General features: G+C 59.6%; 54 protein-coding genes and 1 tRNA gene (1 of these 55 cut by a window edge). 22 read left to right on the top strand and 33 right to left on the bottom strand.

Features of this window, described 5'->3' with window-relative positions; all coding sequences use genetic code 11:
* Both ATU_RS19415 and amaB read right to left on the bottom strand, forming a co-directional pair.
* Nucleotides 1-954: an aliphatic sulfonate ABC transporter substrate-binding protein gene (locus ATU_RS19415; RefSeq protein ID WP_010973602.1), complete on the bottom strand. Its 954-nt coding sequence runs from the start codon at nucleotides 952-954 to the stop codon at nucleotides 1-3.
* Nucleotides 955-1,183: 229 nt separating this feature from the next.
* A complete protein-coding gene (gene amaB / locus ATU_RS19410) occupies nucleotides 1,184-2,713 on the bottom strand; it encodes an L-piperidine-6-carboxylate dehydrogenase (protein WP_010973601.1) in 1,530 nt (509 codons plus the stop codon).
* Between the two features lie 212 nt (nucleotides 2,714-2,925).
* Here amaB and ATU_RS19405 point away from each other — a divergent pair, with 212 nt between their 5' ends.
* Complete coding sequence (locus ATU_RS19405) at nucleotides 2,926-3,828, top strand: LysR family transcriptional regulator (RefSeq protein WP_010973600.1); 903 nt, start codon at nucleotides 2,926-2,928, stop codon at nucleotides 3,826-3,828.
* Nucleotides 3,829-3,861: 33 nt separating this feature from the next.
* Here the strand turns inward: ATU_RS19405 and ATU_RS19400 are convergent, their stop codons facing one another.
* Nucleotides 3,862-4,749: a DMT family transporter gene (locus tag ATU_RS19400; protein ID WP_010973599.1), complete on the bottom strand. Its 888-nt coding sequence runs from the start codon at nucleotides 4,747-4,749 to the stop codon at nucleotides 3,862-3,864.
* 381 nt (nucleotides 4,750-5,130) lie between these two features.
* Here ATU_RS19400 and ATU_RS19395 point away from each other — a divergent pair, with 381 nt between their 5' ends.
* Nucleotides 5,131-6,462, top strand: a complete 1,332-nt coding sequence (locus ATU_RS19395; RefSeq protein ID WP_006313911.1) for a UDP-glucose dehydrogenase family protein — start codon at nucleotides 5,131-5,133, stop codon at nucleotides 6,460-6,462.
* An 86-nt stretch (nucleotides 6,463-6,548) separates the two neighbouring features.
* Entirely contained in the window at nucleotides 6,549-7,568 is a 1,020-nt protein-coding gene (locus tag ATU_RS19390; protein ID WP_010973598.1) for an NAD-dependent epimerase, read from the top strand.
* Here the strand turns inward: ATU_RS19390 and ATU_RS19385 are convergent, their stop codons facing one another.
* Genes ATU_RS19385 through ATU_RS19375 form a run of 3 tightly spaced genes read right to left on the bottom strand, consistent with a single transcriptional unit; the run spans nucleotide 7,569 to nucleotide 11,327 of the window.
* Entirely contained in the window at nucleotides 7,569-8,615 is a 1,047-nt protein-coding gene (locus ATU_RS19385) for a glutathione synthase (protein ID WP_010973597.1), read from the bottom strand.
* 10 nt (nucleotides 8,616-8,625) lie between these two features.
* Nucleotides 8,626-10,503: a flavohemoglobin expression-modulating QEGLA motif protein gene (locus ATU_RS19380; protein ID WP_010973596.1), complete on the bottom strand. Its 1,878-nt coding sequence runs from the start codon at nucleotides 10,501-10,503 to the stop codon at nucleotides 8,626-8,628.
* On the bottom strand, nucleotides 10,503-11,327 hold the full coding sequence (locus ATU_RS19375; RefSeq protein WP_010973595.1) for an N-formylglutamate amidohydrolase: 825 nt from the start codon (nucleotides 11,325-11,327) through the stop codon (nucleotides 10,503-10,505). The genes ATU_RS19380 and ATU_RS19375 overlap by 1 nt, the downstream gene beginning before the upstream one ends.
* Before the next feature lie 287 nt (nucleotides 11,328-11,614).
* On the opposite strand from ATU_RS19375, the gene ATU_RS19370 reads away from it, so the two are divergent.
* Genes ATU_RS19370 through ATU_RS19345 form a run of 6 tightly spaced genes read left to right on the top strand, consistent with a single transcriptional unit; the run spans nucleotide 11,615 to nucleotide 15,494 of the window.
* Nucleotides 11,615-11,836, top strand: a complete 222-nt coding sequence (locus ATU_RS19370; protein WP_006313906.1) for a hypothetical protein — start codon at nucleotides 11,615-11,617, stop codon at nucleotides 11,834-11,836.
* Between the two features lie 18 nt (nucleotides 11,837-11,854).
* Entirely contained in the window at nucleotides 11,855-12,415 is a 561-nt protein-coding gene (locus ATU_RS19365; protein ID WP_006313905.1) for a type 1 glutamine amidotransferase domain-containing protein, read from the top strand.
* A gap of 58 nt (nucleotides 12,416-12,473) precedes the next feature.
* Nucleotides 12,474-12,914: a PPC domain-containing DNA-binding protein gene (locus ATU_RS19360; RefSeq protein WP_010973593.1), complete on the top strand. Its 441-nt coding sequence runs from the start codon at nucleotides 12,474-12,476 to the stop codon at nucleotides 12,912-12,914.
* A 55-nt stretch (nucleotides 12,915-12,969) separates the two neighbouring features.
* Nucleotides 12,970-13,830, top strand: a complete 861-nt coding sequence (locus ATU_RS19355) for a TIGR02587 family membrane protein (RefSeq protein ID WP_010973592.1) — start codon at nucleotides 12,970-12,972, stop codon at nucleotides 13,828-13,830.
* Nucleotides 13,831-13,837: 7 nt separating this feature from the next.
* Nucleotides 13,838-14,248, top strand: coding sequence for a TIGR02588 family protein (locus tag ATU_RS19350; protein ID WP_010973591.1), 411 nt, complete (start codon nucleotides 13,838-13,840; stop codon nucleotides 14,246-14,248).
* Nucleotides 14,249-14,267: 19 nt separating this feature from the next.
* Nucleotides 14,268-15,494 (top strand): NAD(P)/FAD-dependent oxidoreductase, encoded by a 1,227-nt coding sequence (locus ATU_RS19345; RefSeq protein ID WP_010973590.1) that lies wholly within the window; start codon nucleotides 14,268-14,270, stop codon nucleotides 15,492-15,494.
* 6 nt (nucleotides 15,495-15,500) lie between these two features.
* Here ATU_RS19345 and ATU_RS19340 read toward each other — a convergent pair whose 3' ends face one another.
* Entirely contained in the window at nucleotides 15,501-15,986 is a 486-nt protein-coding gene (locus ATU_RS19340; protein WP_010973589.1) for an MgtC/SapB family protein, read from the bottom strand.
* A gap of 173 nt (nucleotides 15,987-16,159) precedes the next feature.
* On the opposite strand from ATU_RS19340, the gene ATU_RS19335 reads away from it, so the two are divergent.
* The gene (locus ATU_RS19335) at nucleotides 16,160-16,660 is read left to right on the top strand and encodes a YciE/YciF ferroxidase family protein (RefSeq protein WP_006313899.1); all 501 of its coding nucleotides are present in this window, start codon (nucleotides 16,160-16,162) and stop codon (nucleotides 16,658-16,660) included.
* Nucleotides 16,661-16,731: 71 nt separating this feature from the next.
* Here ATU_RS19335 and ATU_RS19330 read toward each other — a convergent pair whose 3' ends face one another.
* The 13 genes from ATU_RS19330 to ATU_RS19270 form a co-directional block, all read right to left on the bottom strand.
* Nucleotides 16,732-19,068: a glucose/quinate/shikimate family membrane-bound PQQ-dependent dehydrogenase gene (locus tag ATU_RS19330; RefSeq protein ID WP_010973588.1), complete on the bottom strand. Its 2,337-nt coding sequence runs from the start codon at nucleotides 19,066-19,068 to the stop codon at nucleotides 16,732-16,734.
* Between the two features lie 95 nt (nucleotides 19,069-19,163).
* The gene (locus ATU_RS19325; RefSeq protein WP_006313895.1) at nucleotides 19,164-19,505 is read right to left on the bottom strand and encodes a flagellar basal body-associated FliL family protein; all 342 of its coding nucleotides are present in this window, start codon (nucleotides 19,503-19,505) and stop codon (nucleotides 19,164-19,166) included.
* A 76-nt stretch (nucleotides 19,506-19,581) separates the two neighbouring features.
* Nucleotides 19,582-19,878: a hypothetical protein gene (locus ATU_RS19320; protein ID WP_051883802.1), complete on the bottom strand. Its 297-nt coding sequence runs from the start codon at nucleotides 19,876-19,878 to the stop codon at nucleotides 19,582-19,584.
* 146 nt (nucleotides 19,879-20,024) lie between these two features.
* Nucleotides 20,025-21,068 carry a helix-turn-helix domain-containing protein gene (locus ATU_RS19315; protein ID WP_006313891.1) on the bottom strand — a complete coding sequence of 348 codons (1,044 nt, stop codon included), beginning with the start codon at nucleotides 21,066-21,068 and terminating at the stop codon, nucleotides 20,025-20,027.
* A 118-nt stretch (nucleotides 21,069-21,186) separates the two neighbouring features.
* On the bottom strand, nucleotides 21,187-21,972 hold the full coding sequence (locus ATU_RS19310; RefSeq protein ID WP_010973585.1) for a 3-hydroxybutyrate dehydrogenase: 786 nt from the start codon (nucleotides 21,970-21,972) through the stop codon (nucleotides 21,187-21,189).
* 4 nt (nucleotides 21,973-21,976) lie between these two features.
* On the bottom strand, nucleotides 21,977-23,932 hold the full coding sequence (locus tag ATU_RS19305) for an acetoacetate--CoA ligase (protein WP_010973584.1): 1,956 nt from the start codon (nucleotides 23,930-23,932) through the stop codon (nucleotides 21,977-21,979).
* A complete protein-coding gene (gene mmsB, locus ATU_RS19300) occupies nucleotides 23,929-24,813 on the bottom strand; it encodes a 3-hydroxyisobutyrate dehydrogenase (RefSeq protein WP_010973583.1) in 885 nt (294 codons plus the stop codon). The genes ATU_RS19305 and mmsB overlap by 4 nt, the downstream gene beginning before the upstream one ends.
* 13 nt (nucleotides 24,814-24,826) lie before the next feature.
* The gene (locus ATU_RS19295; RefSeq protein WP_010973582.1) at nucleotides 24,827-26,422 is read right to left on the bottom strand and encodes a GMC family oxidoreductase; all 1,596 of its coding nucleotides are present in this window, start codon (nucleotides 26,420-26,422) and stop codon (nucleotides 24,827-24,829) included.
* A 74-nt stretch (nucleotides 26,423-26,496) separates the two neighbouring features.
* Nucleotides 26,497-27,504 carry a branched-chain amino acid ABC transporter permease gene (locus ATU_RS19290; RefSeq protein WP_006313874.1) on the bottom strand — a complete coding sequence of 336 codons (1,008 nt, stop codon included), beginning with the start codon at nucleotides 27,502-27,504 and terminating at the stop codon, nucleotides 26,497-26,499.
* A 1-nt stretch (nucleotide 27,505) separates the two neighbouring features.
* Entirely contained in the window at nucleotides 27,506-28,393 is an 888-nt protein-coding gene (locus tag ATU_RS19285; RefSeq protein ID WP_006313872.1) for a branched-chain amino acid ABC transporter permease, read from the bottom strand.
* A gap of 2 nt (nucleotides 28,394-28,395) precedes the next feature.
* A complete protein-coding gene (locus tag ATU_RS19280; protein WP_006313865.1) occupies nucleotides 28,396-29,097 on the bottom strand; it encodes an ABC transporter ATP-binding protein in 702 nt (233 codons plus the stop codon).
* Nucleotide 29,098: 1 nt separating this feature from the next.
* Nucleotides 29,099-29,905 (bottom strand): ABC transporter ATP-binding protein, encoded by an 807-nt coding sequence (locus tag ATU_RS19275; protein WP_010973581.1) that lies wholly within the window; start codon nucleotides 29,903-29,905, stop codon nucleotides 29,099-29,101.
* A gap of 28 nt (nucleotides 29,906-29,933) precedes the next feature.
* Nucleotides 29,934-31,142, bottom strand: coding sequence for an ABC transporter substrate-binding protein (locus ATU_RS19270; protein ID WP_010973580.1), 1,209 nt, complete (start codon nucleotides 31,140-31,142; stop codon nucleotides 29,934-29,936).
* Nucleotides 31,143-31,355: 213 nt separating this feature from the next.
* Between ATU_RS19270 and ATU_RS19265 the strand changes: the two genes are divergently transcribed.
* A complete protein-coding gene (locus ATU_RS19265) occupies nucleotides 31,356-32,273 on the top strand; it encodes a LysR family transcriptional regulator (protein ID WP_010973579.1) in 918 nt (305 codons plus the stop codon).
* A 136-nt stretch (nucleotides 32,274-32,409) separates the two neighbouring features.
* Nucleotides 32,410-33,432 carry an LLM class flavin-dependent oxidoreductase gene (locus ATU_RS19260; protein ID WP_006313850.1) on the top strand — a complete coding sequence of 341 codons (1,023 nt, stop codon included), beginning with the start codon at nucleotides 32,410-32,412 and terminating at the stop codon, nucleotides 33,430-33,432.
* A 51-nt stretch (nucleotides 33,433-33,483) separates the two neighbouring features.
* Here ATU_RS19260 and ATU_RS19255 read toward each other — a convergent pair whose 3' ends face one another.
* The gene (locus ATU_RS19255; RefSeq protein ID WP_010973578.1) at nucleotides 33,484-34,602 is read right to left on the bottom strand and encodes a mandelate racemase/muconate lactonizing enzyme family protein; all 1,119 of its coding nucleotides are present in this window, start codon (nucleotides 34,600-34,602) and stop codon (nucleotides 33,484-33,486) included.
* Between the two features lie 227 nt (nucleotides 34,603-34,829).
* On the opposite strand from ATU_RS19255, the gene ATU_RS19250 reads away from it, so the two are divergent.
* On the top strand, nucleotides 34,830-35,504 hold the full coding sequence (locus ATU_RS19250) for a GntR family transcriptional regulator (RefSeq protein ID WP_010973577.1): 675 nt from the start codon (nucleotides 34,830-34,832) through the stop codon (nucleotides 35,502-35,504).
* 62 nt (nucleotides 35,505-35,566) lie between these two features.
* Here the strand turns inward: ATU_RS19250 and ATU_RS19245 are convergent, their stop codons facing one another.
* From ATU_RS19245 to ATU_RS19210, 8 genes are all read right to left on the bottom strand, one after another.
* The gene (locus tag ATU_RS19245; protein ID WP_010973576.1) at nucleotides 35,567-36,412 is read right to left on the bottom strand and encodes an ATP-binding cassette domain-containing protein; all 846 of its coding nucleotides are present in this window, start codon (nucleotides 36,410-36,412) and stop codon (nucleotides 35,567-35,569) included.
* Entirely contained in the window at nucleotides 36,409-37,248 is an 840-nt protein-coding gene (locus ATU_RS19240) for an ABC transporter ATP-binding protein (protein ID WP_006313845.1), read from the bottom strand. The genes ATU_RS19245 and ATU_RS19240 overlap by 4 nt, the downstream gene beginning before the upstream one ends.
* A 3-nt stretch (nucleotides 37,249-37,251) precedes the next feature.
* Entirely contained in the window at nucleotides 37,252-38,166 is a 915-nt protein-coding gene (locus ATU_RS19235) for an ABC transporter permease subunit (protein ID WP_010973575.1), read from the bottom strand.
* Nucleotides 38,163-39,170, bottom strand: coding sequence for an ABC transporter permease subunit (locus ATU_RS19230; RefSeq protein ID WP_010973574.1), 1,008 nt, complete (start codon nucleotides 39,168-39,170; stop codon nucleotides 38,163-38,165). Before ATU_RS19230 ends, ATU_RS19235 begins: the two co-directional genes overlap by 4 nt.
* A 62-nt stretch (nucleotides 39,171-39,232) precedes the next feature.
* On the bottom strand, nucleotides 39,233-40,837 hold the full coding sequence (locus ATU_RS19225; RefSeq protein WP_006313842.1) for an ABC transporter substrate-binding protein: 1,605 nt from the start codon (nucleotides 40,835-40,837) through the stop codon (nucleotides 39,233-39,235).
* A 117-nt stretch (nucleotides 40,838-40,954) separates the two neighbouring features.
* A complete protein-coding gene (locus tag ATU_RS19220; RefSeq protein WP_010973573.1) occupies nucleotides 40,955-42,142 on the bottom strand; it encodes a M24 family metallopeptidase in 1,188 nt (395 codons plus the stop codon).
* A 542-nt stretch (nucleotides 42,143-42,684) separates the two neighbouring features.
* Complete coding sequence (locus tag ATU_RS19215; protein ID WP_010973571.1) at nucleotides 42,685-43,434, bottom strand: SDR family oxidoreductase; 750 nt, start codon at nucleotides 43,432-43,434, stop codon at nucleotides 42,685-42,687.
* A gap of 13 nt (nucleotides 43,435-43,447) precedes the next feature.
* Nucleotides 43,448-44,044 carry a nucleoside 2-deoxyribosyltransferase gene (locus ATU_RS19210; protein ID WP_035255741.1) on the bottom strand — a complete coding sequence of 199 codons (597 nt, stop codon included), beginning with the start codon at nucleotides 44,042-44,044 and terminating at the stop codon, nucleotides 43,448-43,450.
* Nucleotides 44,045-44,207: 163 nt separating this feature from the next.
* Here ATU_RS19210 and ATU_RS19205 point away from each other — a divergent pair, with 163 nt between their 5' ends.
* The 4 genes from ATU_RS19205 (at nucleotide 44,208) to ATU_RS19190 (ending at nucleotide 48,305) form a co-directional block, all read left to right on the top strand.
* Nucleotides 44,208-44,834 (top strand): ribonuclease D, encoded by a 627-nt coding sequence (locus tag ATU_RS19205; protein WP_010973569.1) that lies wholly within the window; start codon nucleotides 44,208-44,210, stop codon nucleotides 44,832-44,834.
* An 84-nt stretch (nucleotides 44,835-44,918) separates the two neighbouring features.
* Nucleotides 44,919-46,148, top strand: coding sequence for a hypothetical protein (locus ATU_RS19200; protein WP_010973568.1), 1,230 nt, complete (start codon nucleotides 44,919-44,921; stop codon nucleotides 46,146-46,148).
* Nucleotides 46,149-46,195: 47 nt separating this feature from the next.
* Nucleotides 46,196-46,504: a hypothetical protein gene (locus ATU_RS19195; RefSeq protein ID WP_010973567.1), complete on the top strand. Its 309-nt coding sequence runs from the start codon at nucleotides 46,196-46,198 to the stop codon at nucleotides 46,502-46,504.
* A gap of 259 nt (nucleotides 46,505-46,763) precedes the next feature.
* Nucleotides 46,764-48,305, top strand: a complete 1,542-nt coding sequence (locus ATU_RS19190) for a hypothetical protein (protein ID WP_010973566.1) — start codon at nucleotides 46,764-46,766, stop codon at nucleotides 48,303-48,305.
* 99 nt (nucleotides 48,306-48,404) lie between these two features.
* Here ATU_RS19190 and rpsA read toward each other — a convergent pair whose 3' ends face one another.
* Both rpsA and cmk read right to left on the bottom strand, forming a co-directional pair.
* A complete protein-coding gene (gene rpsA, locus ATU_RS19185; RefSeq protein WP_006313829.1) occupies nucleotides 48,405-50,105 on the bottom strand; it encodes a 30S ribosomal protein S1 in 1,701 nt (566 codons plus the stop codon).
* A 169-nt stretch (nucleotides 50,106-50,274) separates the two neighbouring features.
* Nucleotides 50,275-50,907 (bottom strand): (d)CMP kinase, encoded by a 633-nt coding sequence (gene cmk, locus ATU_RS19180; protein WP_010973565.1) that lies wholly within the window; start codon nucleotides 50,905-50,907, stop codon nucleotides 50,275-50,277.
* Between the two features lie 226 nt (nucleotides 50,908-51,133).
* On the opposite strand from cmk, the gene ATU_RS19175 reads away from it, so the two are divergent.
* Nucleotides 51,134-51,523: a TIGR02300 family protein gene (locus tag ATU_RS19175; protein ID WP_006313825.1), complete on the top strand. Its 390-nt coding sequence runs from the start codon at nucleotides 51,134-51,136 to the stop codon at nucleotides 51,521-51,523.
* Nucleotides 51,524-51,675: 152 nt separating this feature from the next.
* A tRNA-Ala gene (locus ATU_RS19170) sits at nucleotides 51,676-51,751 on the top strand.
* 76 nt (nucleotides 51,752-51,827) lie between these two features.
* Here ATU_RS19170 and ATU_RS19165 read toward each other — a convergent pair.
* Nucleotides 51,828-52,331: a thermonuclease family protein gene (locus ATU_RS19165; protein ID WP_010973564.1), complete on the bottom strand. Its 504-nt coding sequence runs from the start codon at nucleotides 52,329-52,331 to the stop codon at nucleotides 51,828-51,830.
* 72 nt (nucleotides 52,332-52,403) lie between these two features.
* Nucleotides 52,404-52,778 (bottom strand): PAS domain-containing protein, encoded by a 375-nt coding sequence (locus tag ATU_RS19160; protein ID WP_035255738.1) that lies wholly within the window; start codon nucleotides 52,776-52,778, stop codon nucleotides 52,404-52,406.
* Between the two features lie 206 nt (nucleotides 52,779-52,984).
* On the opposite strand from ATU_RS19160, the gene ATU_RS19155 reads away from it, so the two are divergent.
* From ATU_RS19155 to ATU_RS19145, 3 genes are all read left to right on the top strand, one after another.
* Entirely contained in the window at nucleotides 52,985-53,887 is a 903-nt protein-coding gene (locus tag ATU_RS19155; protein WP_010973562.1) for an NUDIX hydrolase, read from the top strand.
* 69 nt (nucleotides 53,888-53,956) lie between these two features.
* Nucleotides 53,957-54,928: a quinolinate synthase NadA gene (gene nadA / locus ATU_RS19150; RefSeq protein WP_035255735.1), complete on the top strand. Its 972-nt coding sequence runs from the start codon at nucleotides 53,957-53,959 to the stop codon at nucleotides 54,926-54,928.
* Nucleotides 54,925-55,959 carry the 5' portion of an L-aspartate oxidase gene (locus ATU_RS19145; RefSeq protein ID WP_010973560.1) on the top strand. 534 nt of this gene lie beyond the right edge of the window, so the window shows 1,035 of its 1,569 coding nt (coding positions 1-1,035); its start codon is at nucleotides 54,925-54,927; its stop codon lies beyond the right edge, outside the window. The genes nadA and ATU_RS19145 overlap by 4 nt, the downstream gene beginning before the upstream one ends.

Genomic DNA, 55,959 nt, shown 5'->3' with positions numbered 1-55,959 from the left:
TCAGTTGGTCGCACCCGACCAGACGGCATCCTTGATGCTGATCTGTTTCGGGATGAGGCCCAGACGATAAAAGCGGTCGGCGGTTTCCTGCTGGCTGGCGACGATCTTGTCGTCGATCCTGGTGATGCCGAATTCCGAGCGGTTGGCGGCAAGCGTCTGCGCCTCCAATGGAACGCCCGTCACCTCGTGCAGGGCAGCCGCCACCTTGTCGCGGTTGGCGGCAGACCATTTCGCCGCTTCGCCCAAGGCACCGACGTTGGTGTTGATCGTATCCGCATGGGATTTGGCATAATCGCGGTTGGCGAGGAAATAGGTCTTGACGTCAAGAACATCACTGGTGCGAGCCAGAGTGACCGGCTTGTAGCGGGTTTCGGCAATCGCGTAGAATGGATCCCATACGGCCCAGGCATCGATCTTGTCGCTGGCAAAAGCAGCCGCGGCATCGGCGGGGCTGAGATAGGTCACATCGATATCACTGAGTTTCAGGCCGTTTTTCTCCAGAGCCGCCACCAGCAGATTGTGGGCACTGGTGCCCTTGCCGACACCGACCTTCTTGCCCTTGAGATCGGCGACCGACTTGATGCCGCTTTCAGGCTTGGTGAAGATCGCCTCGCCCTTGCCGTTCGAAGGAAGCGCCGCGACATAAACGATGGCTGAACCCGCCGCCTGTCCGAAAATCGGCGGCGCATCACCCGTCCAGCCGACATTGATGGAACCGACATTCAGGGCTTCCACCAGCGGCGGGCCTGCCGTGAACTCCACCCAGGACACCTTGACGCCCTTGGCCTCGAGCGCCTTTTCGATGACGCCCTGCTGCCTTGCGATAACCGGCAGGCCGGTTTTCTGATAACCGATCTTCAGTTCTTCCGCAGCCTGTGCGGCAAAAGGAAGAACAGAAAGAGCGACGGCGGCGATAAGACCGGCGGAAAGAGCGCGTCGGGTAATGGCTGGCATTTCATCTCCTATCACCAGCCCCACTGGCCGGTCTGCGATATGGAGCAATGCTAGGGTTTTCAATAAAAACGATAGAGAGACAATAATTCAATATAACGGATATGGCAGGAATAAAATTCCGCCACCATCAGGCTTCTCCGCAAATATTGGCGGCGGCTCATTTTTAGCCCCAAACGAAAACGCCGGCGCACGCGGCGCCGGCATATACATCAATCGTCCTAGGATGTGCTTATTCGATATCGAAGGAAACGCCCTGCGCCAAAGGCAGCGCCTTGGAATAGTTGATGGTGTTGGTGGCGCGGCGCATATAGGCCTTCCAAGAATCCGAACCGGATTCACGGCCGCCACCGGTTTCCTTCTCGCCGCCAAACGCGCCGCCGATTTCCGCACCCGATGTGCCGATATTGACGTTGGCAATGCCGCAATCCGAGCCTTCCGACGACAGGAAACGTTCCGATTCCTGAATGTCACGGGTGAAGATGGACGAGGAAAGACCCGCGGCGACGGCATTATGCGCGTCGATCGCCTGATCGAGATCGCTATACTTCATGACATAGAGGATCGGCGCGAAGGTCTCTTCCAGAACGGGGCCAACCTGCTTCGGCATTTCGACGAGTGCAGGTTTCACGTAATAGGCATCTGCCGCACCGGTATCGACGCGGTCGCCGCCATGCACAACGCCGCCGGCCGCCTTGGCAGCCTCAATCGCCTTTTGCATGCCGTCAAAGGCCGCCTTGTCGACCAGCGGGCCAACGAGTGCGGAACTTTCCAGCGGATTGCCGACGGAGACAGACGCGTAAGCCTTTTTCAGGCGCGGCACGAGCTCCTCATAAACGCTGTCATGTACGAAAAGCCGGCGAAGCGTCGTGCAGCGCTGGCCGGCGGTGCCCATGGCGCCGAAGGCGATGGCGCGCAGCGCCATGTCGAGATCGGCAGACGGGCAGACGATGCCGGCATTGTTGCCGCCAAGTTCCAGAATGGCGCGGGCAAAGCGCTTGGCCAGACGCGGACCGACATCGCGCCCCATACGGGTCGAGCCGGTGGCGGAGACGAGCGGCACTTTGGGGTAATCCACCATGGCTTCACCCACGGCGCGGTCACCGATCAGCAGTTGGGACAGACCTTCCGGCGCATCGCCAAAGCGGGCGGCGGCGCGCTCGAAGATGCCCTGCACGGCAAGCGCCGTAAGCGGGGTCTTCTCCGAAGGCTTCCAGACCACCGAATTACCGCAGACGAGGGCAAGTGCGGCATTCCACGACCAGACGGCGACGGGGAAATTGAAGGCCGAGATGACGCCGACGACGCCAAGCGGATGCCAGGTTTCCATCATGCGGTGGCCGGGACGTTCGGTGGCGATGGTGAGACCGTAAAGCTGGCGGGAGAGACCGACAGCGAAATCGCAGATATCGATCATCTCCTGCACTTCACCGAGACCTTCGGACGGGATCTTGCCCGCTTCCAGCGAGACGAGACGGCCGAGATCGGTCTTGAAGGCGCGCAGTTCTTCGCCAAGCAGGCGGATCAACTCGCCACGACGCGGCGCCGGCACATTACGCCAGGTCCTGAACGCCGCATCAGCCTTGTCGACCACGGCTGCGACACCCTCTACCGACACGGTCCTGAGGCTTGCTATCTGCTCACCCGTCACGGGGCTGAAGGACGCCATGTCGCCGCCGGTATAAAGATCGCGGGCAACACCCATCTTGTCGAGCAGAGCCGCGGCTTCCTGTTTCACGTCAAGCTTCGTCATCGCATCCATGTCCATCGTCCTTGTGGTTGAAAGGGGAGGAAAGGCCGTTTGGATACGGCGCTTTCAACTCCCGTCACTCATCTTTCCCCGAATTTTTCTTTCGTTGTTTGAAACTGGGCCGGCAGCGCTGGAAAACACCGTTCCATTCTTTCCCGTAATCATATATGGCCATAACGACCCTTTTCCAATGAGGAAAGCGGGTAAGTTGATGCGAGAATGGAATGGATCCGCGCAGAAGACTGGTTCCTGATATCATTACCCTGCAAGCGTTCGAATGCGCGGCACGGCATGGCAATTTTACGCGTGCGGCCGAAGAACTCAACCTCACGCAGAGTGCCGTCAGCCGGCAGATCGGCGAGCTGGAAGCCCAGACGGGAATGCAACTCTTCGAGCGCATCCGCAGACGGGTCGTGCTTTCGGAAGCCGGGCGCAAATTCCTGCCCGATGTGCGGCGCCTGTTGCAGCAATCCGAACAGTTGATGGTGCGTGCGGTTTCCGCCGGGACGTCGCATGCGTCGCTCTCCGTCGCAACGCTGCCGACATTCGGAAGCCGCTGGCTGATGCCGCGCCTCTCCCGCTTCATCGACGCCAATCCCGATATGACGATCACAATCGGCTCACGATCGCACCCCTTCGATTTTGACGAGGAAGGTTTCGATCTCGCCATTCATTATGGCCAGCCAATCTGGGCGCATGGCACCTGTACGTTCTTATGCAACGAGGTGATCGTGCCGGTTGCCAGCCCTGCTTTGCTCCGCCGCGCAGGCGTGAACCGGGCGCAGGATCTGGCCGGGCAACCGCTGCTGCATGTCACGACCCGGCCGAAACTCTGGACGGAATGGCTGGAAATGAACGGCGTGACGGCAGACAATGCCTATCAGGGCAGCCGTTTCGACCAGTTTTCGATGATCATCGAGGCCGCCGCAAGCGGCATCGGTTTTGCCCTTCTGCCGCGATATCTCATCGAGGCAGAGCTTGCCTCCAGCCGCCTCGAAATCGTGTTCGACATCCCCTTGCAGACCGACAAGAGCTATTATGTCGCCCTGCCGGAAGGACGTCAGGACAATGTACTTGCCCGCGCCTTTCAGGCGTGGCTGCTCGATCAGGTGGGCAAGCCGGTCTAGGCCGTTATGTACGCCTGTGTCGATAATCGACAATCAAAGTCGATTGCGGAAGAACGGGTTCCAGCGCACGGTGCCGAGCCTGACTTTTTCGCGGATCATCGTCAAAAGCCCCGATGCAGCGATGACGGCGAGACCCAGCGCCGCGATGGCGTCAGGGTATTCGTGGAAGAAGGTCATGCCGATCGCCACGGCCCAGAGGATTTGCGAATAATGCGAGGGCGCAATCTGGCTTGCCGGCGCAATGCGGGTGGCGACCAGAAGGGTGATCTGTCCCGTCGCCGTGCAAAGGCCGATGAAGGCGAAGGCCAGAAGCTGGTGCAGGTTGGGCATGACGAAATCGGGAATGGAAGCGATCCCATTGAAAGTTAGCCCGTAAATCAACAGCACACCCATGATCGAGGTGCGTTTTTCCTTGCCCGCCAGCGAGCGCAAAAGCACGATGGTCATGGCCGCCAGGAACGCCACGCCGATGGCGGCGATATGGCCGAGTTCCAGCGTCTTGAAGCCCGGGCGTACGACGAGGATGACACCGACGATGCCGGCCAGAACCGCCGCCCAGCGCCATGGGCCGATATTCTCCTTCAGCACCACGGCAGAAAGCACGGTCACGAAAAGCGGCGACAGAAAGATCAGCGCATAAGCTTCGGCCAGCGGAATGGTGGTGAAGGCATAGATGCCGAAAATACCGGCGAAGAGACCCGAAATCGCGCGCCCATGCACAGCAAAGGGCCGGCTCATGCGCCAGAATTCGCGCCACCTTTCCTCGCGTGGCTTGCTGAAGAAGATGAAGATGCCGGAAAAGAGGATGCTGAAGAAGCCGATCTCGAAAACGCTGATCTGTGACCCAAGCGACTTGATCGTGGCATCGCCCATGGAAAAGGTCGCATAAGCGAACAGACCGAGCAGAAAACCCTTTTGCATTTGACTTCCCCGAACATCGACCGCAACGCAAAGCATCCCCCGGCCGCGTGGCGCGACCCGAGCACCCTATTAAAGGGCAGACAGTCTGGCAGATTTGATCCTCGACCCTATGGCTAGACCCGGCTACCTATGAGTGCAAGCCGCAAAAACGGCAAAATTGCCGGATTGGACGCAGCTGGTGCAAATGGCTGCAAGGTGCGGCAAATTTGTCCCGCCAAGGCCATCACATCACCGTCATGGAAAGAGGTTAGCCGGTGTTGATCGTGGCGCTTGGCGACGGACATGAAGGCGGCTAAACATCATTATGCGATTTTTCACCCGCCGATTTCCCCGGCCGGTGCAGCCGCGTTAACATGGCCTCGCTAACCGAAAGGAAAAAGAATGCGGATTGTGATGATCGGTTCGGGTTATGTCGGCCTCGTGTCCGGCGCGTGTTTTGCAGATTTTGGCCATGATGTGGTCTGCGTCGACAAGATGCCGGAGAAAATCGAGGCTTTGAAAAGCGGCCATATTCCGATCTTCGAGCCGGGTCTGGAAACCATCGTCGCCAACAACGCCAAGGCTGGCCGGTTGAGCTTCACGACAGATCTTTCCGCCGCTGTCGCCAATGCCGATGTCGTCTTCATCGCGGTCGGTACGCCTTCGCGGCGCGGGGATGGACATGCCGATCTCGGTTATGTCTACGCGGCAGCGAAAGAGATCGCCCATGCTCTTGATGGTTTCACCGTCATCGTCACCAAATCCACTGTTCCCGTTGGCACCGGCGACGAGGTGGAGCGCATCATTCGCGAGGAAAACCCCTCGGCCGATTTTGCCGTGGTTTCCAACCCGGAATTCCTGCGCGAAGGGGCTGCCATCGAGGATTTCAAGCGGCCGGACCGCATTGTCGTCGGCCTCTCGGATGAGCGCGCACGCCCTGTGATGACCGAAGTTTACCGCCCGCTTTACCTCAACCAGTCGCCGCTGCTCTTCACCACAAGGCGCGCTTCCGAACTCATCAAATATGCCGCCAACGCCTTTCTGGCGATGAAGATCACCTTCATCAACGAAATGGCTGACCTCTGCGAAAAGGTCGGCGCCAATGTGCAGGATGTTTCCCGCGGGATTGGTCTCGATGGCCGTATCGGCTCGAAATTCCTGCATGCCGGCCCCGGTTATGGTGGCTCCTGTTTCCCGAAGGATACGCTGGCGCTCGCCAAGACCGCGCAGGATTATGATGCGCCGGTACGGCTGATCGAAACCACCATCGCCGTCAACGACACGCGCAAGCGCGCCATGGGCCGCAAGGTCATCAATGCGGTGGGCGGTGACGTGCGCGGCAAGAAAATCGCCGTGCTGGGCCTGACCTTCAAGCCGAACACTGACGACATGCGCGACAGCCCGGCCATCGCCATCATCCAGACCCTGCAGGATGGCGGCGCAAAGGTGGTCGGCTACGATCCGGAAGGCATGGCGAATGCCCGGCACCTGATGGAAGATATCGACTATGCGGCAGGCCCTTACGAGGCAGCGGAAGGCGCCGACGCCGTCGTGATCGTGACGGAATGGAACCAGTTCCGCGCGCTAGACCTGCCGCGCCTCAAAGCCATCATGAAAAGTCCTGTGCTCGTGGATTTGCGCAATATCTACCGCACGGACGAGGTCGCCGGCCATGGCTTCATCTATGCCGCGGTGGGTCGCCCGCATGAAGGCAGTTCGGGCAACGACACCTGAAGGCTTCGCTTTCGCAATTTCATCAAGAGATTTTCCGCGCTTCGGTCTGACCGCAAACGCACCAACGGATTCGGGACATAGTCATCATGCGTTATCTGGTTACCGGCACGGCAGGCTTCATCGGTTTTTACGTTGCGAAACGGCTGCTGGATGCCGGACACTTCGTCACCGGCTTCGATGGCATGACGAAATATTACGATGTCAGCCTGAAGGAAAAACGCCACGCCATCCTTGCCCGCTCCAACGGCTTCCGGGCCGAGATCGGCATGCTCGAAGATACCGATGCGCTGAAGCGGGCGGCAGAAGCCGCCGAACCGGAAATCATCATCCACCTCGCCGCACAGGCCGGTGTTCGTTACAGCCTTGAAAATCCGCGCGCCTATATCGATTCCAATCTCATCGGCTCGTTCAACATGCTGGAGCTTGCCAGAAGCCTTAAGGTCAAGCACCTGATGCTGGCATCGACCTCCTCCATCTACGGCGCCAATGAAAAAATCCCCTTTGCGGAAAGCGACAAGGCCGACGAGCCGATGACGCTCTACGCAGCCACCAAAAAATCCATGGAATTGATGGCGCACAGCTATGCGCATCTGCACAAGCTGCCCACCACCGCCTTCCGTTTCTTCACGGTCTATGGCCCGTGGGGACGGCCGGACATGGCGCCGATCAAATTTGTGGACGCGGTTTCCAACGGCCAGCCGATCGATATTTACGGGCAAGGCAATATGAGCCGTGATTTCACCTATATCGATGATTTGGTCGAAGGCATCGTCCGGCTGAGCGCCGTGATCCCATCAGAGGAAAACCGCGTGACACAGGAAGGCGTGACCGACACGCTTTCGCACCATGCACCTTTCCGTGTCGTCAATATCGGCGGCGGCCAGCCGGTAGAGCTGATGCACTTTGTCGAAACGATCGAAAAGGCAGTCGGCAAGCCGGCGATCCGCAACATGCTGCCGATGCAGCAGGGCGACGTGCCGCGCACCTTCGCCTCGCCGGATCTTCTGAGGGCATTGACCGGTTATGTGCCGCAGACCCCGGTCGAAGAGGGCATCAAGGCCCTCGTCGCCTGGTATCGCGGGATAAACGGAAACCTCACGGAATAGTCAAAGCGTCGCCAGCAGCCTGTTCGACAGGGCACCGCCGGACGCCGCCTGCATCGACACCTTGGTTTCCACCGCCTCGATGATCGTATCGCTGAAATCGACATTGGTGAGTTCAAGGATATTCGACAGCCCGCCCGGCGAAAACACGTTCACCTCCAATATCTTGTCACCGACGATATCGAGGCCGACAAGGAACATGCCGTCTTCCACCAGCTTCGGCCGCATCATTTCGGCAAGCTCAACGATTTCATCCGTCACCTTCACCGCTTCGGCCGTGCCGTTGGCGTGAATATTGGAACGAAGGTCGCCCTTGGCCGGCACACGGCGAAGCGCGGCATATTGCCCGTCGCGCATTAAAGGCCTGCCGTTCATCATGAAGAACCGCACATCGCCCTCTTTCGCGGCCGGCAGATAGGCCTGCGCGATCAGATACCCCTCAAGGCTCACCGCCTCGAAAATCTGGTTGAGATTGGTTTCCTTGCTCGACCCGATCTTGAAGACGTTCTTGCCGCCGGAACCCTGCAGGGGTTTGACGATGACGCCCTTGGGATGCGTATCGGCAAAGGCGCGGATTTCTTCGACATTGCGGGAAATCAGCGTCGTCGGGCGAACGATTTCCGGGAAGCTCTGGAAATAGAGCTTGTTCTGCGCAAGCGCCAGGCCTTCGGGATCATTGAGCACCACGACGCCGCGCTGCTCGGCAAGCCGGCCAAAAAGAATGCCCGCATGGACGGCCCATGGCCGCGTCGTCTGGTCGAGCGAAGGGTCGTTTCGCAGCATCAGTGCGTCGATTTCCTCCACATCCATGGTGATGCGCTCAAGCGCCTTGTCCTGGAGTGCCGCATGGAACGCCTCGGGCTTCTTGTATTTTCCCTTGCGGATGACAGTGGCATGAACCGCCAGGGTGTCATCGGAGCGCAGGGTAAAATCCCCCGGTGTCAGATAGACCACATCATGGCCGCGATTGAGGGCCGCCATGGCCAACAGGCCCGTTGCGAAGGTCGGCCCTTCGGTTTCGATGGAATTGACGAAAAATGCGATACGCATGAAGCCCCTCCTATAATGTCGCCAGTTCGGCGATTGATAATCCCGCCCGGATTTTCTCCAGGCGCTCATTGGCCTTGGCGGGCAATAAAAATGCAGGCCTGACCCCAGGCGGCCGTAACAGGCCGCGCAAGGCCAGCTCCTGCATGACCGGAAAATGTTTGGCGGCGATCTTTCCCATCCAGAAGGGATCGAGCGCGCCACCCCTGCGCAGATGGTCCAGCACCTCGGCCAGCCCGCGCAGATAAATAGCATCCTTGGAAAGACCGCCGCCACGATAGATGCGCAGCACCATGTTAAAGGCGCCGGCCTCATCGAAGCCGTGATCACGGGTCATGATGCGGAAGGTGTCCACGAACGTCGCGCCATCCAGCATGGCGGCGCAACCAACGACGCGGCCGGCGATCAGCCGCAGGCGCTCCCGCGTCATGCCACCGGCCAGATGCTCCGCCAGCACCGCCAGCCCCTCCTGCACGCCCTCGTAACCGGAAAGGCCGGTGCGGAAGAGCCTGAGGCCCTGGGACGAGCCATTGAAATAGGTGAGAAGATGCACGCCGATTTCATGTGACAACAGCGCCTCGACACGTCGCTCTTCCATGACCGTGTGGCGAGAAATCAGCAGCTTCTCACCCGTCACCATCAGGCCAGGCGGCAGGTCGTCCCGGATTTCGACACGGGCCTTGAACTCTGGTTCCTCTCCCAGATAGGTCTCGACCATCTCCCGTGATTTCTTGGCGACCGCGTAACAATCCACCATGGCGATTTCGCTGGTTTCTTGCGCGCGCGGGCAATCCTCGAGCACACGAAGTGCAAGGGTTAGAAGAGCGGGTTCGACAGCGCCATAGAGGGCACGCGAAAAATCGGTAAAAGTGCGATGGTGCAGGCTTGCAAGCATCGTCAGTTGCAGGTCGATCTCCTGCTGTTTCTCCCGGTAGAGATGATAGAGAACCGGGTCTTCCAGATGATCGAAAACAACGGAATAGAGCTTGCGTTTCTGCTCTTCGACATCGACGCCCAGCGGCCGGTAAAGCAGGCGCGGCGCAAACTGGAAGCTGCCATCGCGAAACTCCTCGAAGGCTCTGCGGGCATTGATCGGCGTGACGGACAGAAGAAAATCGAAGGATGACACGATCTCGTCAACCGAACGGTCGGCGCGCCGGACGGCGTCGACAAAGGCCTTGCGGCCGAGCGCCCGGTGGCTTGTGACCGTCAGCGCATCCATACCGGATGAAAATGACGAGAAGGCCTGTAAACCCGCGTCGAAAAGATCGGCGATCATCGTCTCACGCAGTCCGGGATAGTCCGCACCGGATTCCGGCTGGCGGTAGATCGGCGCAAAGCGCACGCTGATGCAGGGAAAATCCAGTCCGGCATTGTGAAACCTGAGGACCGGATCGGCTTCCGGTTCCGGCCTGGTAATGCGTGGCGTGCGAAAACGCACTTCGGCATCACACACCGCCTTGATGAAAACCCGGCGGGCTTTTTGCGTTTCCGGTTCCGAAGTCGCAGAGACGGAAACCTCGTAATGCGGCAGGAAGGGGGAATCGTCAGCCAGCAGGATATCGTGTTCGAGTTCACCAATGTCGAGCACGATGAAAGCACCGAAGCGCTGCCGCATGGCAGCGCCGACAGCCTCGATCAGTGGTGCCGCCTCCTGAATATTTGAAGCGATGAGATAGGAGGCATGGGCGGCGGCGATATCGCGCGCGGCGAGATTTTTCGTACCCCCGGTCAGGTGCAGGCAGAGGAACGGCAACGGCCGGTCGATGTGGAGCCTGCCGTCCTTGCCGACATCACGGCGGATCGCCTTGCCAGCCTCAAGACAGGAGGCGACGTCATCCACCAGATCGGCGATGGGTGAAAGTTCGCGGCGGGCAGAGGAACCGGCCATCACCGCGACCTCAGACATTCTTCGAGAACCGGCTGAAGGGCAGCGATCGTCTCTCTGATGTCCGATACCACACGTCTGTCCGGCTCTCCGGTCCATTCATCCATGAAAAATTTCTTGAATTCAATCGCGATGGCGCAGCCATTTTCGGCAAAGCGCTCATGGATGAAGCGGGTCTGTTCCCCCTTGCCCTGAAAGGCCACGTTCTCGCGCACATCGAGGCGGCGGCCGCCAATGGTCGCGGATGCGAAATGCTCTCCCACCGCACTGACGACATCGTTCCAGCGGCTGCGATCCATGGAAAACGTGCCGATATTGATATCCGGTGCTTCCGCCTGGGCAGTCGGCGGCTCGCCGGCACCCTGGCGGCGGTGATTGTAGCTGTGCACATCCAGCACCACGAAAGGCCCATGCCGCCGCTCGACGGACGAGAGAACGCTCTCAAGCATCGCGTAATAATCCGCATGGAAATCGAGTGAATGGCGAACAGCGTCTTGCGATGGCTCCTCGCTCCACACCTCAAGCCCCCAGGATTGCTCCGGCTTCAGATAGATCGCCTGATCGGCCGCACGATTGAGATCGATTTCGAAACGCGAATGGTGCACGACGAGGCGGTTTGTCAGTCTCGCGATCATCTCGCCGGTGAAAGGGTCTTCCTCGCGCAATCTTTGTTCCGGGGAAAGCGCCATCAGGCTGGCTATATCCGAACGGATGAAATGACCATCATGAATGGCCGTACCGATGACTGGCGACCGGCCGAAGTCGATCGTCCAGAAACCTTTGTTTTCGGTATCGCCGCGATATTTGTCGTCGTTTCTGGCTGCCATGCTGCCTCCCTGCATGGGGTGTAAAACAATGGAAGACACCGGTTTGTTCCGGTTAAAATTGCGCACTATTCATTTGCGCGGGGCGATAAAGCCGTTCGAAAAACTGCGGAACCATACCGGAAAGCCCACGTTGTTCTGGCAGGAGGGCCGCCGTGTCAAACGGACACGATGGTGCTGAAGAACACCGGGATTTTTCCGTTTTCTCCCGGTGGCCAACGAAATGGCAGCCGAGCTTCTTACCCATCCGGCGTCCCTCCGTCCGATTTCCACCCTTAAGGAGCCGCGACATGGAAAAGACCGAAACGCGCAAACTTGCGGAAGAATATCTGCGGCTTGGCGGCACACGTCAGGTGATGATCGACGATAACAAGACATTCGTGCGCCAATGGGAGAACGAACCTGCCGACGCCGAACAGTTTTGGCAGGCGCATATCGAGAAACTCGATGCCGAGCGCCGCAAGGACGTGGAATTTTTCCTGCCATCCATCAATTCCGACAAAGAAGACTGAATTCAGAAGGAGACAGACATGACTGCCATCAATGCTGCAAAGATTCTCATTCTCGCGACAGACGGCTACGAGCGCTCTGAGTTGCGCGTGCCCTATGAACAGCTGAAGGCCAGGGGTGCCGACGTGAAGATCGCCTCCATCAAGGAGGGCGAAATCAAGAGCTGGGATGAAAAGAACTGGGGCGACAGCATCGCCGTCGACCTTTCCGCCAAGACAGTGAAAGTGAATGATTTCGACGCGCTGGTTCTTCCCGGCGGCCAGATCAACCCCGATATTCTCCGCCACGATGAGGATGCAATGCGGGTCGTTCGAGATTTCGTCAAGTCCGGCAAGGTCGTTGCCGCCATCTGCCACGCGCCGTGGCTTCTCATCGAAGCGGATGCGCTCCGTGGCCGCGACGCCACCTCTTATTGGTCGATCAAAACAGACCTCAAAAATGCGGGCGCCAACTGGAAGGACGAAAAAGTGGTGACCGACAAGGGGATCATCACCTCTCGCAGCCCTGACGATCTCGATGCATTCGTCGCAAAGATCGTGGAAGAGGTCGAAGAAGGCCGCCACGAACGACGCGCCGCTTAAGATACCAGCACATTGTCGTGCCGCCGGCTTCCGGCGGCACTTTTTTTGGGAGAACGATATGAAAAGCAGATTACTGGCAGGCGGAGCGGAGCGCACCTTCATCCTTATCGTGGATCCCGAGGAGGAGGCCTTTGACGCTATCCGCCGTTTTGCCAGGGCAGAAAATATAAACGCTGCCTCAGTCACGGCGATCGGCGCCTTTGCAACCGCGACGCTCGCATTTTTCGATCTTAAGACGCAGGATTATCAGGAAATACCGGTCGCCGAGCAGAGTGAGGTCCTGACCCTGCTCGGTGATATCACGCTGGACGAGAACGGCGTGCCTAATCCGCATCTGCATGTGGTTCTCGGTTTTGCCGATGGGTCCACCAGAGGCGGACATTTTCTGAAGGGCTTGGTGCGTCCTACGCTGGAAGTGGTCATTCGCGAAACGCCCGCAGAACTCCGGCGCAGCTATAACAGGGAATTCGGCATTGCTCTCATCGATCCTGCAAAATAAACCGGACGGAACCGGAAAAACGCCATCGCGTTATCTCCTCGCATGAGGGGTCGGGATGGCGGTAGCAGTCAGTCGAAAACACGCAGACGATGACGAGGTCAGACAGTTTCTGACCGGTCTGGCGCGCGGCACGGCGGGCGCATTGCTGTTTGCGTTGCCCATGCTGATGACCATGGAAATGTGGTTCCTTGGATTATACGTCAATCCATGGCGGCTTCTGTTGCTCTGTATCCTCAATCTGCCGCTGCTCTTTCTGCTCGCACGCCGCATCGGTTTCGAAAAGACGGATTCCTGGCGCCAGGCCTGGCGCGACACGCTAACCGCCTATGGGCTTGGCATCATGGTGAGCGCAGCCGTACTTTTGTTGTTCGGCATTCTGAACGACCAACTGACCGCCTCGAATATCGTCGCCAAGGTCGCGTTGCAGTCGGTGCCGGCCAGCATTGGTGCGCTGCTCGGCCGCAGCCAATTGGGTCAGCGCTCGGACGCGGAAGACGAGGAGGAGGGCGAATATTCTGGCGAGACGGGTTATCTTCACGAGCTGTTCATGATGATGGTCGGCGCGCTCTTCCTCAGCCTCAATGTCGCTCCGACGGAAGAAATGATCCTGATCGCCTACAAAGTGACGCCCTATCACATCCTGGCATTATGCCTGCTCTCCATCGCCATCATGCATGGCTTTGTCTACGCGCTTCACTTCAGGGGCTCGCATCGCCTGCATGAAGGGCAGCAATGGTGGCAGGCTTTCATTCGCTTCACCCTGCCCGGCTATGTCGTTGCCATCGCCATCAGCATCTACACGCTCTGGACATTTGAGCGCCTCGACCACACCTCGCTATCCCAGATCATGAATGCCGCCGTTATTCTCGGCGTTCCAGCCTCTATCGGCGCGGCGTCGGCCCGGCTGATCCTGTGAGGAGAAGATGACGATATCGAAAGATGGAAAACAGACGGAAAGCGCCGATCCGCATTGGATCGAATGGGTGACTGGAACCATCTCCACCTTGCTCGTCGCCGCCATGTTCGGCTGGATCGCCTATGACATCTATCGCTATTCACCCGAAGAGGCCCGCTTCGAGATCGCCGTCACCGGCGTGGAGGGGCAGACCGGGCAATATAGAGTGAAATTCGCCATTCATAATCTTTCCATGACCACCGCGGCGCAGGTGAATGTGCGTGGCGATCTGGAGCAGAACGGCGCCTCACCTGAAAACGCCGACGTCACCTTCGATTATGTCGCGTCGGAATCGAAGGACAACGGCACGCTTTTCTTCCGCAGCGACCCCCGCAACGGAACACTCACCCTCACTGTCGCCGGCTATACCGAGCCTTGACCCATCCAGGACACACCCCATGCCGACATCGGAACTGACGAAAGAACGCGATCTCAGGGATTCAAAGCCGATATGGGCCGATACCCCACGCACCGGCATCCGCAGCACGCACACACCCGCTGCCAACCATTACGACACGATCGTCGTCGGGGCCGGCATCAGCGGCGCGCTGGTATCCCATGCGCTGCACAGGCCCGGACAGACGATGCTCATCATCGACCGGCGCGAACCTGTCATGGGCAGCAGCGTGGCCAGCACGGCGATGATACAGCACGAGATCGACACGCCGCTGACGGAACTCAGAAAGATGATCGGCAAGGATGCCGCCGACAGGGCATGGCAGCGTTCCGCCCGCGCCGTCCTGCGTCTGGAGGAAATCGTTTCTTCGCTCGGAATTTCCTGCAGCATGAAACGCAAACAGGCGCTTTATCTCGCCGGCGATGAAATGGGCTCACGCGCACTGAAAGCCGAAGCAGCTGCACGTGAAGAGGCCGGCATCGAAGCCCGCTTCCTCTCCACGGGAGAACTACGGGAGCAATATGGGCTGGACCGGACCGCCGCCATCCTCAGCGACATCTCGGCCTCGGCCAATCCAGCACAGCTGACGGCCGGCCTGCTGCGCCATACGGCGGCCGCAGGCGCGGAAATCGTCTCGAAGCTGGAGATTACCGACCTCAGAAACCTCGGCGATGAGGTTGTTCTCGCCACTGCCGACGGCAAAATCCTTTCCGCCCGCAGCGTCGTCTTCTGCACCGGTTATGAATTCCTGAAAATGCTGGAAAGCCCGAAACATCAGATCATTTCCACCTGGGCGCTGGCGAGCAAAAAAGGGCTCGATCTGCCCGACTGGCTGGAGAGCCATATCGTCTGGGAGGCGTCCGATCCCTATCTCTACCTTCGCACCGACCGTGACGGGCGGGTAATCGCTGGGGGAGAGGATGAGGAAAACCCCACCGCCTACCAGTCGGAGCGCAAACTGACCGCCAAGGCGGAGGCGATCCGCCGCAAGGTCGAAAAGCTTATCGGCATCGATATGGGTGCACCGGACTATCGCTGGGCGGCGGCCTTCGGCACAACTACCACCGGTCTGCCGCTGATCGGCGCCGTGCCGGGCATGAAAAACGTTTATGCTGTGATGGGCTTCGGCGGCAACGGCATTACCTTTAGCCAGATCGCTGCCGAAATCGTCGCAGCCGCCGTCAATGGCGGCAAGGATCCGGACGCCGATCTCTTCCGCTTCGGCTGATGCCCGTCAATCCTCCTTGATGCCGGCCGCCACCTGCAGGTGGCGGATCGCCCACAACACAACGATACCGGCGCTAGCGGCAACAAGGGCGAGCGGCCACATGCCGAGACCGGCAGAAAGGCCGATCGCCGCAGATAGCCACATGCTGGCGCCCGTCGTCAGGCCTTTGACGTCACCCCGGGTATAAACGACCACGCCCGCCGCGAGAAAGGCGATGCCCGCGGTCACGGCCTCTACCAGCCGAATGGGATCGAGCCGCGCCGCCTCATGGCCTTCCGCCATCGTTTCCATCATGTGGATAGTGATGATGCAGAAGGTAACGGCGGCAAGGCCGATCAGCATGTTGGTACGCAGGCCGGCGGTATTCTTGTGGAATTCCCGCTCCAGACCGATCAGGCCGCACAGGATGACCGCGCCGAACACACGCACCACCAGCACCTCGAAGGGGATGGAAATATTCATGGAAAATTCTTCTGCCAGACTTTGGGGCATGCTCGTCTCTCCTGCCGAAATGTCTCACACTAAGTGTGCAGAGAGACGTTGGTTCCGCGCGACAATATAAAGGTTGCACGCAACGGAGCCGGAACCATTGCGGCGGCGAAAGGTTTGTTTCCCGTGCGCATGGACGCACGTCACACAGTTTCACTATCATGGGAGAAGAAACGATGGCCGAGAAGAAACTCGACGACCTGTTTTATGACACGCTGAAGGATATCTATTTCGCCGAAAGGCAGATCCTGAAAGCCCTGCCGAAAATGGCGCGGGCAGCGACCGATCCGAAGCTGAAACAGGCTTTTGAAAAGCACAAGGAAGAAACCCAGGGCCACGTCGAACGCCTGCAGGAAGTGTTCGAGATCATTGGCAAACGGGCACAGGGCAAGACCTGCGAAGCCATTCAGGGCATCATCGCCGAAGGTGAAGAGATCATCGAGGATTTCAAGGGCACACCCGCCCTCGATGCCGGTCTGGTGTCCTCGGCACAGGCGGTCGAGCATTATGAAATCGCCCGCTATGGCACGCTGAAAGCATGGGCGGAAAAGCTGGGCCACACCAAGGCGGTCTCGCTGCTGGACGCTACGCTCAAGGAAGAATCAAAGACCGACGAGGCGCTGACAGCACTCGCCAAGACCTCCGTTAATGCCGCCGCTGAGAAAAAGGCGGCGTAAGGTGCACAGCCAAAACAAAAAACCGGAATGGTCACCCATTCCGGTTTTTTTGTGCGTGAAAGGCGAGGACCTCAGGGCAGCGTATACGCGATGACGTAATCACCGGGCTTGGTACCAACCGAACCGTGGCCGCCCGCGACCATCACTACATATTGTTTTCCGTTTTCGAGCGAGTAGGTCATGGGCGTTGCCTGACCGCCGGCTGGCAGACGCGCTTCCCAGAGCTCTTTGCCCGTGGTGAGATCATAGGCGCGCAGATAGTTGTCGACGGCCGCACCGAGGAAGGCGACGCCGCCCTTGGTGATCATCGGTCCGCCAATGCCCGGCACCCCCACCTTGAAGGGTAGCGGCAGCGGCGTCATGTCATAGACCGTGCCGTTCTTATGCTTGTAGGCGACATCGCCGGTCCGCAGATCGGCACCCGCGACATAACCCCATGGCGGGGCCTGGCAGGGGATTTTTAGCGGACCGAGGAATGGCCCCATAAAGACGCCATAGGGCGCACCGTCATTGCGGTTGAGGCCCTGTTCGCTGCCCTTTTCATCCTGTCCCTTCGGCGGAATGTCGGCGCGCGGCACGAGCTGCGAGGTGAAGGCGAGATAGGTTGGCATCCCGAACATCACCTGACGCTCGGGATCGACCGCCACGCTGCCCCAGTTGAACGTGCCGAAATTGCCGGGATAGATGATCGAGCCGTTGAGCGAAGGCGGTGTATAGCGGCCCTTGTAATTCAGCTGATGGAAGCGGATGCGGCAGGCGAGCTGGTCGAACATGGAGACGCCCCACATGTTCTTTTCCTGCAGCGGTTCCGGCTTGAACGACAGCGCCGAGGTTGGCTGCGTCGGGGATGTGAAGTCTTCAGGGATGGCTCCGGTCGGCGCCGGTTCCTCGGTAATCGGCAGAAGCGGCTCACCGGTGCGCCTGTCGAGCACGTAGATGTCGCCCTGCTTGGTGGGACCCACGAGGGCCGGAACCGTCTGGCCATCCTTGGTGATGTCGAGCAGCACCGGCTGGGCCGGCACATCCATGTCCCAGAGATCGTGATGTACCGTCTGGCGCACCCAGCGGTCCTTGCCCGTATTGATATCGAGCGCGACAATCGAGGAGGAATATTTCTCGACATTCTCGCTGCGGCCCATGCCAAGCTGGTCCGGCACCTGGTTGCCAAGCGGCACGTAGACGAGGCCGAGGCCTTCGTCATAACTCAGCACCGACCAGCTGTTGGGTGAGTTGGTCGTATAGGTCTCACCCGCCGCGATCGGCTCGGTCTTCTGCGGGTTGCCGGAATCCCAGTTCCAGATGAGAGCACCGCTATTCACATCGAAAGCGCGGATGACGCCGGACTGCTCCTGCGTCGAATAATTGTCGTTCACCGCGCCGCCGATGATGATTTTGCCAGCCGCGATGACCGGCGGCGAGGTCGAATAATAATAACCGGCGGGATTGTACTTCATGCCCTGTTCAAGATGCAGCACACCCTGATCGGCAAAGGAGGTGCAGACCTGGCCGGTGGCCGCATCGAGCGCGATCAGCCGCGCGTCCGAGGTCGGCAGGTAGACGCGCTGGGCGCAGGCCGTGCCGGCAGCGGCGTTCGGTTCGGCATAATAGGAAACGCCACGGCACGTCTGGTGCTGGCGATCAGGATTGAGACCGACATTGGGGTCGTATTTCCATTTTTCCTTGCCGGTGGCGGCATCGATGGCGATCGCCCAATTATGCGGCGTGCAGATATAAAGCGTATTGCCGATCTTGAGTGGCGTGACCTGATAGGTGGTCTCACCCACATCATCAGGCAGCTTCACGTCCCCCGTCTGATAACGCCAGGCTTCCTTCAACTGCGAGACATTGTCCACATTCACCTGCGTCAGCGGCGAATAACGCTGGCCATAGGGTGTGCGGCCATATTGATGCCAGTCACCGTCAGGCACTTCGCCGCCATAGACAGGTGCCGCAGATGCGATCTCCTGCGGTAACGAACCCGCCTGATCATGCGGGTCCTGCGCCATGGAGTAGCCGGCAACTGCAAAGGAGGCGAGAACGGAAAGCACCAGCGGCCAAGCGTTAGGGCTGTAACTCAGACCGGTCGGGCTTGAAAAGCCAAGCGGTTTCCTGACCCACGGCACCAGCAGCCAAAGACCAATGAGAATAATGACGCCGCCCCGCGGTCCAAGCTGCCACCAGTCAAATCCGACTTCCCAGACTGCCCAGGCAAGCGTCGCGACAATGAAAACGGCATAAACGTGAAGGGCGGCGCGATTGCGCTTGAACAGCAGAACGGCCGTCAACAGAAAGGCCAGTCCGGAAAGAAGATAATAAAAGCTCCCGCCCAACATGACGAGCTGAGAGCCGAAGCCGAACAGCGCAAGGCCGATCAGCGTAAGAATGACCGCAGTGACGGTGACTGCCATAAATGAAACCCCCGATTCCTGTCACTTTGTGTGAAATGGAATCGGGCGCAATCTGGTTCCATACAAATTATCATCATGGGGATTTCACCCCGTAATCACGGATTACGCGGTGCCCCGGTCGAATCCTGCGGCGTCGGATTAGTCTCGGTCGATGCCGGCGGTGCCGCGCGGCCATTGGCCGGATTGTTGTCGAAGGTGCCCGAGCCTGACGGCTGCTGCGGCACCGGCGCGGTCTCGGTCTGCGGGTTCTGCGGCAGGTTCTCGTCCGGTTCGAAAACCGAATATTCAACGACAGCCCACACAACCAGCGCAAGCAACACGCTGACAATCAAGATGACGAGAACGGGACGCCCGCGGGATCCCTGTCGCGCACGCGTTGCCGTCTCGCTTTTTGGCGCATCCCGACTGTCGAGATAGCCGGTGTTTTCCCTGGCCATGTCTTTCACTCCCTGTAACCGTTTGGGACCTAATCCTCCGGGATAGGGTTTTGTTCCAGACGGCAGAAGAACGACCTTAACCGCACTCGACCGGCAGACGGGATCGGTTTGAACCGTCACAGTCCGCCACCTCCACCGCGCTGAAGCTTTGCCCGAGGCCGAGCCAGGATACCGGCTGCCGGGCTTCGTCCTCATCCGTTTCCCACGAACAGTCTGCGGGACTGCCGGAACCCGCCAACGGCAAGGGCGGCGTCACACTTCGAAAGTCCGAGCCGAAACGGGCAAAGGAAAGGTATTTTTTTACCCCGCGGCGCCATCCGCGCCACAGGATCAACAGGTCCAGAAAAACAGGAATTCTCAACATCATGATCATCAGGCAATATTTCTATGAAAAATAACCCGCAGATTTTGACATGTTGGACGCGCATTTGCACCCCTGTTGCAACGCAACCGGGACGAATGGTTAAATTGTGCCAGCGAACCGTCATAAAGTGCCAGCTAAAATTCGACTGATCGGTATCAGCGCCCCAGCTGCACGATCCAGCGCATCCACTCCGCACTGTCCGGCTTCAGAATCTCCGAGGTGACATCACGGTTTTCCGACGCGAAGTGGCGGATCTGGCGCGGGGAGAGGCCGAAGGTCTTTTTAAAGACGCGGCTGAAATTTTCCGGATTGGTGAAACCGTAAGCCGCCGCCACATCGGCAATCGTCATGTGTGATGATTGCGGTGCCCGCAGAAAATCCATGGCGCGTTCGAGACGGCGATGGGTGATACAGGCCGAAAAGCCGCCAAGCGGCTCGAACAGCCGATAGACCGTGCGGCGCGACACACCGAATTCGCCCATCACCTTTTCTACCGAAAGGGCAGGATCGAGCAGGTGATTGTCGATATAACGCCGGATGGAGGCCCGTAGCGCCCGCTGCACGCCCTGCGCATTGTCTTCCCGGACGTGGTTGTTGATGGCAGCGGTCGCGAGCTCCAGAAGCGGCGAGACCGTGGCCGCGCCGTCATTGGCATTCATGACATCGAAATGGCGATAGATGCTCGTCATCGTTTCCCGCAGGAGCGATACCAGCGGCAGACCGGCCGGCAGCACACGTTCGTGATGATTGCCGGAGCCGATAAGCCTGCCTTCCAGCAACCGGCGCGGCACCACCAGGCTCAGATGATCGTGATCGGTCGTCGCGGTGGCGAGCGGTTGCGCCATGTCGATGATATAGAGGTCTCCCGGGCCGGCTGTTTCACCCGTGCCTCGCCGCGACATGCTCTTGCCGCTGGCATAAAATTGCAGGAGAAAACCGTCCATGCCGTCACGGGCAAGCTTGTTGCGCGACCGGTCGAAATCCTGCGCGGAGGATTGCGTGCGGCCAAGTGCGACATTGCCGATGAACGCGGCATCGACACTGGCGAAGAAACCATCATCCTGCGAGCTACGCAGCCGGGCATCGAACAGCACGTTGATCGAATCCCGCCACAACCCCATCGCATCGCGCTTCGGCACATGGCGCGTATCGAAACGCGATCGCGCCAGCGGCGCTTCAAAAGACCCTGTGTTCATCATGCCGCTTTTCCGTGAACACGGCGCTGACCTCGCCGTCCACGAAAACTATACAGGATTGAAATCGCCTAACAATGCCGGAAGGTGGCGAGACGGTTCGCAAAGGGCAGACACATAAAAATTATTTCGCCGTCCAGCCGCCGTCGATGGAAATGGTCGTGCCGGTGATGGAGCGCGCCATATCGCCCGCAAGATAAAGCGCCATTTCCGCCACTTCCTCCGGCTGCACGAACCGTCTGGTCGGCTGTGGCGCAAGCATCACCTTCTTCACCACATCGTCCTCGCTCATGCCATGCACCCGCGCCTGATCGGCCACCTGGGCTGCAACCAGGGGGGTCCAGACATAACCCGGGCAGATGGCGTTGCAGGTGATGCCCTGCTCGGCCACTTCCAGCGCCACGCTTTTCGTCAGCCCAACCACGGCGTGTTTGGTTGCCACATAAGGTGCCTTGAAGGGCGAGGCGCGTAATCCATGCGCGGACGCGATATTGACGATGCGGCCCCAGCCCCTTTCCTTCATGCCCGGCAGGGCTGCGTGGATCGTATGGAAAGCGCTGTCGAGCGAGATCGCGACGATGCGCGAGAAATCGGCAAAATCGAACTCGTCGATCGGCGCGACCTTCTGGATGCCGGCATTGTTGACCAGCACATCGATATGGCCGAACTCGGCGATGACTTTTTCCGGAAGGTGCGCGCTCTCGTCGTAATGGGCGAGATTGGCGGAAAAATAGACCGGCCGGTGGCGCGCCACTGTCGCAACCGCTTCAAGGGCCTGCGCGCCCTCCGCCGCCGTCTCCACACCGTGGACGGCGACCAGAAACCCGGCTTCGGCAAAACGCTTGGCGATGGCGAGCCCGATGCCGCTGGTGGAACCCGTAACGAGCACGGTTTTTGGTTGATCCTCCATCGGTCTAGTCCTTCAGCTGCGGCAGGTTGCGGAAAAGTTCGAGCGATTCCGGATTTGCGAGTGCATCGGTATTCTTCACTGGCCGGCCATGAATGGTTTCGCGCACCGCGATTTCGGAAATCTTGCCTGAACGGGTACGGGGAATGGCGCTGACGGCGATGATCCTTGCCGGCACATGCCGCGGCGTCGCACCTAAACGGATGCGGCTGCGAATGGTCTTTTCCAGCTCCTCCGTCAGGACCGCGCCTTCCTTCATGCGTATGAAAAGGATCACCCGCTGGTCGCCGTCAATATCCTGCCCGACGGCAATGGCCTCCTCGACATCAGGCACGGTTTCCACCTGCCGATAGATTTCCGCCGTACCGATACGGACCCCGCCGGGATTAAGCGTCGTGTCCGAGCGGCCATGGATGACATATCCGCCGGAGGGGCGCAGTTCGGCAAAATCACCATGTGCCCAAATACCGGGAAAACGGTCGAAATAGGCGGCCTGATAACGTGAGCCGTCCTCATCGCCCCAGAATTTGACCGGCATGGACAGGTGAGCATTGCGGCAGACAAGTTCAGCGGCGACGCCGCGAACGGAACGGCCTTCATCATCGAGCGTATCGATATCCATGCCAAGCATCGCGCCCTGCAATTCACCGCGATGAACCGACTGCAGCGGATTGCCGCCAAGAAAACAGGCGCAGATGTCAGTACCGCCAGAAATGGAGGCGAGATGCAGATCCGCCCTCCAGTCGCGATAGATATAATCGAAGGATTGCGGGATGAGCGGCGAGCCGGTGGAAAGGATTGTCCGCAACGATGAGAGGTCATGGCTCTCGCGCGGCTGCAGGCCCGCTTTCAGGCAGGCGTCAATGAACTTCGCCGACGTGCCGAAAGTGGCAATACCCTCGGCATCGATAAGGTCAATCAGCCGCGCGGTATTTGGATAGCCCGGATTACCGTCATAGGTCACCAGTGTCGCGCCGAGTGCCAGACCGGAAACCTGCCAGTTCCACATCATCCAGCCGCAGGTGGTGAAATAGAAGAAGCGTTCGCCCTGCCTGATATCGCATTGCAGCTTCTGCTCCTTCATGTGCTGAAGAAGCAGCCCGCCGCCGGAATGGGTAATGCATTTCGGCTTGCCCGTCGTACCGGAAGAATAAAGGATCGCCAGCGGCGCCTTCACGGGCAGACGGTTGAAGGCAATCTCGCCCGCCGCATAGGGCGCGACGAAATCCGCAAGCGTCAAACAGCCAAGATCGGCGAGGCTTTCGGCAACGGAATCACCAATCAGCACGATCTTTTCAGGCCTCGCACTTTCCGCCACGGCGCGGATGGTCGGGCCGACATCAATGCGTTTGCCGGCATAACCATATTCCGGCACGGCGATCAGGATTTTCGGGTCGATCTGCGACAGACGGTCCGAAGCCCCTGCCGGGCCGAAATCCGGCGAGCAGGACGACCAGATGGCGCCGATGGCGCTCACGGCCAGATAGCTGACGATCGCCTCGATATCATGCGTGACGATGGCGCCGACACGGTCGCCCTCCTTCACGCCCGCATGGACCAGCGCCTGCACCATGCGCGACACTTCATCATAGAGCTTCCTGCGGCTTATCTCGCGTCGTGTGCCATCGTCGCGATAGGCGATGATGGCCAACCGTTCATCGGCATCGCGCAACAGGTTTTCCGCATAATTGAGCCGCGCGCCGGGATAAAACTCGGCGTCCCGGATCGTCGCGCCGGCTTTGAATGCCGCCTCGCCGCGCGTGCCGATGATCGCGAGTTCGTCCCACAGCGCATCGTAAAACTCATCCGGGGCGTCGATGGACCAGCGCAAGAGGCCGGCATAATCATCGGCAGCCAGACCGTGCAGCGGTGCGGTTTTCGCCGCGAAAGCAAAAAGCGCCGAGTGCTCCAGCCTTTCCCGCGGCGGCACCCACAGAATATCGGATGGCATGGCCTCCATCATGCTTCGCCTCCGCGCAGCATTTCGACAATGGCGGAAAAATCACGCCCGCCGCCACCCTCGCCGACGAAGCTCTCATAAAGCGCCGATGCCGCAGCCCCAAGCGGGGTGGAAACACCCGTGCCATTGGCCGCTGCCTGCGACAGCTTCAGATCCTTCAGCATCAAGGCCGCCGCAAAACCCGGCTGGTAGTCCTTATTGGCAGGCGATGTCGGCACCGGCCCCGGCACCGGGCAATAGGTGGTGAGCGACCAGCATTGCCCCGAGGAGGTGGAAGCAACATCGAACAGCGCCTGATGCGAAAGGCCGAGTTTTTCGCCGAGCACAAAGGCCTCGGAAACCGCGATCATGGAAATGCCGAGAATCATGTTGTTGCAGATCTTCGCCGCCTGGCCATTGCCGCCCTTGCCGCAATGGACGATCTTCTTGCCCATCGCCTCCAGCACCGGCCTTGCCGCCGAAAAAGCGTCCGGCTCGCCGCCGCACATGAAGGTCAGGGTGCCGGCCGCCGCCCCGCTGGTGCCGCCGGAAACGGGCGCATCGACCGAGGGGCAACCGGCGGAAGCGGCCAGTTCATGCGCCTTCAGCGCGCTTTCCATATCCACCGTCGAACAATCGATGAGCAGCGTTCCGGCGGATACCTTTCGAACCAGGTCGCCATAGACCGACACAACATGTTCGCCCTTCGGCAACATGGTGATGACCACGTCCGCCGCGTGCGTGGCCTCAGTCGCATCCGCCGCAACGGGAATTCCGGCCTCTCTCGCCGCCGTGCGGCAGGCTTCGGAAAGATCAAAACCCCTGACGGCGTACCCCGCCTTGACGAGATTGGCGGCCATCGGCAGGCCCATATGTCCCAGCCCGAGAAAAGCGACGGTCTTCATCGGTGCGTTCCTTTCAGCGATTATCCGCAAGGATCATGTCGGCGGCCTTTTCGGCAATCATGATCGTCGGGGAATTGGTGTTTCCGGAGGTGATGCGCGGCATCACCGAGGCGTCGGCAACGCGCAGCCCGGCGAGCCTTCGGAATTTCAGCCTGTTATCGACAACGCTCTCCACATCCGAGCCCATGCGCAACGTGCCGACGGGGTGGAAGATGGTGGTGCCGATATCGCCCGCCGCCTTGGCCAGATCATTGTCGTTTTCGAACGACGGGCCGGGCCGGTATTCCTGCGGGTTGAAGCGGGAAAACGCCGGCTGGGCGACGATGCGGCGCGTCAGCCGCATGGCGTCGATGGCCACCTGACGGTCGCCTTCGGTGGAAAGATAGTTCGGGCGGATTTCCGGCTGCATGGCGAAATCCGGTCCTTTAACATGCACTGAGCCGCGACTTTCCGGCCGCAGATTACAGACACTTGCGGTAATGGCCGGAAAAGTGTGAACCGGATCCCCGAACTTGTCGAGCGAAACCGGCTGGACATGATATTCCAGATCGGCGGTTTCCTTCTCCGGCGAGGAACGGGTGAAGACGCCAAGCTGGCTCGGCGCCATCGACATCGGCCCGGAGCGCGTCAGCGCATATTCCAACCCGATCCTCGCCTTGCCGAACAGGGTGGAGGCCCGTTCATTCAGCGTCAGAACGCCGGAAACCTTATAGACCATGCGCAATTGCAGATGGTCCTGCAGGTTTTCGCCCACCCCATGAACCTCCGCCACCGTGTCGATACCGGCGGCCTGCAACACATCGCCACGGCCGACACCGGAAAGCTCCAGAATATGCGGCGAACCGATCGCGCCGGCTGATAGCACCGTCTCGCGCCGTGCGCGCATCTTTTTCAGGACGCCGTCATGGTGGAACTCGACGGCTGTAACCCGGCACTCCTCGATGATCAACCGCTTGACATGCGCCTTGGTCAGAACCGTGAGGTTCTTGCGGCCAAGTGCGGGCTTGAGAAATGCCTTGGCGGTGTTCCAGCGCCAGCCAGAGCGCTGGTTCACATCGAAATACCCGGCACCTTCATTGTCGCCCCGATTGAAGTCATCGGTCGCGGGAATGCCGGCTTCGCCTGCCGCCTTCTGGAAGGCGTCCAGCACATCCCAGCGCACGCGGGCTTTTTCCACCCGCCACTCACCGCCGGCGGAATGCAGGTCGCTCTTGCCGCGGTAAAAATCTTCCGACTTCATGAAATAGGGCAGGATGTCGCTCCAGCCCCAGCCCTCGCAGCCAAGCTGGCGCCAGACATCGTAGTCCCGCGCCTGGCCGCGCATGTAGATCATGCCGTTGATGGAGGAGCAGCCGCCCAGAACCTTGCCGCGCGGATAGATCAGCGCGCGGCCATTGAGCCCCGGCTCTTCGGCCGTCTTGAAACACCAGTCGGTGCGCGGATTGTTGATACAATAGAGATAACCGACGGGAATATGGATCCAGTGGTAATTGTCATTGCCACCCGCCTCCAAGAGCAGGACACGGTTGTTCGGATCCTTTGAAAGGCGGTTGGCAAGGACACATCCGGCACTCCCCGCCCCGATGACAATATAGTCATATTCGCCCATGTCGTTCTCCATGCGCCACCCTTGCCGCGTCGTCCCGGACGCGGAGGAGGCTTTTCAAGTGTTTTCAAAAATATCTAGCCGCGGTGCTGGAAGCCGAGTTTTCTCCCAAGCCGCGACGCGTAAAATTCGCCGATCAGACCGCGCCGGAACACCAGGACGCAGGCCATGAATACAAGGCCGGTAATGATGGTGACCGGGAAATCCGATGTCGCAAGATAGTTCTGCAAGGTGACCACGAGGCCCGCGCCGAAAATCGGGCCAATCATGGTGCCGATACCGCCGAGCAACGTCATCAGAATGACTTCGCCGGACATCTGCCATGTCACATCCGTCAGCGTCGCGAACTGGAAGACCAGCGCCTTCAGGCCGCCTGCAAGACCGGCCAGCGCCGCCGACATGACGAAAGCACCGAGCTTGTAGCGCTGCACGCTGTAGCCGAGCGAAATGGCGCGCTGCTCGTTTTCACGGATGGATTTCAGGATCATGCCAAAGGGTGAATTGACGAAACGCCAGATGACCAAAAGTGCGAGCACGAAGGCGGCCAGCACCGTGTAATAGATGTTGAGCGGCGCATTAAGGTCGAGAAGGCCGAAGAGATGGCCGCGCGGCACGCCCTGCAAGCCGTCCTCGCCATGGGTAAACGGCGCCTGAAGGCAGAAGAAATAAAACATCTGCGACAGCGCCAGCGTGATCATGGCGAAATAGATGCCCTGGCGACGGATGGCGAAGAAGCCGATGACGAGGCCAAGAAGCGCCGCACCCGCCATGCCGATGATGAGACCTATCTCCGGCGTCACGCCCCATTCCTTCACCGAATAGGCGGTAAAATAGGCAGCACCGCCGAAAAATGCCGCATGGCCGAAGGACAGCAGCCCGGTGTAACCGATCAGCAGATTGAAGGCGCAGGCAAACAGGGCAAAGCACAGAAGCTTCATCAGAAAGATCGGATAGACGAACATCGGCGCGGCGATGAGGACGGCAAGCCCCGCCAGAATGAGCACGGTCTTGATGGTGCCGGCAGTCGTCGAAACTTCCGTCTGCGGCATCGCTCCGGCGGTGGGGCTATGGGTGGCTTTGGACATATCAGGCGTCCTTTCCGAAAAGTCCGGCGGGGCGGATGAGCAGCACAAAGGCCATGATGACGAAGATGACGATATTGGAGGCCTCAGGGTAAAACACCTTGGTCAGGCCTTCGGCGATACCCAGCATGTAACCGGTGACGATGGCACCCATGATCGACCCCATGCCGCCGACGACGACCACGGCGAAAACGACGATGATGAGGTTGGTGCCCATCAGCGGCGAGACCTGATAGATGGGTGCGGCCAGCACGCCGGTGAACCCGGCAAGGCCGGCACCCAGCGCATAAGTCAGCGTCAGCAGCACCGGCACGTTGATGCCGAAAGCCTGCACCAGCGTCGGATTTTCCGTCGCCGCCCGCAGATAGGAGCCGAGCCGCGTCTTTTCGATCAACGCCCAGGTGGCGATGCAGGCGACCAGCGAAATGACGACAACGAAGGCGCGATAATTCGGCAGGAACATGAAGCCGAGATTGGTGCCGCCGGCAAGCTCACGCGGCACCGAATAGGGCTGGCCCGCCGCACCATAAAGCCAGCGGAACGTGCCTTCCACCACCAGCGCCAGACCGAAGGTGAAAAGCAGCCCGTAAAGCGGATCGAGATCATAAAGCCGCGACAGCATGAAACGTTCGACGATCGCACCGAAAAGCGCGACGACGAGCGGCGTAACGATGAGCGCCATCCAGAAATTGATGCCGAAATATTGCAGGCCGAGGAAGGCGACAAAAGCCCCGAGCATATATTGCGCCCCATGGGCAAAATTGATGACGCGCAGCAGGCCGAAAATGACGGCAAGGCCGAGCGACAGCAGCGCATAAAACGAGCCGTTGATCAGGCCGATCAGCAATTGCCCGAGCAGGGCCTGAATTGGAATGCCGAAGATCATCGTCATCGTTAAACCCCCAGCACTTTATTGAGTTCGCCCATGCGGGCCGAAAGCTCGCCCACCGGGAAATTGCTGACCATCTGGCCATGATCCATCAGGTAGAAGCGATCAGCGATACGGCTGGCGAACCGGAAATTCTGCTCGACCAGAACCACGGTCATGCCGCGGCTCTTCAGCTTTTGCAGCACTTCGCCGATGCGTTGGACGATGACAGGCGCAAGCCCCTCGGTCGGTTCATCGAGCAGCAGCACCTTCACGCCGGTGCGCAGGATGCGCGCCATGGCGAGCATCTGCTGTTCACCGCCGGAAAGCTTGGTTCCGGGGCTGGTGCGGCGCTCATGGAGGTTGGGGAACAATTCATAGATTTCATCAAGCGTCATGCCGCCGGAGGCGACCACGGGCGGCAGCATCAGATTTTCCTCGACACTCAGCGTCGCGAAGATGCCGCGCTCTTCCGGCACGAAACCAATGCCGTATTTTGCCGTGCGATGCAGCGGCACCGGCATCATATCTTTGCCACCAAGCTTGATGACGCCCTTGCGGTTGCGGATGATGCCCATGATGGTGCGCAGCGTCGTGGTCTTGCCCACGCCATTGCGGCCGAGAATGGTGATTGTTTCACCCTCGCCGACCGTTAGATCGACGCCGTGCAGGGCCTGGCTTTCGCCATACCAGGATTTCAGGTTGGAGACTTCCAGCATTGCCGCCATATCAAGCCTCCTCCGTGCCCATATAGGCCGTGCGCACGCGCGGATCGGCGGAAACGGCGGCGTAATCGCCCTCCGCCAGAATTTCACCGCGCTGCAGCACCGTGACATGGTGACAGATATCGGCCACGACCTTCAGATTGTGTTCGACCATCAGCACCGCGCGGGTTTTGGCCACCTCGCGGATGAGTTCGGCGACATGGGAGACATCTTCCCCACCCATGCCAGCCATGGGCTCGTCCAGCAGCAGAACCTTTGGATCGAGCGCCAGCGTGGTGGCGATTTCGAGAACCCGCTTGCGACCGTAAGACAGATCGGCCGCAAGCGCATTTTTTTCCCGCGTGAGGCCGACCATGGAGATCAGCTCCTCGGCACGGGCGTTCAGCCTGTCGAGTGAGGAGAGCGGCAGCCAGAATTGCGTTGCAAGACTATTGGGCCGCTGCAACGCCACCCGCACGTTCTCGAGAACCGTCAGATGCGGAAACACTGCCGATATCTGAAAAGAGCGCACGAGGCCGAGACGCGCCACCTTGTCCGGCGGCGTCTTTGTTATGTCCGTTCCCATGAAGGTGATCGCCCCGCCCGTCGGCTGGAGAAACTTGGTCAATAGATTAAAGACCGTCGTCTTGCCGGCGCCGTTCGGACCGATCAGCGCATGCACGCGGGCATGATGGACGTCGAGATCGACGTTTTTCACGGCCGCGAATGCACCGAAGGTTTTGGTGAGACCACGCGCCGAAAGAACGACACGAGGTTCAGCCTGCCCGGCAGGGGGTTCGGCCTGCCCGGCGGGGGCGGTAGCGATCATCATGAAACTTTCCCCTTATTATGTCAGTCTTTTATTGTTTCACCAGCGGGCAACCGCTTTTTGTGGGGTCCATGAAGGCTTCCTTGCCGGGGATGGTGGCGAGCACCTTGTAATAATCCCAGGGCTGCTTGCTCTCATCCGGCTTCTTCACTTCCATGAGATACATGTCGTGGATCATGCGGCCGTTTGCGGCCACATGGCCGTCCTTGGCGAAGACGTCGTTAACAGGCATTTCCTTCATGGCCTTGGCGACGGCATCGGCATCGTCAGTGCCGGCCTTTTCGATGGCCTTCAGATAATGCAGCACGGCGGAATAGGTGCCGGTATGGATCATGTTGGGCATGGCGCCGGTGCGTTCCTTGAAGCGCTCACCGAATTTGCGCGATTCATCGTCGCGGTCCCAATAGAACCCTTCCGTCAGCGTCAGACCCTGCGCTGCCTCAAGACCGAGGCCATGCACTTCCGCAAGCGTGAAGAGGAGCGCTGCAAGCCGCTGGCCGCCGGCGACGATGCCGAATTCGGACGCCTGCTTGATGGCGTTGGAGGTATCGAGACCGGCATTGGCGAGGCCGATGACCTTCGCACCCGAGGACTGCGCCTGCAGCAGGAAGGAAGAATAATCCGTCGTCGCCAGAGGATGGCGCACCGAGCCAAGTACCTTACCGCCATTCGCCTTGACGAAATTGCTGGTGTTTTCTTCCAGCGAATAACCGAAAGCATAGTCAGCAGTCAGGAAGAACCAGCTGTCGCCGCCCTGCTTGACGAGCGCGCCGCCGGTGCCGACTGCCAGCGAATAGGTGTCATAGGCCCAATGGAAACCATAGGGGCTGCACTGCTTGCCGGTCAGCTCGGTGGTTGCCGCGCCGGTGTTGACGGTGATTTTCTTCTTGTCCTTGGAGAGCGCCTGCACGGCAAGACCTACCGACGACGAGGTCAGTTCCATGATCGAATCGACCTGCTCCGTGTCGTACCATTGCCGGGCAATGTTGGAGGCGACGTCCGCCTTGTTCTGGTGATCGGCTGTCACCACCTCAACCGGTGCGCCAAGCACCTTGCCGCCGAAATCCTCGACCGCCATCTTCGCGGCTTCATAAGAGTATTTGCCGCCGAAGTTGGCGTAGACGCCCGACTGGTCGTTCAGGATACCGATCTTGACCTTGCCGTCCGAAATCTCGGCGGCATAAGCGGCAGTGCCGGCGGCCAGTGCCATGGCCGTGGATAAAACGATACTCTTGCGCATGACTTCTCCTCCCAGAGATGATTGCGAGCCTCAGATTGTCTGTGCAGCGGTGAACCGAAACCGTTGCACCCGAATGGCTGCACCGCCCTCCTCAAAGCGATGCATCCTGAGCTTAGACTTCTCGAATTCGGCCGTTGACACAAGAGCCGGGCATCATCAAATTGCGAACAGGAACTGTTCATTTTTGAACAGAACTCTTGACGGGAGACGGAAATGGCCACCCCTTTCACCTGGGACGACCTGCAATATTTTCTGGCGGTGGCCCGCACCGGACAGCTCTCATCGGCCGCCCGCAGCCTGCGCACCAGTCACGCCACCGTCTCCCGCCATATCGACCGGCTGGAATTCTCGCTTAAAACCAAGCTGTTCGAGCGAAATCCGCGCGGTTACGAACTAACGACAGTGGGACGGCGGCTGGTGGATACCGTCGAGCGCATCGAGGCGGAAGCGGAACGGCTGCAATCGGATATTTCCGAAAGCGGCAGCCTGCTGCGCGGCGTGGTGCGCCTGAGCGCTCCTGAAGGTTTTTCCAATTTTTTCTTCGTGGAAAGGCTGAAGGACTTTGCCGCAACCCATCCCCACATCATGGTGGAAATGGTGACGATCCAGCAGATCATGGCTTTGTCCCGGAAAGAGGCGGATGTGGCGGTCACACTCGATCCGCCGAAAGCGGGTCCATACATCAACGAACAGATCATCGATTACACGCTGCATATCTATGCCTCGCGCTCCTATCTTGCCGGCCACCCGAAAATCACCCGGCGCGAGGATCTGCCGAATCATTTCTTCATCGGTTACGTGCAGGATTTGATCTTCTCGCCCGGCCTCGATTATATGCGCGACGTGTGGCCCGGCCTGCGCCCCAACTTCCAGTCCTCGAGCATTTTCGCGCAGCTGACCGCCACGCTCAGCGGCCGTGGTCTCTGCATCCTGCCGAACTTCATCGCCGCGCGCTTTCCGGATTTGCAGATGGTGCTACCAGGCGATGTCGAGCTGCGGCGCGGTTACTGGCTGACCAGCCATCAAGATTTTGCCAACGTGCCGCGTGTGCGCTCGCTGATGGATTTCATCCTTACAACGGCGCGTGCGCATGAAAATCTCTTCATCCTCGATCGCAAGTCGATCGCCTGAAACGGCCATCGTTCACATTTCGGCGACACCGTGTCTCCGGATGACCAGTTGGAGGAAATCCGGCCCTGCTTATATGACAGACAACAACGAAGCCGGTTTGTGAAAGCCGGCATCCTCCGACATCTGGAAGGTCATCATGAAAAAGATCGGATTCCTATCCTTCGGCCACTGGACGCCCTCGCCCCAGTCGCAGACACGCTCCGCGGCCGACACGCTGCTGCAATCGATCGACCTCGCCGTGGCTGCGGAAGAACTGGGGGCCGATGGCGCCTATTTCCGCGTGCACCATTTCGCCCGCCAGCTGGCCTCGCCCTTCCCGCTTCTGGCCGCCGTCGGCGCCCGCACGAAGAAGATCGAGATCGGCACCGGCGTCATCGACATGCGTTATGAAAACCCGTTCTACATGGTGGAGGATGCCGGCTCGGCAGACCTCATCGCCGGTGGGCGCCTGCAGCTCGGCATCAGCCGCGGTTCGCCGGAGCAGGTGATCGATGGCTGGCGTTATTTCGGTTATCGCCCGGCCGAAGGTGAGAGCGAAGAGGACATGGCGCGGCAGCATACCGAGGTGTTCCTCGAGCTTCTGAAGGGTGAAGGCTTCGCTGAGCCGAACCCACGGCCGATGTTCCCGAACCCGCCCGGCCTTTTGCGTCTGGAACCGCATTCAGAAGGTCTGCGCGAGCGCATCTGGTGGGGCTCGAGCTCCAATGCGACGGCAGTCTGGGCGGCAAAGCTTGGCATGAACCTGCAAAGCTCCACCCTGAAGACGGACGAAACGGGTGAGCCTTTCCACGTCCAGCAGGCGCAGCAGATCCGCACTTTCAGGGAAGCCTGGAAAGAAGCCGGTCATACGCGTGAGCCGCGTGTATCTGTCAGCCGCAGCATCTTCGCGCTCGTTAATGATCGTGACCGGTCCTATTTCGGTTACGGCAATGAAGGTGACGACAAAATTGGTTACATCGACGACAAGACGCGCGCGATCTTCGGGCGCAGTTATGCCGCCGAACCCGAAAAGCTGATCGAACAGTTGAAGGCGGACGAAGCGATCGCCGAGGCCGACACGCTGCTCCTGACCGTGCCGAACCAGCTGGGCGTCGATTACAACGCCCATGTGATCGAGACGATCCTGAAGCAGGTAGCGCCGGCTCTCGGCTGGCGATAACGGCTAGTTCTCGAAATGAGTAAGGCGGCGCATTCTCTGCGCCGCCTTTTTTTATTTCACCGCCTTGCCATAACGGGTGAAGCTTTCAGCCAGCGGCGTGGTGCTAGCGCCCGGCTGCTCCGGCCGTTTGTAGACACCGTCACGCACATGGATCGGCTCTTCGAAATGATCCTTGATCCACGGAATATATTCGAGGATGGTCGACGCCGGGTGCCAGTAGCTCAGATGCACATGCACCTGGCTCATCTCACCCGCATGCGGCACGACGGGCAGGCGGTGGGCGAGTGCGAGATCAGCCACCTGGATATATTCGGTGATGCCGCCAAGCCGCGTCACGTCAGGCTGGACATAGGCAACTGCGCCGGCATCGATGAAGGAACGAAACGCATCCACCGTATAAAGCTGCTCCCCCAGCGCAATCGGAATGGAGGTGTTGCGCGCCAGCCGGGCATGGCTGGTGACGTCGTCATACCAGAGCGGTTCCTCAAACCAGTAGATATCCAAATCTTTCGCTGCCGCGCAGAAACGCTGACAGGTTGGCAGGTCCCACTTGCCGTTGCCATCAATGGCAATACGAACAGCGGAATCGACACGTTCGCGAACGGCGGTAAGGCGGGCAATATCGATATTCGGATCGTCATGCCCGACCTTGATTTTCAGCCGCGTGAAACCGTCTTCCTCCACCGCCCTGGCGCTGCCCGCCAGCAAGTCTTCCAGCGTGAAGGACAGCCAGCCAATATCGGTATTATAAGCCTCCACCCCTGCCGTGCGGGCGCCACCGAGATAGTGCCAGAGCGGCACGCCGGCCTTCTTCGCCTTGATATCCCAGAGCGCTACATCGACCGCGGCGAGCGCCAGATGGGTGATGCCCGCCCGGCCGACCCATTGCAGAGAGGGATAACGGGCAAGTTTCGTCCACAGCCTTGAATGGTCGGATGCATCCTCGCCCAGCAGAAGGGGCGCATAACAATCGCTGATGCAGGATGTAATCAGCCTGTCGGACGGCAGATGCGCATGGGTGCCGGTGAAACCATAACCCTCGATCCCGTCACTCGTGGTGATTTTCGCGCCAACAACGCCCCAATGGGTGATGCTGTGGGTGGAATCGGAGATGGACTCCGATGTCAGCGGCAGATGCAGGATGAAAGGTTCGACAGCAGTTATTTTCATGATCGGTCATTCCTCGTTGCTTGAACGGCTTGCGAGGAGAAACAGACACGCTTCCGCGATCTGTGGCCGCGGCGACGGTATTGGTGAAGCGACCTCCCGCCCTCCTCCGGCGGTTGGTATCCAATGGAGATAGAGCTAACGGAAAAACGATCTTTGTAAAATAAAAAATTTTTTATTTTTAATATTCAGCCATTGCCTGTCCCGCCAAGCTGGGTGATGATGCCCTCATGAACACGCTGGTCAAAGTCACACTCGCCGATCAGGCACATCGGGAACTGCGCGCCCGTATCGTCAGCGGCAGATTGCGCGGCGGCGAACGCCTGCTGCCCAATGAGCTTGCCGCCGATCTTGGCATCAGCCCCACGCCCGTCAAGGAAGCCTGCCTGAAACTCGAAGCCGATGGCCTGGTGGTCAATTCCTCAAGGCGCGGCATGGTGGTGCGTGATTTTACCGTGGAGGATGTGGAGGAGCTTTACGCCGCCAGAATGCTGCTGGAAAAAGGTGCGGTGGAAGTGGCTTTCGATGCCGGGCAATTAAACGACGCCTTGCATGCGCAACTGGTGGAAAGCCTTGCGCAACACCGCGCATTCGCCAAGGGCTCAACGCTCGATGAATTGTCGAAAGCGCTTTTTTTCGATCGCAGCTTCCATGCAACCCTCGTTTCCGCCGCTCGCATTCCGGTCATTTCCGGCACGCATGAACGTATTCTCGACCAGACCCACACGGTGTTCGTGTCGATCCTCGGCGATTACGCACGCTCCGTCGAAGAACACCAGAATATCGCCGACGCCGTCGCCGCCCGCAGCAAGGTCCAGATCGTCGATGCGCTTTGGCGGCATCTGGAGCGCAGCCGGCAGAACACGTTGCGGCAAGTGCGTCTGCTGAAAGAGGCCGCTGGCTGAGCCGAAAAAGAAAAGGCCGGAAATCCGGCCCTTTCGACTGTTGATCGTTCCACCCATCGACCTCAGGCCGTCGCGGCCTGCCGTGCCGCCTTGCGGCGCTCCACGCGGGCGCGGATGGCGTCGACATCCGTGATCGGTGTCGCGGCAAAAAGCTGACGCGTATAGGGATGCTTCGGATTAGCGAAAAGTTCCTCGCGCGAGCCCTGCTCCACGGCCTCGCCCTTGGAGATGACCAGCACGTCGTCGGCGATATAGCGGACCACGGAAAGATCGTGGCTGACGAAAACATAGGTCAGCTCGAATTCTTCCTGAAGATCGCGCAACAGGTTCAAGACCTGCGCCTGCACCGAAAGATCGAGTGCCGAGACCGGCTCGTCCAGAACCAGCAGCGCCGGATTCAGCATCAGCGCACGCGCAATGGCGATGCGCTGGCGCTGGCCGCCCGAGAACATGTGCGGATAACGGTTGAAATGCTCAGGGCCGAGACCGACCTTGACCAGCATGGCCTCAGCCCGCTCGCGGCGCTCGGCAGCCGGTATTTTCGTGTTGATGATGAGCGGTTCCATCAGCACGTCGCCCACTTTCTGGCGCGGGTTGAGACTGCCATAGGGGTTCTGGAACACCATCTGCACCTTGGAGCGCATCTGCGTGTCCGGCCGACGCCTGGCGATATCGACCGGCTTACCGTCGATCTTGAGCTCACCGCCCGATGCCGGGTCGATCAACGCGATGATACGGGCAAGCGTCGACTTGCCCGAACCGGATTCGCCGACAATAGCCAGCGTCTTGCCGCGCTCAACGGCAAAATCGATGCCCTTCAGGGCCTGAACCGTCTTTGCGCCGCCGAACAGGCCGCCGGGAACGTGATAATGGCGGGTAATACCCTTGCCTTCGACAACGATACTCATCGAACGCCCTCCTTGCCGAAGAAATCGGAGACCGTGGGCAGACGGTCGCCAGTGGCATTTTCCGGCAGGGCCGAAAGCAGTGCCTTGGTATAGGGATGCTGCGGGGCTTCGAAGAGGCTCAAGACATCCGCCTCCTCCATCTTGCGGCCCTTATATTGCACGACGACGCGGTCTGCGGTTTCCGCCACCACACCCATGTCATGGGTGATGAGGATCAGCGCCATGCCATATTCTTCCTGCAGCTTCATCAGCAGGTCGAGGATCTGCTTCTGGATCGTCACGTCGAGCGCGGTCGTCGGCTCGTCGGCGATCAAAAGGCGCGGCTTGGACGCAATCGCGATGGCGATCATCACACGCTGGCACTGGCCACCCGACATCTGATGCGGATAAGCCTTGAGCTTGGTTTCCGGCTCGGGAATGCCGACGGCCTGGAAGAGTTCCAGAGCACGCGCACGCGCGGCGGCACCGCTCATGCCGAGATTGAGGCGCAGAACTTCCTCGATCTGGAAACCGACCGTGAAGGACGGGTTGAGCGAGGCGACGGGTTCCTGGAAGATCATGGTGATCTCCCGGCCGATCACCCTGCGGCGCTCCTGCGACGACATGTTCAAAAGGTTCTTGCCGTCGAAGGTCATCTCATCGGCGGTAATCGTCGCCGTATCGGGCAGAAGCCCCATGACGGCGAGCATCGATACCGACTTGCCGGAACCGGACTCACCAACGATGGCCAGTACCTCGTGCTTGTCGACGGAAACATCGATGCCGTCGACAGCCGTGAAGGCACCGGTGGCCGTGGCGAATTTAACGGTGAGGTTCTTGATTTTCAGCAGGCTCATTGCTCAGCTCCGCTTCAGTTTGGGATCGAGCGCATCACGCAGGCCGTCACCCATCAGGTTGATGGCCAGCACCGAGATCAGGATCGTCAGGCCGGGAAGGGTCACGACCCACCAGGCACGCAGGATGAACTCCCGCGCTTCGGCGAGCATCGTGCCCCACTCGGAGGCGGGCGGCTGTGCACCCATGCCGAGGAAGCCGAGCGCCGCAGCATCGAGAACGGCGGACGAGAAGGACAGCGTCGCCTGAACGATCAGCGGCGCAAGGCAGTTCGGCAGGATGGTCTTGAACATCAGCCGCAGATTGCCGGCACCGGCCACGCGGGCAGCGGTGACATATTCACGTCGCAACTCGCTCATGACAGCGGCGCGCGTCAGGCGCGCAAAATGCGGCTGATAGACGATGGCGATGGCGATCATGGCGTTGGTCAATCCGGGACCCAAGATCGCAACCAGCACCAGAGCGAGCAGCAGCGACGGAAACGCCAGGATGACGTCCATCACGCGCATGATGACGGTATCCACCCAGCCGCCGAAAAACCCGGCGACGAGACCGATGACGATGCCGCCAACAAGGGCGATGGAAACGACGACGACGCCGATGAACAGCGAGTACTGCGCGCCGTAGATCAGCCGGGACAGCATGTCACGGCCGACAGCATCGGTGCCGAGCAGGAACGCAGCACGGCCTCCATCCTGCCAGACCGGCGGGACGAGCAGAGCATCTCTATATTGCTGGGTCGGATCATGCGGCGCAATTACGGCTGCAAAAACCGCGATCAGAACCAGAAGAATGAAGACGGCAAGGCCGATGACGGCACCGCGGTTCTGGCGGAAATAGAACCAGAAATCGGCGATCATCCGGCGGCGAATGGCAGCATCCGAAAGGCGGACGCCGGGGGTGGTGATCACATCGGTCATTTGTGACGGATCCTCGGATTGATGAGGCCATAGGTCAGATCGACGAGCAGGTTGACGACCATCACCAGACCCGCGATCAGAAGCAGGCCGCTCTGCACGACGGGATAGTCGCGGCGCGAGATGGAATCGATCATCCACTTGCCGATGCCCGGCCAGGAAAAGATGGTTTCGGTCAGGATGGCACCAGCCATCAGCACGCCGATCTGCAGGCCGATGGTGGTGATGACCGGGATCATGGCGTTGCGCAGCGCATGAATGCCGACGACGCGGGAGGCCGACATGCCCTTTGCCCGTGCCGTGCGAACATAATCCTCACCCAGGACTTCCAGCATCGCCGAGCGCGTCTGGCGCGCGATCACCGCCAAGGGAATCGTGGCAAGCACCACCGAGGGCAGGATGAGATGCGACAGGGCCGACGCAAAAGCGCCCTTCTGTCCTGAAATCAGGCTGTCGATCAGCATGAAACCGGTGACGGAGGGGAAGAAATACATCAGCGAAATACGGCCCGACACCGGTGTCCATTGCAGGATGCCGGAGAACATGATGATGAGCAGCAGCCCCCACCAGAAAATCGGCATGGAGAAACCGACAAGCGCCGTCGTCATGGAAATCTGGTCGAACCAGGAACCACGACGAATGGCGGCGATGACGCCGACCGGCACGCCGATCACTGTTGCAATGATGATGGCGACAAGGCCAAGCTCGACCGTCGCGGGGAAGAGCGCCAGGAACTCGGTCAGAACGGGTTTCTTGGTGACCAGCGAATTGCCGAGGTCGCCCTGAAGCAGCCGTCCGAGAAAATGAAGATATTGCTCCCAGATGGGCTGGGCGAAGCCGAGCTGTTCGGCAAGCTGCGCATGCCGCTCAGGCGATATGCCACGTTCGCCCGCCATCAGCAGCACGGGATCTCCCGGCAGGACGCGCACGAAGGCGAAGGCGACGATGGTAATCCCGAGGAAGGTCGGAACGAGATAGAGAAGTTTGCCGAAAATGAACCGGATCATGGTTTTTTCCTGAAAAGACGCGCGGAAGAACAGGGTTCTTCCGCGCGTCCAGTTGTTTGGGATTACTCAGCGATATCGACGTTTTCGAAGGTGAAGTCGCCAAGCGGGCTCATGGTGAAGCCGGAAACCTTGGCGGACATCGGAACGAACTGCGTGGAGTGCGCAAGCGTCGCCCACGGAGCCTGTTCCTTGAAGATCACCTGCGCCTGCTCGTAAAGCTTGGTGCGCTCGGCAACATCAGTGGTCTGCTTTGCCTTGGAAAGAAGTTCGGAGAACTCCTTGTTGCACCATTGCGCACGGTTTGCACCGCCTTCGCCGGTTGCGGCGCAGGAGAGCAGAACGCCCATGAAGTTGTCAGGGTCACCGTTGTCGCCGGTCCAGCCGAGAATGACGGCACCGTCGCGGTTAACTTCGGTCGACTTCTTGAGGTATTCACCCCATTCGAAGGAGACGATCTCGGCCTTGACGCCAACCTTTGCGAAATCCGACTGGATCAGCTCGGCGGTGCGGCGGGCGTTCGGCATATAGGGACGCTGAACCGGCATCGCCCAGATCTTCATCGTCAGATCCTTGACGCCAGCAGCTTCGAGAGCCTTCTTGGCCGCTTCCGGATCGTATGCGTCGTCCTTGATGCTGTCGTTATAGGACCACATGGTCGGCGGGATCGGGTTCTTGGCAACCGTGCCGGCACCCTGGAACACGGCGTCGATGATCGCCTGCTTGTTCATCGCCATGTTCAGCGCCTTGCGCACTTCCGGCTTGTCGAAAGGCGCGACGGTCGTGTTGTAGGCGAAGTAGGCGACGTTCAGACCCGGCTGCTCGTCGAGCTTGAGGTTCTTGTCGGCGCGGATCGTGGAAAGGTCAGCAGGGGCCGGGTAAGGCATCAGGTGGCATTCGCCGGCCTTCAGCTTCTGCAGGCGAACGGCCGCGTCAGGCGTGATCGCGAAAATCAGATCGTCGATCTTCGGTGCATCACCCCAGTAGTCGGCATTCTTCTGGTAGCGGATGACCGCGTCCTTCTGATAGGCGACGAACTTGAACGGACCGGTGCCGATCGGCAGGTTGTTGAAGTCTTCCTTGGTGCCGGCCTTCTCAAGCGTATCGGCATATTCCTTCGAGACGATCGACGCGAAAGGCATGGCGATGTTGGCGAGGAACGGCGCTTCCGGGCGCGTCAGCACGAACTTGACGGTATAATCGTCAACCTTGACGATTTCCTTGATCAGCGACGGCATTTCCATGGAGTTGTAATATTCGTAGGTGATGCCTGCGATATACTGGTTCCACGGGTTCTTGGTATCACCCTGACGATTGTAACTGAAGATCACGTCATCGGCGTTGAAATCGCGGCTCGGCGTGAACTTGTCGTTGGAGTGGAACTTCACACCCTTGCGCAGGTGGAAGGTATATTCCAGACCATCGCTCGAAACGTCCCATTTTTCGGCAAGGCCCGGCTCGACCTCGGTCGTGCCCTTCTTGAACTCGGTCAGACGGTTGTAGACCGGATGCGCGGAAGCGTCGAAGGTGCCGCCTGCGGTATAAGGCGACGGATCGAAGCCTTCCGGCGATGCCTCGGAGCAATAAACGAAGGTCTTTGCCATGGCTGGCATGGCGGAAGCCATGGCAAGCGCAGAGGCGATAAGCAAACTGCGGGTCAGCGTTTTCATCTGGTGGTCCTTTCCCTCTTTTTCTAAGTTCCTGCGGCCCCGTTGGGGGCCTACCTCTTCTGGTCAGCGACGACGCGGAAACCCGTGTCGCCGTTCGGTCTTTCGCCTTCCGACCAATTACCCGGCGACCGGCTGAAACAGCCGGTCGAGGTTCGTTTCCGGTGGGCAGAACCAGCGTGGCCCCGCCTCCGTCATGTAAGCAATATCTTCGAGACGGACGCCGCACTCGCCATAAACGCACAACATCGGCTCGATGGAAAAACACATGCCCGGCTCAAGCGCCGTGGCATTTCCTGCAACGATATAGGGTTCTTCGTGAATATCCAGCCCAAGCCCGTGGCCGGTGCGGTGCGGCAGGCCGGGAACCTGATAATCGGGGCCGAAACCGGCCGCTTTCAGGCTGTCGCGCGCCGCCTTGTCGACATCCTGGCAGGCGGCACCCAGTGTGGCGGCCGCAAAGGCCGCAGCCTGCGCGTCGCGTTCGGCGTTCCAGAGAAAACGCTGGCGCTCGGTCGGCGTGCCGAAGACATAGGTGCGGGTGATATCAGAACGATAGCCGTGAAGAATGGCGCCGAGATCGACCAGCACCATATCGCCTTCTACAAGCGTCTGCGCATAGGGCACGCCATGCGGATAGGCCGTCGCTTCGCCGAACTGCACCGCCACGAAAAGCGGCTTCAGGCCGAGCGCAATATGGGCGGCGTTGACGAAATCGGCGACTTCGGTGGTCGAGATCCCCGGACGCAGCCCTTCGAAAACAGCCTTCTGCACGCCATAGCTCGCATCCATCGCCGTCTGTATGAGTGCGATTTCGGCAGCAGACTTGACCTGCCGCTGCGCGACGATCATCGGCTGGGCGGAAATGATCCGGCCTTCCAGGCGCTGCATCAGGGCGGATGCGAAGACAAAGGGGGTTGCGGGATCGATCGCGACAAGATGACCGGGACAGGAAAGCGCACCAATGCGGCTTGCCATCAGGTCGAAGGGACTTTCATCCTCTTCCCAGACGGCAACGTCACCCGCAATGCGGATGAGCGTCTGCAGTTTCGGCTCTTCGAAGGTTGGGCTGATATAGAGCGGCGCACCCTCGGCAGGAATGAGAGCACCGTGAATGCGCTCGGAAAGGCCAAGCGAGAGACCGGTATAATAGGTCAGCGACGATGATGCATCGAGCCAGACTGCCTTCACATTTTGCTGGATCATCCGCGCCTGAAGGCCGCGTAGTCGCAATCTGAACTCGTCTTCAGCGATCGATGAAACCGCGATCGGCTGAAATCGCTTCAGCGCCTCTTGAAACTCTGCCATTCTCTCCCCGCCGCTTTCGGGCTCACGGACACAAGCGTGCCGGCAGCCTCCCAAGCGTTCTTTTCCACATGCTTAAACACAGGCATGGGCCTAAGCAATGGGCCGGCAGGGTGCAGCGCCACAAAACTGTGCATATTCATCTAGACATAACGAAATCGTGATCGACGCAGGCCCGATTCCCGCACAGCTTGCCTTGACGTGTAAATCTGAAATCCCCCGGAAATCTAAGGGGTATAGCGTAGCCTGCCGCATAAAGCGGGGCCGACAAAAAAACTTCCAAAGAAAAAGATGCCCAGAAAAGGAAAAAGCCTGCCGCGGGAGGAGGTGCGGCAGGCTTCAAACTTGATCGGCGATTGGGAGGAGGAGTACCACCGATCCACATCGAGCGACACTGGGAGGAGGAGTGCGTCGCTTCGATGATTTGAATATAGCGGCCTCAGCGATTTTTTCCAGAGCAAGTCTCGCAATGCAGCATTGCATTTTTGCATAGCTCGAAAATTCCTGCTTTGTTTTTTGGCACTCCCACGGAAATCATTGAGAAATCAGCTTTCCCGATAGACCTGGAAACCCGCGAAGGACTGGTTGACGGGCATCAGTTCAAGGCTGTTGATGTTGATATGCTTCGGCTGCGAGGCGACCCAATAGATCGTATTGGCGATATCGTCGGCCGTAATCGGATTGACGCCCTTGTAGAGATTATCCGAGGCTTCCTGATTGCCGCCGGTGCGCACCAGCGTGAATTCCGTTTCGCACATGCCGGGTTCGATCGAGGTCACCCTGACACCCTTGCCGTGCAGGTCGGAGCGAAGACCGAGCGAGAACTGCCGCAGGAAGGCTTTGGTGCCACCATACACATTGCCACCCAAATAGGGGTAATGGGCGGCCACCGACGAGAGGTTGACGACAATGCCCTTCTGCTTGATCAGCGTCGGCAGAAGATGATGGGTAATGTTCAGGAGACCGGTGATGTTGGTGTCCACCATGGTCTGCCAGTCCTTCAGCGCCACCTGCGGCGCGGGCGCGGTGCCAAGCGCCAGACCGGCATTGTTGACGAGAATGTCGATATCCCTGAAACCATCAGGCAAAGCCGCGAGCGCCTTTTCGGTCGCATCCTCGTCGGTGATGTCGAAGGCGATACCATGAAAGGCCTGGCCGAGTTCAGCCGCCAGCGCCTCCAGCCGTTCCGCCCGCCGGCCGGTGCCGATGACCTTCCAGCCTTCCTTGACGAAACGCCGCGCCGTGGCCTGCCCGAAACCGGACGTCGCGCCGGTGATGAGGATGGTGCCGCTCATGATGATGCCTCCACTATATAAGTTTTTCAGGGTCAGTTTGTGTCAGTAATTTTTCAGCCGCCGCCGCGAGACAACGTTTATAGGCGGCCAGATCCGTATAAAGCGCCTCTTCCGGCGCATCGCCAACGATGATCAAACCGCCGCGCCGCAGGATCCCGCCATGCAGCATGAGATTGTCGACCATGTCGAAATTCTCGATCGACAGCCCGTCCGGTCCACGATACCGGCCTGTTTCATCCAGCGCCACAACGTCGCTATAATGCGCCTTGATGCGGGTGAAATGATTGGCGGCGACATTGGTATAGGCGAAAACCGGCTTGCCCAGCGCACACATGAAGCCCAGCTCGTAGCTCGTGCCGGTATCGGCGGCGATGCCGCGGAACGGGGTGAGATTGGCAATCACCGCATCCGCCTCCAGCATCATCCGCTCATCGACTTCATTGATGTTGCAGCCATGGCCGATCCTGGTATCCGCCGGCGGAATCTGCAGGTCACCCGGGGAAAGCGGGACAAAGCCTGCCTCCCGCGCCAGTGACGCCTTGAGGTCGAGCATTTCACGCGCATTCGGGAGAAAGACTTCCGGGCCGGCGAGATAGATTTTCTTTGTCATCGGGAATTCATGCGATCTGTCAGGAAAGGATGATCCGAAACTAACCCGGGGTGTTTCGCAAAGGCAAGCCGCAGCAACACGGAAACGGTCCATAAAGCGGTATCGCCCAGACGCTCTTTCCTTTATAGCCGGTGCCACAGACAGGAAATTTCCGGAGCAAGACATGGCAGCCACCATCCGTTATCACGAAGGCGATATTTCCGCCGAAGATGCCGCGCGCTACAAGGGCGCCATCGCCATCGATACGGAAACGCTGGGGCTGGTGCCGCGACGCGACCGTCTCTGCGTCGTGCAGCTTTCGTCCGGCGACGGCACGGCTGATGTCATCCGCATCGCGGCCGGCCAGAAGCAAGCCCCGAACCTCGTCCACATGTTGGCTGATCCCGCCCGCCAGAAGATTTTTCACTATGGCCGTTTCGATATCGCCGTTCTGTTCCACACCTTCGGGGTCACGACCACGCCGGTCTTCTGCACCAAGATCGCCTCGCGCCTCTGCCGCACCTACACAGATCGGCATGGGCTGAAGGACAATCTCAAGGAAATGCTGGAAGTCGATATTTCCAAGGCGCAGCAATCCTCCGACTGGGCGGCCGAGACGCTGTCGCCCGCGCAGCTCGAATATGCCGCCTCCGACGTGCTCTATCTGCATGCCCTGCGCGACAAGCTGACGGCGCGTCTTATCCGCGATGGCCGCATCGAGCATGCCGACGCCTGTTTCGCCTTTCTGCCGACCCGTGCGAAGCTTGATCTTCTCGGCTGGGACGAGACGGATATTTTCGCCCATAGCTGAGCGTGTCTGCACTTGGCTTAAGCACTGATTTACCGAAATTGCCTATTCTCGGCCGCAACTTTGGACGGCCGGGGACTTTGAAGGATGATCACTCCGCTACAGCAGACGGCGGGCATTGCAGTCAACGACCTCATGCGGTCGATGGTGGAAGCCATCGAGGACCGCCAGCGCGAAGAGCGTGAAAAGGCGAACGGCACCAAAAAGGACGATGCGGTCAAGACCCAGCCGCAGCCGGATGAAAGCCATCGCGTCGCCAATGAAAAGATAAGTTCCTACCTGTTCGGCATCATGAAGCCGGACGCCGATGCTTTCGCCTCCCTCGTTTCGCGCTTTTCCTCCGCTCTCGGCGTCACGCAGGACGCAGACGAGTCGAGTTTCTCCTTCGCCCGGCGACTTCAGGATGCGCTGACCCTCACCGACAATTTCGAAAAGACCGATGCGCAGGGAAAAGCCACACCGATTTCCCTGATCTCCTTCGGCGTTTCGGAAACGCAGGTCACGGAGGTGCTGAACAACGGCGTCACCGCCAAGACCGATCCCATGGCCGCCCTCGCCGCCCGTATCGCAAAGGGTGCCGGCCTGACAGGCAAGGAAGAGGATTTCGGCGAGCAGATGTCGAAAGCCATCATGGCGATGCGCGCGACCTTGCCGAAAAATGTCAGCGATCTCGAAGATTCCACCGGCCTCAAACAACTCGGCATCTCCGCCCGGCAGATGATCGCCGCCATCGCCAACCCCTATGGCGACGAGGCGCGTGCCGTGAAGGATGCCCTGAACGATCAGGCGCAGGGCACCCGCTTCATGACGCGGGAAACTCTGAAGATCATCCAGCGCCTCGAAGACGTCGCAGACCCGAAGACCAAGGAAGAGTTGCAGGCCGAGCGTGGTGAAGAACGCATTGGCGAAATCAACGATGCCGAAGTGAAGGCCGAGCGCGAAAAAGATATCAAGGCCCTCGATGTGCAGGGCAAGCTTGAAGACGTGCAGGAACTTCAGGACGTCGTGAAGGAGCATATCGATGCTTCCAAGAACGACAAAGCCGAAGGTGCCGACACGCAGGAGCCGGTCGATATTTCACCGGAAACCGCCCTGATCTCCGTGCTTGCGGCGACACCGAAGGAAGAAGCCGCCCCGGCTGAAAACGAAAATGAACCCGAAAGCACAGAGGCGGCCGCCAATCCCGCCGATGCGGAAAACGAGGCCAAAAAACTGCTCGATGCGCAGGGGCTCGTTAAAGACGCCCGCACTGCGATTCTGCCGATCTCGATCGACGATAATGGTCTTTACGAACTGCTGAAGAAAAAGGCGGCATGATTGCCGCTTGCGACGTCACTTGAGCGAAACATGATGTGAGTTCAGACATGACCGATATTTCCGGCCTATCCCCCAGCGTCGTTTACGACAACGAGCCCGATGCGGCGGAGGCCCTGCTGTCCATGGCCGCCCCGCCACTCGTTCCCGATGACGCTGCCTTTGCCGCAGCCGGTGACGAGGACCAGCCCATCGCGCCCGTGGAGATGCAACCGGAACGAAGCCTTCCCAAAGCAAGCTGGCTCGACGCCATGCCACCAGAGGCTTTTGAGGCCGCAACCAGCGACCCCGACCATATTTCCTCTGTCAACTCAGACGATAATGGCCTTTACCGCATGTTCATCGGTATCTCACCCTGAGCGCGCCGTCGTGCGCAATGCGTTGGTTAGCCAAATCTTAATATCTGCAAGCCAAGATTGAACCAGATGATTCTATATGCGCAGAAACCGGCATAACGGCCGGGGCGCATATGGCGCTCCCGCATGAGCGGGCGAGATGACACCTGTACATCACCGGCGCGGCGATTTTTCAACATTCAAGCCAGATGCGGATCAGAGAGCCAATGGGGATTGGTCCTTTCGCAGCCAGCCGCGGTCACCGATAGGAACGGAGCGCAGCATGTTACCGCCTGTACAGAAAATTGCGGCTGCCGATGCCGCCTATGGCACGAACTTACCGCTGACACCGCGTGCACAGGTGAAGGACGCCGTGCCACCGCAGACGAGCAATCCTGTCCCTGAAAATAGCAGCAGCCTTTTCGCCCGCGCCGCAATCGCCTCCCTTACCAGCGAATTCCAGCTTTCCCGCAGCACGGCAGTTCTGGCGGAAGCGCTGGGCAAGCTGATGAACCTGCCCCGGCGGGATGGTGAAGCCATCGAGACCTATGTGACGCGGCTGACGGAGGCCCTGCGCACCCTGCCCGCTGCCCAGCGTATGGCGCTGGAACAGCAGGTCGGAAAAGCCTTGCAGGGCCTGACCCTTGCGATGCTCGCCGAAATCCTGAAACAGCCGACCGGGCCGGATGCCGCCCGCCTGGCGCTACTGATCGAGCTTTCTCGATACAGGGGAATGGATCTCGCGACCAAGGCGGTCGTGTCTTCCTATCAGCAGAACAATCCCGCTCCTGCACAGCCCGTCCAGCCGAAACAGCCGAACGCTCCGAGCCAGAATGCGGAAAGCCGACAGAACCCGACCGCGACGGCACAGCCGGCAAATTCCGCGATAGCGAGCCGGCTGCTGCCCCTGCTCATCGGCCCGCTTGCCTTCAGCGGCGCAGCAGTAAAGGCCACGGTGGCGGCGCTGACCGCACAGCCGGATGTGCGCGTCCCTCTTGCCGCCCCGCCTGCCGACACAGCCGAATTGCCCGGCGATGCGACGAAACCCGGTGCAAAAACGGAAAACACCCTGCGTCCGCTTCCACTACAGACGGACAGCGCTCCCAAAGAGGCCCCGGCAGAGCCGCGCCCGGCCAATCTACCACGCGCGGAGACCAGCGAGACACGCCCTACCCTTTTGCATCGCGAGATGATGAAGATCGAGCAAAAGGAAGCCCGCCCGGTCTTGCCGTCCCTCGCCGGCCAGGCGGAAGGCGACGGCGAGACCGTCGCCAATCTTCTGCTGGCCGCCGCGACCGGCAAACTCCCCACCAGAGCGAACGCAACACTGCAGCTTCCGATCACGCCACAGGGCGTTCCGGCGCAGCCTCTCGAAGACCAACCCGCCGAAAAAGCCGCCTTCGCCACGGCCAATGCCCGCCCTTCGGGCGACGACACTGAGACCTTGCCCCATCGATCCGATGCCCAGCCGTTGCCCCGCGGCACATTGGATCCAGAGGCGAGAATGGCCATGCTGGAGCAATCGGCCTCGCAATCCCTGATCGCCGCGGCTCTCGTAAAAGACGGCACGCCATTGCCGCTCGTCGCTTATCCGCCGGCAGATGAAGATCATGGATCGGAAACACCACCCCGTGGCGGCGGTCCATTTTCCGAGGATGAAGCAGAAGACGAGGCCGAGGCAGGCGCTGACAATTCCGATGATCAGGGGGAAACGGAAGAACGCATCACCGCCAATGACGCGATCGACGAGCGGGAAAGCACGCCCGCAGCGGCTTCCGACGACAGCGCGGAGAATTATTATCTCAAGATGAGCGGCATGCTCTGAGAAGAGTGCGGCTGTACCCGCTCACCTGCTCAACATACGGCCAATAAAAAACCCGCCGGAAAATTCCGGCGGGTTCTTCATGTCAAAAGATCGAAGCGATTATTCGCCGCGGTTCTTCAGAGCCGCGCCGAGGATGTCGCCGAGCGAAGCGCCCGAGTCGGACGAACCGAACTGTGCGACGGCTTCCTTCTCTTCAGCGATTTCCAGAGCCTTGATCGAAAGCATGACCTTGCGGTCCTTCTTCGAGAAGTTGACGACGCGGGCGTCGAAAACCTGGCCAACTGCGAAACGCTCCGGACGCTGATCGTCACGATCGCGTGCGAGGTCGTTGCGGCGGATGAAGGAGGTGATGTCCTCGTGGTTGACGAGCTTCACTTCCACGCCACCGTCGTTAACGGCGATGACTTCGCACGAAACGACTGCGTTCTTGCGCAGGTCGCCGGAGGTTGCGGCTTCACCGACAGCATCCTTGCCGAGCTGCTTGATGCCGAGCGAGATGCGTTCCTTCTCGACGTCAACATCGAGAACGACAGCCTTGACCACGTCACCCTTGTTGAACTCTTCGATGACCTGTTCGCCCGGACGGTTCCAGTCGAGATCCGACAGGTGAACCATGCCGTCAACATCGCCTTCGAGGCCAATGAACAGGCCGAATTCGGTCTTGTTCTTGACTTCGCCTTCGACTTCAGTGCCGGCCGGATGGCTGAAGGCAAATGCCTGCCACGGGTTTTCCAGCGTCTGCTTGAGGCCGAGCGAGATACGGCGCTTGGACGGATCGACTTCGAGAACGACAACGTCGACTTCCTGGCTCGTGGACAGGATCTTGCCGGGATGGACGTTCTTCTTGGTCCAGGACATTTCTGAAATGTGGATCAGGCCTTCGATGCCCGGCTCCAGCTCAACGAATGCGCCGTAGTCGGTGATGTTCGTGACCGTACCGGAGATCTTCTTGCCAACCGGGTACTTGGCGGAGATGCCATCCCACGGATCGGACTCGAGCTGCTTCATGCCGAGCGAGATACGGTGGGTTTCCTGGTTGATGCGGATGATCTGAACCTTGACCTGCTGGCCAATGTTGAGGATTTCCGAAGGATGGTTGACGCGGCGCCATGCCATGTCGGTAACGTGCAGCAGGCCGTCGATGCCGCCGAGGTCAACGAACGCACCGTAGTCGGTGATGTTCTTGACGACGCCGTCAACAACCTGGCCTTCTTCGAGGTTCTGAACGATTTCAGAACGCTGCTCGGCACGCGACTCTTCGAGAACCGTACGGCGAGAAACAACGATGTTGCCGCGACGCTTGTCCATCTTGAGGATTTCGAAGGGCTGCGGGTTGTGCATCAGCGGGGTAACGTCGCGGATCGGACGGATGTCGACCTGCGAACGCGGAAGGAAGGCAACAGCGCCGTCCAGATCGACGGTGAAACCACCCTTGACCTGGTTGAAGATAACGCCTTCGACGCGCTCGCCAGCTTCGAACTTGGCTTCGAGCTTGACCCAGCTTTCTTCGCGGCGAGCCTTCTCGCGCGACAGAACGGCTTCGCCCAGAGCATTTTCGATGCGCTCGACGTAAACTTCGACTTCGTCGCCGACCTTCAGCGTGCCGTCTTTGGACTTCGCGCCGAATTCCTTGAGCGGAACGCGACCTTCGACCTTCAGACCGACGTCAACGATCGCGACGTCCTTCTCGATTGCCGTGACGATACCCTTGGCAACATAGCCTTCGGCAAGATCGTTAGAGGCAAAGGATTCTTCGAGAAGCGCTGCGAAATCGTCGCGCGTGGGGGTAGATACTGACATGAAATCTCCTGAATGCATCCGCGCGGGGGCGAATACAAAGCGCCGGTGGGCTAGTGTTGTTGATACCCGAACCCATGCCCGCCTTTTCAAAAGGCTTTCCGGCGCAAGGACATGTCTTCAGGCAATTCCGGACTAAACGCAGACAGCGGCAAGCCGTTCCGCGAAAAACCTATCTCTTCAGAGCGGCGTCGATAATCGTGCGCGCGGCCTGAAACGCCGCCTCTATACTCATTTCCGACGTATCTAGCAAGTGCGCGTCTTCAGCTGGCCTCAACGGGCTGTCGGCGCGGCCCATGTCGCGCTCGTCGCGTTTTTTCACCTCGGCGAAAATGGCATCATAATCGCCGTTACCGCCATTGGCCAGAATCTCATCGTAACGGCGCCGCGCCCGCACGTCGGCAGAGGCCGTGACGTAGAGCTTCACCGGCGCGTCAGGGCAAACCACGGTGCCGATATCGCGTCCGTCAAGCACCGTGCCCGGCTCCCTCATGGCAAAAAGCTTCTGGGCTTTGACGAGCGCACGCCTCACCGGCGTCATGACAGCGATTTTCGACGCCGCCTCGCCAATCTCGTGCCGGGAAAGAACGGCGCGGTCGAGCCCCGCAAGGTCAAGCTCCAGCGCCATTTTCTCAGCCACCGCCTCGTTATCGAGCGGCAGGCCGGCATCCAGAAGAGCCTTGGCGGTTGCCCTGTAGGTCAGCCCGGTATCGAGATGATGAAAGCCATAGGTCTCCGCGATCTTGCGCGAAAGCGTTCCTTTGCCCGCCGCAGCGGGCCCGTCTATGGCAATCGTAAAGGTCATGAAGCGTCCCGTCTGTGCATCCGTTATAGATATAATAAAGTGTGTAATGCCTCTCTTTTTATATCAGCATTCACACATCGGGCTTGCGCCATGGGAGGCAGCACCCGAAGTTTGTCTTTGACACGAAAGAGCGCAACGATTAAGGGGACCGGCTATAAATTTTACCGTCTATGCCGGTTTTACGGCGTACACACCGAAACTCATTCGACAATTTGAGGCTTAGACAGTGGCAAAAACGGAACTTGGTACCAAGCGTACAGACCCCGATACCGGCAAGAAATTCTACGATCTGAACCGCGACCCGGTCGTTTCTCCCTATAGCGGCAAGTCCTGGCCGCTCTCCTTCTTCGAGGAAAGCACGGCTCAGGCCAAGATGGAGCAGGCTGAGGAAGAGGAAGTGGCGGAAGTCGACGCCGAAAACACGGAAGTCGAACTCGTTTCGCTGGAAGATGCCGATGGCGACAACAGCGGCGACGATATCCCTGATCTGGGCGACGACGACGATGATGTCGAAATCGACGACGACGACGACACCTTCCTCGAAACCGATGACGAAGATGACGACGACGACATGTCCGGCATCATCGGCGTACCGGGCGACGACGAAGAAGCTTGATTTTACTTGATAATTCGGCCCGACGACAAAAAAATGACGCCGGGCCGTTTTTTATGCTTGCACTCGCCGGAAAGCCGCAGTAGTAAGCCGCCACCGAACGGAACAACAACCGCTTCGGTTCCCGGAACCGGAAGAAATGCCGGAACCCTTATGGGGCTATAGCTCAGCTGGGAGAGCGCTTGCATGGCATGCAAGAGGTCAGCGGTTCGATCCCGCTTAGCTCCACCAAATCTTTCCAAGACAAAAATATCTCAAATTCGGCCAACCGGTTTATCACGTTGCGCAACGCGGCTTGAAGCAATCGTTATTGCAACAACGCCCGCACATCCTGCCCGTTGATCCGGCATTCGACAGACCGCGGCGTACTACGCTCCTCCCCCATCTCGCGACACTCCAGATATCGGCCGCGCAGGCGGTTCTGCAGCGCCTTGAAGGCATTGAGGCCGCAGGCGTAACGGCGGCCGTCGGGACCGGTGCAGACGCGGTTGCGTTCGATCTCCTCCACGCCGGCGAGTTGGAATTCCTCACCCTTGAAGGTGAAGCGGCTGCTGGAGATCACCCGCAGGCGCTGGTCGGCATGCATTTTCAGCGGATAGAGATCGGGCGGTGTCGCAATCCGCTCGTACGTCTGGCTGCGAGGATCCACCCGCACCGGCGCGGTCGTCCACAGCAGTTCCGTATTGGCGGCCAGACCCGTCGGCGCAGAGGTCGACTCGCCATCGACAAGCGAGGCAATGCGGATGCCTGCTATGCCGAGGCCTATGGCCAGAAAGATCTGAAACAGCAAAATTGCGATCTGCCGGACCATGTCACCGCAACATCAAACAATGAACGACATAAAATCGATAGGCCGCCTCATAAAGCTGCGGCCGGCTGCATGTCACATCAACAAAACCTTGCCCGCGCTGACATCCCGCACCGTGCCCATGGCCATGATCGGGATCCGGTCGCCATCCAGAATCACTCTTCCCGTCGTCCGCAACCAGCGAAAACCGCTGGATTTGAGCCGAATGCGGTATTCCTGATCGTAGAACACGCCATTCGTCAGCGAATTATAAACAGCCTTGGCGACGCGGGCCCGCGAGCCACTCTCGATCTGCGCAATGAAGTCTTCAACCGGAATGCCGTGGGCGGCTTCTTCCGGGGAGAATTCACGCAGGCGGGCGGTCACGGCATCCAGATAGACCAGATTTTGCCCGACGTTCCAAGTGTAGTAACCCACAAGTGTCTCTTCGAGAGATATGTTTTCCAGCATCGGCCTTCTACAGTCTGAAATGCTTGTGTCGGGTCTGTAACACACATGACGGCAGACGGCTAACCACAAGAATTCATCCTTTTGTCTGACGAAACCCTGTTCCCGCGCCGCCATTTATCGACAGGCCTTTTCGGCAGCCATGTTGGCGAAGCAACCTTCCTGTGCCAAGAAGGCTGATACCGCAGCCAGCGACCAGAGGAGCCGCCGTGACCATCGGGCTTGCCCATGCCGAACTCATCGCCGTCGTCACCGCCATCACCACGGATGAACCACGTGTCATGACCGTTCGCGAAGGGGCGGCCCTTCCCTCGGGCCCGTTCGAATTCGGACACAGGACGCTTCAGAGCGGGCTACGGGAATGGATCCACGAACAGACCCATCACCCCGTCGGTTATCTCGAACAGCTCTATACTTTCGCCGATCGCGACCGCAACAACGAGATTTTGGGCGGCAGAACCATTTCCATCGGTTATCTCGGCCTGGTGCGCGAGCAGGAGGCGCCCAGTGGCAAAAGCGCCTTCTGGCACGGATGGTACGAATATTTCCCGTGGGAGGACCATCGCCAGGGACGCCCGGATATTCTCGACAGCATTATCGACAAGCTGCGCGCCTGGGCCGATTCCGAGCCCGACAGCAGGGCTCAGCGTCACCTGCGCGCCGATTTCACCTTCGGGCTGGATGGAGGTGGCTGGAACGAGGAACTGACCCTGCAGCGTTACGAACTGCTCTATGAGGCTGGGCTGGTCGGGGAAGCGCAGAGCGAACCGCGGATCAATTTCGGCAGGCCGATGTTTGCCGACCACCGCCGCATCCTTGCCACCGGCATCGCCCGTCTGCGCGCCAAGATCAAATACCGGCCGGTGGTGTTCGAGCTTATGGCCGATAGCTTCACCCTGCTGCAATTGCAGCGCGCAATCGAGGCGCTGGCCGGGCTGACGCTGCACAAGCAGAATTTCCGCCGGCTGATCGAACAGCAGCAGCTGGTGGAGGAAACCGGCGACATGGCGACTGAAACCGGCGGCCGCCCGGCGAAGCTTTTCCGCTTCCGCCAGACCGTTCTTGATGAACGCGCCCTTTCCGGAACGAAACTGCCCCTCTCCCGCAATTGACATATGCTCACAATGAGAATATGTCTTCGTGCTACATATACTCAAAAAGAGTATAAATGGGAGAGCACCGTGAACGAGCAGATTTCAGCCGCTAGCCTTTATGACCGCGTTGCCCGTGTCATTCCCAAGGCCGAATGGATGGGCTTTCAGGATGATGTCGAGGCAATCCTTGAATTGAAGCGCAAGCGCAACGCTGTCATCCTCGCACATAATTACCAGACGCCGGAAATCTTCCATGGCGTCGCCGATATTGTCGGGGACAGTCTCGCCCTTGCCCGCAAGGCAATGGAGGTGGAAGCGGATGTGATCGTTCTGGCCGGCGTGCATTTCATGGCCGAGACGGCAAAGCTGCTCAATCCGGAAAAAACCGTACTTATTCCGGATATGGCCGCTGGCTGCTCGCTTGCCGATTCCATCACGCCCGAAGACATCGCACTTCTGCGCAAGGCCTATCCCGGCGTTCCTGTCGTCACCTATGTGAACACGTCAGCGGCGGTGAAGGCGGCGTCCGACATCTGCTGCACGTCAGGTAATGCCCGCCAGGTGGTGGAATCGCTCGGCGTGCCGCGCGTGCTGATGCTGCCGGATGAATATCTGGCGAAGAACGTCGCCAAGGAAACCAGTGTCGAGCTGATCGCCTGGCGTGGCCATTGCGAGGTGCACGAGCTTTTCACCGCCGATGACATCAGGGAACTGCGCGAAAGCCATCCCGGCGTTATCGTGCTGGCGCATCCCGAATGTCCGCCTGAGGTCGTAGACGCTGCGGATTTCTCCGGCTCCACCGCCGTCATGTCTGACTATGTCGGCCGCGAGCGCCCTGCCCGCGTGGTGCTTCTGACGGAATGCTCGATGAGCGACAACGTCGCCGTGCATCATCCCGATGTCGAGTTCATCCGCCCCTGCAATCTCTGCCCGCATATGAAGCGCATCACGCTTGGCAATATCCGCACGGCACTGGAGGAAAATCGCCATGAAGTGACGGTCGATCCGGCCATTGCCGGTGCTGCCCGTCGCGCCGTGGAAAGGATGCTGCAGATATGAGCGAGTTTTTGCCGCAGCGGGACTGGACGGTCATCGTCGGCAGCGGCATGGCCGGGCTGATGGCGGCGATGACGCTGGCGCCGCAGCCCGTGCTGCTTGTGACGCGCGGCGCGCTCGGCGGCGAAACCTCAAGCGCCTGGGCGCAGGGCGGCATCGCGGCCAGCCTCGGGCCGGATGATCGCGCAGCCCTGCATGTCGCCGATACGCTCGCTGCGGGCGATGGCCTTTGTGATGAAGATATGGTGGTTGGCATCGTTTCCTCGGCCCCCGCCGTCATAGATGCGCTGGAGCGGGCAGGCGTTCGCTTCGACCGGGACGCCGGCGGCAACTATGTCTTCGGGCTGGAAGCCGCCCATAGTCGGCGGCGCATTCTGCATGCCGAAGGCGACGGGTCGGGTGCGGCGATCGTCAGGGCTCTTACAGATGCCGTTCGCCGTACACCTTCGATCACGGTTCTGGAAGGCACGGAAGTGCGCCGCCTGTTGACGGAAGACAGCGTCATCGCCGGTCTCGCCTGCGCCGGCCCGAACGGCAGCTTCCTTCTGCCAGCAAGCCAGGTCATTCTCGCCACCGGCGGTCTCGGCGGACTTTATGACGCCACGACCAATCCCTCCGGCAATTTCGGGCAGGGCATCATGCTCGCCGCCCGCGCCGGCGCCATCCTTGCCGACATGGAATTCGTGCAGTTTCACCCGACAGCACTTTCCTCCCCCCGGCGACCGCTGGCGCTGGTGAGCGAAGCGGTGCGGGGTGAAGGCGCCCTGCTTCTCAATGAAAACGGCGAAAGGTTCATGGCGGCAGTGCCGGGCGCGGAACTGGCGTCGCGCGATATTGTCGCCCGCGCCATCGACCGTGAAATCCTGCGCGGCGGCCAGGTCTTTCTCGATGCCCGCCAGGCGCTCGGCTCCGGTTTTGCCAGCCGTTTCCCGTCAATCGACCTGCTTTGCCGCGAGGCGGGCATAGACCCCGCCCGCGAACTCGTGCCGGTCCGCCCGGCCGTGCATTACCACATGGGCGGTGTCGCCACGGAT

Source organism: Agrobacterium fabrum str. C58, assembly GCF_000092025.1.
GTDB classification, from domain to species: Bacteria; Pseudomonadota; Alphaproteobacteria; order Rhizobiales; family Rhizobiaceae; genus Agrobacterium; species Agrobacterium fabrum.
Note: the sequence above shows the minus strand (reverse complement) of the source record. Positions and strands in the feature narration are given on the sequence as shown.

Excerpts from the sequence above, each read along its gene's own strand:
- ATU_RS19295 (WP_010973582.1), bottom strand. The coding sequence starts at position 26,422 with ATGGGCGAATATGACTATATTGTCATCGGGGCGGGGAGTGCCGGATGT.
- ATU_RS19230 (WP_010973574.1), bottom strand. The coding sequence starts at position 39,170 with ATGATCCGGTTCATTTTCGGCAAACTTCTCTATCTCGTTCCGACCTTC.
- ATU_RS19200 (WP_010973568.1), top strand. The coding sequence starts at position 44,919 with ATGATCACTCCGCTACAGCAGACGGCGGGCATTGCAGTCAACGACCTC.
- ATU_RS19305 (WP_010973584.1), bottom strand. The coding sequence starts at position 23,932 with ATGATGGAGGCCATGCCATCCGATATTCTGTGGGTGCCGCCGCGGGAA.
- ATU_RS19335 (WP_006313899.1), top strand. The coding sequence starts at position 16,160 with ATGGCCGAGAAGAAACTCGACGACCTGTTTTATGACACGCTGAAGGAT.
- ATU_RS19225 (WP_006313842.1), bottom strand. The coding sequence starts at position 40,837 with ATGAAAACGCTGACCCGCAGTTTGCTTATCGCCTCTGCGCTTGCCATG.
- cmk (WP_010973565.1), bottom strand. The coding sequence starts at position 50,907 with ATGACCTTTACGATTGCCATAGACGGGCCCGCTGCGGCGGGCAAAGGA.
- ATU_RS19340 (WP_010973589.1), bottom strand. The coding sequence starts at position 15,986 with ATGCCCCAAAGTCTGGCAGAAGAATTTTCCATGAATATTTCCATCCCC.
- ATU_RS19415 (WP_010973602.1), bottom strand. The coding sequence starts at position 954 with ATGCCAGCCATTACCCGACGCGCTCTTTCCGCCGGTCTTATCGCCGCC.
- ATU_RS19350 (WP_010973591.1), top strand. The coding sequence starts at position 13,838 with ATGACGATATCGAAAGATGGAAAACAGACGGAAAGCGCCGATCCGCAT.
- ATU_RS19355 (WP_010973592.1), top strand. The coding sequence starts at position 12,970 with ATGGCGGTAGCAGTCAGTCGAAAACACGCAGACGATGACGAGGTCAGA.
- ATU_RS19380 (WP_010973596.1), bottom strand. The coding sequence starts at position 10,503 with ATGGCCGGTTCCTCTGCCCGCCGCGAACTTTCACCCATCGCCGATCTG.
- mmsB (WP_010973583.1), bottom strand. The coding sequence starts at position 24,813 with ATGAAGACCGTCGCTTTTCTCGGGCTGGGACATATGGGCCTGCCGATG.
- ATU_RS19165 (WP_010973564.1), bottom strand. The coding sequence starts at position 52,331 with ATGGTCCGGCAGATCGCAATTTTGCTGTTTCAGATCTTTCTGGCCATA.
- ATU_RS19395 (WP_006313911.1), top strand. The coding sequence starts at position 5,131 with ATGCGGATTGTGATGATCGGTTCGGGTTATGTCGGCCTCGTGTCCGGC.
- ATU_RS19195 (WP_010973567.1), top strand. The coding sequence starts at position 46,196 with ATGACCGATATTTCCGGCCTATCCCCCAGCGTCGTTTACGACAACGAG.
- ATU_RS19190 (WP_010973566.1), top strand. The coding sequence starts at position 46,764 with ATGTTACCGCCTGTACAGAAAATTGCGGCTGCCGATGCCGCCTATGGC.
- ATU_RS19315 (WP_006313891.1), bottom strand. The coding sequence starts at position 21,068 with ATGATGAACACAGGGTCTTTTGAAGCGCCGCTGGCGCGATCGCGTTTC.
- ATU_RS19245 (WP_010973576.1), bottom strand. The coding sequence starts at position 36,412 with ATGAGTATCGTTGTCGAAGGCAAGGGTATTACCCGCCATTATCACGTT.
- ATU_RS19405 (WP_010973600.1), top strand. The coding sequence starts at position 2,926 with ATGGATCCGCGCAGAAGACTGGTTCCTGATATCATTACCCTGCAAGCG.
- ATU_RS19385 (WP_010973597.1), bottom strand. The coding sequence starts at position 8,615 with ATGCGTATCGCATTTTTCGTCAATTCCATCGAAACCGAAGGGCCGACC.
- rpsA (WP_006313829.1), bottom strand. The coding sequence starts at position 50,105 with ATGTCAGTATCTACCCCCACGCGCGACGATTTCGCAGCGCTTCTCGAA.
- ATU_RS19265 (WP_010973579.1), top strand. The coding sequence starts at position 31,356 with ATGGCCACCCCTTTCACCTGGGACGACCTGCAATATTTTCTGGCGGTG.
- ATU_RS19400 (WP_010973599.1), bottom strand. The coding sequence starts at position 4,749 with ATGCAAAAGGGTTTTCTGCTCGGTCTGTTCGCTTATGCGACCTTTTCC.
- ATU_RS19220 (WP_010973573.1), bottom strand. The coding sequence starts at position 42,142 with ATGGCAGAGTTTCAAGAGGCGCTGAAGCGATTTCAGCCGATCGCGGTT.
- ATU_RS19255 (WP_010973578.1), bottom strand. The coding sequence starts at position 34,602 with ATGAAAATAACTGCTGTCGAACCTTTCATCCTGCATCTGCCGCTGACA.
- ATU_RS19215 (WP_010973571.1), bottom strand. The coding sequence starts at position 43,434 with ATGAGCGGCACCATCCTCATCACCGGCGCGACGTCCGGTTTCGGGCAG.
- ATU_RS19370 (WP_006313906.1), top strand. The coding sequence starts at position 11,615 with ATGGAAAAGACCGAAACGCGCAAACTTGCGGAAGAATATCTGCGGCTT.
- ATU_RS19280 (WP_006313865.1), bottom strand. The coding sequence starts at position 29,097 with ATGGCGGCAATGCTGGAAGTCTCCAACCTGAAATCCTGGTATGGCGAA.
- ATU_RS19320 (WP_051883802.1), bottom strand. The coding sequence starts at position 19,878 with ATGATCATGATGTTGAGAATTCCTGTTTTTCTGGACCTGTTGATCCTG.
- ATU_RS19210 (WP_035255741.1), bottom strand. The coding sequence starts at position 44,044 with ATGACAAAGAAAATCTATCTCGCCGGCCCGGAAGTCTTTCTCCCGAAT.
- ATU_RS19365 (WP_006313905.1), top strand. The coding sequence starts at position 11,855 with ATGACTGCCATCAATGCTGCAAAGATTCTCATTCTCGCGACAGACGGC.
- ATU_RS19290 (WP_006313874.1), bottom strand. The coding sequence starts at position 27,504 with ATGTCCAAAGCCACCCATAGCCCCACCGCCGGAGCGATGCCGCAGACG.
- ATU_RS19270 (WP_010973580.1), bottom strand. The coding sequence starts at position 31,142 with ATGCGCAAGAGTATCGTTTTATCCACGGCCATGGCACTGGCCGCCGGC.
- ATU_RS19285 (WP_006313872.1), bottom strand. The coding sequence starts at position 28,393 with ATGACGATGATCTTCGGCATTCCAATTCAGGCCCTGCTCGGGCAATTG.
- ATU_RS19310 (WP_010973585.1), bottom strand. The coding sequence starts at position 21,972 with ATGGAGGATCAACCAAAAACCGTGCTCGTTACGGGTTCCACCAGCGGC.
- ATU_RS19345 (WP_010973590.1), top strand. The coding sequence starts at position 14,268 with ATGCCGACATCGGAACTGACGAAAGAACGCGATCTCAGGGATTCAAAG.
- amaB (WP_010973601.1), bottom strand. The coding sequence starts at position 2,713 with ATGGATGCGATGACGAAGCTTGACGTGAAACAGGAAGCCGCGGCTCTG.
- ATU_RS19330 (WP_010973588.1), bottom strand. The coding sequence starts at position 19,068 with ATGGCAGTCACCGTCACTGCGGTCATTCTTACGCTGATCGGCCTTGCG.
- ATU_RS19375 (WP_010973595.1), bottom strand. The coding sequence starts at position 11,327 with ATGGCAGCCAGAAACGACGACAAATATCGCGGCGATACCGAAAACAAA.
- ATU_RS19205 (WP_010973569.1), top strand. The coding sequence starts at position 44,208 with ATGGCAGCCACCATCCGTTATCACGAAGGCGATATTTCCGCCGAAGAT.
- ATU_RS19390 (WP_010973598.1), top strand. The coding sequence starts at position 6,549 with ATGCGTTATCTGGTTACCGGCACGGCAGGCTTCATCGGTTTTTACGTT.
- ATU_RS19240 (WP_006313845.1), bottom strand. The coding sequence starts at position 37,248 with ATGAGCCTGCTGAAAATCAAGAACCTCACCGTTAAATTCGCCACGGCC.
- ATU_RS19275 (WP_010973581.1), bottom strand. The coding sequence starts at position 29,905 with ATGATGATCGCTACCGCCCCCGCCGGGCAGGCCGAACCCCCTGCCGGG.
- ATU_RS19235 (WP_010973575.1), bottom strand. The coding sequence starts at position 38,166 with ATGACCGATGTGATCACCACCCCCGGCGTCCGCCTTTCGGATGCTGCC.
- ATU_RS19360 (WP_010973593.1), top strand. The coding sequence starts at position 12,474 with ATGAAAAGCAGATTACTGGCAGGCGGAGCGGAGCGCACCTTCATCCTT.
- ATU_RS19260 (WP_006313850.1), top strand. The coding sequence starts at position 32,410 with ATGAAAAAGATCGGATTCCTATCCTTCGGCCACTGGACGCCCTCGCCC.
- ATU_RS19160 (WP_035255738.1), bottom strand. The coding sequence starts at position 52,778 with ATGCTGGAAAACATATCTCTCGAAGAGACACTTGTGGGTTACTACACT.
- ATU_RS19250 (WP_010973577.1), top strand. The coding sequence starts at position 34,830 with ATGAACACGCTGGTCAAAGTCACACTCGCCGATCAGGCACATCGGGAA.
- ATU_RS19325 (WP_006313895.1), bottom strand. The coding sequence starts at position 19,505 with ATGGCCAGGGAAAACACCGGCTATCTCGACAGTCGGGATGCGCCAAAA.